This window comes from Variovorax sp. NFACC27, assembly GCF_048301545.1.
GTDB lineage: Bacteria > Pseudomonadota > Gammaproteobacteria > Burkholderiales > Burkholderiaceae_C > Variovorax > Variovorax gossypii.
The window spans coordinates 2,915,240-2,971,137 of sequence record NZ_CP157613.1 but is presented as its reverse complement, the minus strand read 5'-3'; the positions used below and the strand labels follow the sequence as shown (position 1 = coordinate 2,971,137).

Sequence of the window (55,898 nt, the reverse complement as noted above, 5' to 3'; positions counted from 1 at the left end):
TCATCGGCTGCGCGCTGGTGGTGGACGGCGGCATCTACCGCCACGAGTTCGTGGCGAACACGGTGGTCAGCACGCTGATGTCGCTGCAGCTCGAGACCGACGTGCCGATCTTCTCGGCCGTGCTCACGCCGCACCACTTCCACGAGCACGTGGAGCACCGCAAATACTTCCACCGCCACTTCGCGGTCAAGGGAACGGAAGTGGCCGAGGCCTGCTTCAAGACGCTCGAAGCCCTGAAGAAGGTCGACGCGCTGTTGGCGGCCTGACCTACGTGACAACGGGGGTGGGCGTGCGTAACCTGCGCGGATGCCATCCACAGCCGCCCACGAAGACCGCTACACCCTCTACGGCGCACCCGGCTCGGGTGCGACGCCCATCCACGCCGCGCTGACGCTGATCGGCGCGCAGGTCGAAACCGTCGACGTCGCCACCTGGGAGAGCGAGGCCGAGCGCGAGCGCATCTCGGGCATCAACCCGATGCGACAGGTACCCGCGCTGGTGCTGCCTTCGGGCGAAGTGATGACCGAGAGCGCGGCCATCCTGATCTGGCTCGGCGACCGCTATCCGGAAGCCGGCCTCTGCCCAGCGCCCGACGACCCGATGCGCTCGCGCTATCTGCGCTGGATGGTCTACCTGCCGGCGGCGATCTACTCGCTGTTCTGGGTGCGCGACGAGCCTTCGCGCCTCGTGCCGGATACCGCCGCGCAGGCCGCGATGCTCGAGCGCAGCGCCGAACGCATCGCGCAGTGCTGGCAGCTGATGGATGCGCAGATCGACGAACCTGCCCCCTACCTGCTCGGAGACAGGATCAGCATGCTCGACCTGTACGTGACCGTGATGTCGCGCTGGACGCCGGGCCGCAGGCGCTTCTACCGCGTGGCACCGCGCATGACGCGGGTGGTGCGTCGCGTGGATGCCGATCCGCGGCTGGCTGAGTTCTGGGCGAAGCGCTTTCCGCTCTCGCCCGATCCGGCACAGGAAGGCTGAGGCCGGTTTTCTATCATCGACACCATGACCACACGCACCCCGACCACCGCCTACCCGATGACGATCTACCACAAGCCCAACTGCAGCACCTCGCGCAACGTGCTGTCGTTGATCCGCGAAAGCGGCGTGGAGCCCGAGATCGTTCTCTACCTTGAAACCCCGCCCTCGAAGAAGAAGCTGCGCGAGCTCTCCAAGGCCATGGGCATGGGCGCGCGCGAGCTGCTGCGCACCAAGGAAGCCCCCTACGAAGAGCTGAACCTGGCCGACTCGAAGTGGACCGACGACCAGATCTTCGACTTCATCGTCGAGCACCCGATCCTGCTGCAGCGCCCCATCGTGGTGTCGCCGCGCGGCACGCTGATGTGCCGGCCGTGGGAGCGCGTGCGCGAGATCCTTCCGGCCTGAACGGATAGAGCCTCAGCCCGCGGCCTCTTGTGCGAGGCCCCACGCGACGTGCTCGCGCACCAGTTCGCTCGGGTGTTCGGCACGGGTTGCCAGCGCCTCTTTCGCACCGCCCTCGCCTGCCCGCGCCGCATTGCCCAGCGCCACGGCGATATTGCGCAGCCAGCGCTCGTGCCCGATGCGACGGATCGGGCTGCCTTCGGTGCGGCGCAGGAAGTCCTGTTCGGTCCACGCGAAGAGATCGGCCAGCGTGCGGCCCGTAAGCTCTTCGCGCGCGTCGAAGTCGGGCAGCGTGCTCTTCTTCGCGAACTTGTTCCAGGGGCAGATCAGCTGGCAGTCGTCGCAGCCGTAGATGCGGTTGGCCATCAGCGGGCGCAGCTCGACCGGAATGGGCCCGCCGTGCTCGATGGTGAGGTACGAGATGCAGCGTCGGGCATCGAGCCTCTTCGGCGCCACGATGGCCTGCGTCGGGCACACGTCGATGCAGGCGCTGCAGCTGCCGCAGTGCGCGGTGACGGGTTCGCTGGGCGGCAGCTCCATGTCGACGTAGATCTCGCCCAGGAAGAACATCGAGCCCGCGTCGCGGTCGAGCACCAGCGTGTGCTTGCCGCGCCAGCCCTGGCCGCTGCGCGAGGCCAGTTCGGCCTCGAGCACGGGGGCCGAGTCAGTGAAGACGCGGTGGCCGAAGGGGCCGACCTCCTCGGCGATGCGCTCGGCCAGCTTCGCGAGCCGGTTGCGCAACACCTTGTGATAGTCGCGGCCTCGTGCGTAGACGGAGACGATGGCCTCGCCGGGCCGCTTGAGCCTGTCGAATTCGACGGTCTGCCACTCGGGGCTGGTGCTGCGCGGCAGGTAGTCCATGCGCGCGGTGATCACGCTCACCGTGCCCGGCACCAGCTCGGCCGGCCGGGCGCGGCGCGTGCCGTGCGTTTCCATGTATTGCATCTCGCCATGGAACCCATGGGCCAGCCATTGCATCAGACCGGCTTCGGCGCTCGACAAATCGACGCCCGCGATTCCGATTTGGGAGAATCCGAGTTCCCGGGCCAAGGCCTGAATACGCACAACGAGTGGATGGCTGACGATCACTTGCCGATTGTAGAAACGCACAAGAGCACCCGCAGCCTGCGCTGGTGCAGCGAAGCCGACACCGACGCCTTCGCGCGGGCGCTGGCCGCATCGCCTGCATTGCGCGACGCCTTCATCGAACTTCATGGCGACCTCGGTGCCGGCAAGACCACTTTCGTACGCCATCTGCTGCGCGCCCTGGGCATCGCCGGGCGCATCAAGAGCCCCACCTACGCAGTGGTCGAGCCCCACGAGGCGCCCGACGGGCTGCAGATCTTCCATTTCGACTTCTATCGCTTCGCCGATCCGCGCGAATGGGACGACGCCGGCTTCCGCGACATCTTCGCCGGGCCGGGCCTCAAGCTGGCCGAATGGCCGGATAACGCCGCGGGCCGCACACCAATTGCCGACCTCGCTATTAAAATAGAAGCAATGACTGACGACACACGCAGCGTGACCCTCCTCGCGAACACCCCTCGCGGCAGCGATCTGCTGGCGCGCATCGCCGCATGAAGGCGGCCGGCCTGAAACGGCGCGTGCTGCTGCAGGGCGGCAGCATCGCGCTGATGCTCGGCGTGCACCAGATCGCGCGCGGAGCCACCATCCTCGCAGTGCGCGTATGGCCCGCCGCCGACTACACGCGCGTGACCATCGAATCCGACGCACGGCTCAATTCGCAGCAGCTCGTGGTGGGCAGCCCGCCGCGGCTCGCCGTCGACATCGAGGGCATCGACCTCAACCCCGAGCTGCGCGAGCTGGTCGGCAAGATCAAGCCCGGCGACCCGTACATCAATGGCCTGCGCGTCGGGCAGAACGCGCCGAAGGTGGTGCGCATCGTGTTCGACCTGAAGCAGGCCGTGGTGCCGCAGGTGTTCTCGCTCGCGCCCGTGGCTGCCTACAAGCACCGGCTGGTGCTCGACCTGTACCCCGAGCAGGCAGTCGACCCGATGGAAGCACTGATCGCCGAACGCCTGCGCGATGCGCCCCGCTCCACGGGCGGCGGCTCCACGGTTGCGCCGCCGGCGGTGGCGACTGCGCCGGCCGCCGATCCGCTCGGCGACCTGATGGCCCAGCAGTCGATGCGCCCCGGCCCGCAATCGCCGCCGCCCGCCGCAATGACAGGCGGCGACAGGCCTTCGCTGCCGCCACCGCCTCCCGTGGTGGCCACCGCGCCCGTCAGGCCCGCTACACCGGCCGCTCCGCCGCCCCCACCGGTTGCCGCCACGGCCAACCGCACCGACCGCATCATCATCGTGGCGCTCGACCCCGGCCACGGCGGTGAAGACCCCGGCGCCATCGGCCCCAACGGCACGCGCGAGAAGGACATCGTGCTGCAGGTGGCCCACCGCCTGCGCCAGCGCATCAACGCGAGCAGCGTGAACGGCAGCCCGATGCGCGCCTTTCTCACGCGCGACGCAGACTTCTTCGTGCCGCTGGGCGTGCGCGTGCAGAAGGCGCGGCGCGTGCAGGCCGACCTGTTCGTGAGCATCCATGCCGACGCCTTCACCACGCCCGCCGCGCGCGGCGCCAGCGTGTTCGCGCTGAGCCAGAGCGGCGCCTCGAGCAGCGCCGCGCGCTGGCTGGCCAACAAGGAAAACGACGCCGACCGCGTGGGCGGCGTGAACGTGGGCAACCACGAGGCGCAGGTGCAGCGCGCGCTGCTCGACATGAGCACCACCGCGCAGATCAACGACAGCCTGAAGCTCGGCGGCGCGATGCTCGGCGAGATCAAGGGCATCGGTGCGCGGCTGCACAAGGGCTCGGTCGAGCAGGCCGGCTTCGCGGTGCTGAAGGCACCCGACATTCCGAGCGTGCTGGTGGAAACCGCCTTCATCAGCAATCCGGAAGAAGAAGCCAACCTGCGCCGCGTCGACTACCAGGAGAACCTGGCCGACGCGCTGATGCGCGGCATCCAGCGCTACTTCGCGCAGAACCCGCCGCTGGCGCGCAGCCGGCAACTCTGATCGCACGCCTGGGCTTCTGTAAAGCCAAAGCGTGCACTCCTGTCCCACGCCTGGCGACGCGAGAGCGCGCACAGGCACGTGCGGCAGGTTCCTACACGGCATGGGGCCACCTGTTGGAGATGATGAAGCATCACTCCTCGAAAGGTGGACATCATGAACACACGTCTCTGGATCGCTGCTGCTGCAGCCACCTCGGTCATGACGATCGCGGGTTGCGCGAGCGGCCCCAACCAGAACCTCGGCACCGGCGTGGGCGCGGTAGGCGGCGCGCTGGTGGGTAACGCCATCGGCGGCAACACCGCGAGCACGGTGGGTGGTGCGGCCATCGGCGGCATCATCGGCAACCAGATCGGCCGCAATGCCGACGAGCGCAACTACTACAACCAGCAGCGCTATCCGCGCGGCAGCGGCTACTACCCGGGCAACGGCCCGAACTACTGAGGCACCGCAATGCGGCCCGGACGCTGACCGGGCCTGAACGAAAAAGCGCGCCGGTGGCGCGCTTTTTTAATGGTTGATCGGCTGACTGCTTCAGGCCTGCGAGGCCTGCGCCGCGCGGGCCTTCTCGGCCTTCGAGGCGCGCCATGCGCCATAGATCGCCAGCAGACCCGGCACGAAGATCAGCGCCCAGATGATCTTGTCGAGATGCTCGCGCACGAGCGGCAGGTTGCCGAAGAAGTAACCCGCCGTCACGATGCCGAGCACCCAGATCAGCGCGCCGACCACGTTGAACATGGTGAACTTCGCGCGGTTCATCTCGGCCACGCCGGCCACGAAGGGCGCGAAGGTGCGGATGAAGGGCATGAAGCGCGCGAGGATGATCGTGATGCCGCCGTAGCGCTCGTAGAAGGCATGGGCCTGGTCGAAGGCCTTGCGGTTGAAGAAGCGCGAACTCTCCCACTGGAACACCTTCGGCCCGAAGTAGCGGCCGATCGAGTAGTTGCACTGGTCGCCCAGGATCGCGGCAGCGATCAGGATGCCGCAGGCCAGCGGGTAGTTCATGAGGCCCGCACCGCACAGCGCGCCGACGATGAAGAGCAGCGAGTCGCCCGGAAGGAACGGCATCACCACCGCGCCGGTCTCGACGAAGACGATGAGGAACAGCAATGCATAGACCCAGGGGCCGTAAGCGATGACGAATTGCTGGAGGTGCTTGTCGACATGAAGAACGAAGTCGACGAGAAAGCTGATGATTTCCATGGCCGCGGATTATCCTTGCTGAAACCGAACGCCCTCGTGAATCACCCCATGCTGCACATACGAGCCGCCACCGATGCGGACTGGCCGGCCATCTGGTCCGTTCTCGAACCCACCTTCCGGCGCGCCGACACCTACACCTATCCGCCCGACGTCTCCGAGGAACAGGCACGCCATTCGTGGACGAAAGTTCCCACTGCAACCTTCGTGGCCTGCGACGACGAAGGCAAGGTGCTCGGCACCTACGTCATCCGCCCCAACCAGCCCGGCCAGGGCTCGCACGTAAGCAATTGCGGCTACGTGGTGTCCGATGCAGCGCGCGGCATGGGCGTGGCGTCGGCGCTGTGCGAACACTCGCAGCAGGAGGCCCTGCGCATGGGCTTTCGCGCGATGCAGTTCAACTTCGTGGTGTCGACCAACGAGGGCGCGGTGCGCCTGTGGCGCAAGATGGGCTTCGCCATCGTCGGCACGCTGCCCGGTGCGTTCAGGCATCCGCAGCACGGCTACGTCGATGCCTACGTCATGTTCAAGCAGTTGCAACAGCAACAGCAGTGACAGCGCTCTCACATACACAAACCCTCGACAGGAGAAACACGCGATGACAGGCCAGTACATCCAGATGCAAGCCAAGGACGGCAGCGGCACTTTCCGCGGCTATCTCGCACTGCCCGGAGCCGATACCGGCCCGGGCCTTGTGATTGCGCAGGAAATCTTCGGCATCAACCACACGATGCGCGAGGTGGCCGACTACTACGCCGAAGAGGGCTACGTGGTGCTGGTGCCTGACCTGTTCTGGCGGCAGGAGCCGAACGTGGAACTCGGCTACAGCGAAGCCGACTGGCAACGCGCCTTCGCGCTCTACGGCGGCTTCGACGAAGCCAAGGGCATGGAAGACATGCAGACCGCCATCGACGCGCTGCGCGGCCGCGCGGAGGTGCCCGACAAGAAGGTCGGCGTGCTCGGCTTCTGCCTGGGCGGCAAGCTCGCCTACCTCAGCGCCTGCCGCACCGACGCGGACGTCGCCGTCGGCTACTACGGCGTGGGCATTGACGCCGCGCTCGACGAGGCCGACAACATCCAGCGCCCCCTCACGCTGCACATCGCCGAGCTCGACAAGTTCTGCCCGCCCGAGGCGCGCGAGCGCATCGTCTCCGCGCTCAAGGGCCGACCCGGCGTCTCTCTGCATGTGTATCCGGGCATGGACCACGCCTTCGCCCGCCTAGGCGGCGAGCATTTCCACAAACCCTCGGCCCTCATGGCCCACGAGCGCAGCATTGCCGCGCTGAAAGGCACCATCGGCCCGCACTACGACCTGCCCGCGCTGTGGGACAAGCACTGCGAGTACGAGTTCGGCACCCGCAACGTCGACGACACCATGTCCACCATGGTGGCCGAGCCCTACGTCAACCACATCCCGACCATGACCGGCGGCGTGGGCTACAAGAACCTGCACGCGTTCTATACGAACCACTTCGTCAACAGCAACCCGCCCGACACCTCGCTGGTGCCGATCTCGCGCACGGTGGGCGCCACGCAGGTGGTCGACGAGATGCTGTTCTGCTTCACCCACACCACCGAGATCCCGTGGATGCTGCCGGGCGTGGCACCGACCGGAAAGCGCGTGGAGATCCCGCTGCTGGCGGTCATCAAGTTCCGCGGCGACAAGCTCTATCACGAGCACATCTACTGGGACCAGGCCAGCGTGCTGGTGCAGGTGGGGCTGCTCGATGCGAAGCTGCTGCCGGTGGCGGGCATCGAGACCGCGCGCAAGCTGCTGGACGAGACGCTGCCTTCGAATACGCTGATGAAGCGCTGAGAACTGCACGGCTTTTAGAATGCCCCGGTGAGCGCCCTCCCCACCTCCATCTCCCCTGCCGAACGCCGCCCCATCCGCGAACTCCCCGACGAGCTGATCAGCCAGATCGCCGCCGGTGAAGTCGTCGAGCGCCCGGCCTCGGTGGTGCGCGAGTTGCTGGACAACGCGCTCGATGCCGGCGCGAGCCAGATCACCTTGCGGCTGGCCTCGGGCGGCGTGCGGCTGATCTCGGTGGAAGACGACGGCCTGGGCATTCCGCGCGAAGAACTCACGGTGGCTTTGCGCCGCCACGCGACCAGCAAGATCGCCAGCCTCATCGACCTCGAGACGGTCGGCACGATGGGCTTTCGCGGCGAGGCGCTGGCTGCCATCAACTCGATTGCCGAGCTCAGCATTCTTTCGCGCTTCGCCGGCGCCGACACCGCCTTCGCACTCGACGGGCGCACCGGCGAGCTGCGGCCCGTGGCGCGCTCCACAGGCACCACGGTCGAGGTGCGCGAGCTGTTCTTCGCCACGCCGGCGCGCCGCAAGTTCCTGAAGACCGACGCCACCGAGCTGGCCCATTGCATCGAGGCGGTGCGCCGCCATGCGCTGGCGCGGCCGGAGGTGGGCTTCTCGATCTGGCACGACGGCAAGCTGGTCGAACAGTGGCGCGCGGCCTCCACGCGCGAACAGCGGCTGGCCGATGCGCTCAGCGACGAGTTCGTGGCGCAGAGCGTGGCGGTAGACCGCGAAGGCGGTCCGGTGCGCGTGATCGGTCGCGCGGGCATTCCCGACGCGGCACGCTCGCGCGGCGACCAGCAGTTCTTCTACGTCAACGGCCGCTTCGTGCGCGACAAGGTGCTGTCGCACGCGGTGCGCAGCGCCTACGAAGACGTGCTGCACGGCCAGCGCCAGCCCATCTACGCGCTGTACCTCGAGATCGATCCGTCGCGGGTCGACGTGAACGTGCACCCGACCAAGATCGAAGTGCGCTTTCGCGACGGACGCGAGGTGCACCAGGCGGTGCGCCATGCCGTGGAAGACGCGCTGGCCGCGCCCCGCTCCGGCGACGCGGTGGCACCTTCCGGCACGGCGCCGCAGCCGTTCTTCAAGCCGGCCCCGCTGCCGTCGAACGCCAGCTGGTCGCAGCCTGCTATCAATTTCACAGCGCGCGAACGCGGTACCGGCGATTTCGAGGCGATGTGGCCGCGGCAAGACGAACAGCCGGCACCGGTCCGAGTCTCGGAACCGGCCTCACCGTCGCTCTGGCCGCAGGCCGGCGCAGCGCCGGCGACGTTCCAGCCCCCGGTCGGGCTGCCCATCACCGCCGCGAACACGAACGCCGCGCCGCTCGCCACCAACGAACAGGCCTGGCCGCTGGGCCGCGCGCTGGCCCAGCTGCAGGGCATCTACATCCTGGCCGAGAACAGCCAGGGCCTGGTGATCGTCGACATGCACGCGGCGCACGAGCGCATCGTCTACGAGCGCCTGAAGACGCAGCTCGACGGCGCGGCCATCACCAGCCAGCCGCTGCTGATCCCGGCCACTTTCGCGGCCACGCCGCAGGAGGTGGCCACGGCCGAGGCCTGCGCCGAGGTGCTGCCGACGCTGGGCCTGGAAATCACGCCCTTCTCGGCGCGCACGCTCGCGGTGCGCGCCGTGCCCGGAACGCTGGCGGACGGCGATCCGGTGGAACTGGCGCGCAGCGTGCTCGCCGAACTGGGCCAGCACGACGCGAGCACCGTCGTGCAGCGCGCCCAGAACGAGCTTCTGTCCACCATGGCCTGCCACGGGGCGGTGCGGGCCAACCGCAAGCTCACCATCGACGAGATGAACGCCCTCTTGCGCCAGATGGAAGAAACAGAACGTTCGGACCAGTGCAACCACGGCCGGCCGACCTGGCGCCAGCTTTCGGTGCGCGAACTCGACTCGCTCTTCATGCGTGGCCGATAACCGGGGTAGACGGGGCCGATCAGCGGTTTTCGGACTTTTTAAGCCTTTTTTCTAGGGTTTTCCTCAGTCGGCGGAACCGCGGGCACATACGTTGCATGTGTTCTGTAAAGCGCCAGTGAGCGCTGTTTCGGGGGGTTACCAAGGTGCTGTGTCGGCGCATCAAGGTGAAAGCAGGTGAACTTTCCGGCCGACTTCGCTGTCCCTCAACCCCATGATGAAACGCTGGACCCTCCTCGCGTCTGTCTTATCGCTGTGTGCCCTGCTCGCCGCCGGTTGCTCGACGCTCGACGAACAGCAACGCGAATGGATCTTCCAGCCCAGTGACCGCAGCTGGGGCAACACCGCCTCCATGGCCCAGGGCATGGAAGACGTGTGGATCGACTTCCAGTCCTCCATCACCGGCGAGCCGGCGCGGCTGCACGGCCTGTGGCTGGGCGGCGCCCCCGAGACCACCGACACGCCCGTGATGCTGTACCTGCACGGCGCCCGCTACAACGTGGCGGGCTCGGCCCCACGGATCCAGCGCATGCACGAGCTGGGCTTCTCGGTGCTGGCCATCGACTACCGCGGCTTCGGGAAGAGTTCCAAGGGCCTGCCCTCGGAGGAATCGGCCCGCGAAGACGCCCGCGCCGCCTGGACCTGGCTCGCCGCGCGCCACCCCAGGCAGCACCGTTACATCTTCGGCCACTCCCTCGGCGGCGCCATCGGCATCGACCTGGCGGCCCACGTGAAGGACGAGAGCGGCACCATCGTCGAGAGCACCTTCACCTCCATCGCCGACGTGGTCAGCAGCTTCAAGTGGGGCTGGCTGCCTTTCGGCCCCTTCATCACGCAGCGCTTCGAGGCGATCAACACGGTCAAGGACATCGGCGCGCCGCTGCTGGTGGTGCACGGCACCGCCGACAGCCTCATCAACCCGACGCTGGGCCGCAAGCTCTACAACGCGGCCACCGTGCCGAAGATGTTCGTGCTGGTCGAGGGCGGCTCGCACCACAACACCAACTCGGTCGGCGAGGCGCAGTACCGCGCGGCGCTGACGCAACTGTTCCGCATGAAGCCGGAGAACATGGTCGCCAGCAATGCCGGCGTTCAGCGCCCGACGCCGCGCCTCGCGCCGCCGGCGGCCGGCCGCGCGCCTACCCCGCAGGACGTGAGCGGCAAGCTGGAGCAGCCCGCGCCCGCGGCGATCTGACCTGAGGCCACGCCACCAAGCCCCGCCGTCCGGCCGGGCTCGCGCCATTTGCTACCCTCGGCGCACCATGTCTCCCAGTTCCGTCGCGGCCGCAAAGGCCGTCTCCTCGGCCTCCCCGGTCTCGCCGGCCCAGCCGGGTACCCCGCCCCGATTTCCACCGCGTTATGTCGCCCTCGCCGGCCCCACCGCCTCGGGCAAGACGGCCGCCGCGCTGGCGCTCGCGCGCCTGCTGCCGGTGGAGATCGTCTCGGTCGATTCCGCGCTGGTCTACCGCGGCATGGACATCGGCACGGCCAAGCCCACGGCCGCCGAGCAGGCCGCCGTGCCGCACCACCTGATCGACATCCTCGATCCGCGCGAGAGCTACAGCGCGGCAGCCTTCGTGGCCGATGCCACGCGGCTCATCGACGAGATCGGCGCACGCGGCGCGCTGCCGCTGCTGGTGGGCGGCACCATGCTGTACTTCAAGGCGCTGTTCGACGGCATCGATGCCATGCCCGCCGCCGATGCCGCGGTGCGCGCGCGCATCGACGCCGACGCTGCAACGCACGGCTGGCCCGCCATGCACGCGCGGCTCGCGCAGGTCGATCCGGTCACGGCCGCGCGGCTGGCGCCGCAGGACAGCCAGCGCATCCAGCGCGCGCTCGAAGTCTGGGAAAGCAGCGGCCGGCCGCTGTCGAGCTTTCATGCGAGCGACAACAAGACCGCCAGCGCGGTCGAAGGCGGCGCGCTGTTCTCGCTCGAACCCACCGACCGCGCCTGGCTGCATGGCCGCATCGCCGAGCGCTTCGACGCCATGCTGGCCTCGGGCTTTCTCGACGAGGTGCGCGCCCTGCGCGCGCGCGGCGATCTTTCGACCGACCTGCCCTCGATGCGCTGCGTCGGCTACCGGCAGGCCTGGGAAACGCTCGATGCCTGCGGCAATGCGGCGCCCGACGCCAAGGCCATGGCCGACCTGCGCGAACGCGGCATCGCCGCCACGCGCCAGCTCGCCAAGCGGCAGATCACCTGGCTGCGCAGCATGCCGCAGCGCACCGTGATCGCCTGCGACGCACCCGATGCCGTGCAGACCGCCGTTCAACTGATCGCCAGGACCGTCGCTCAAAGATGACGCTGCGCATTTCCAACCTTGGCAAGCACTACGGTGATGCGCCTGTCTTCGAGAACGTGACGCTCACTGTGGAGCCCGGCGAGTTCGTCGCCATCGTGGGCGAATCGGGCGTGGGAAAGTCCACGCTGCTCAACTGCATGGCCGGTCTCGACAGCTGGGACCAGGGCACGGTGACGCACGACGGCACCGACGTCGGCGCGCTCGACGGCGAAGCCTGCGCGCTTTGGCGGCGGCGCCACGTGGGCTTCGTGTTCCAGGCTTTCCACGTGCTGCCGCACCTCGACGTGGCGCAGAACGTGTCGCTGCCGCTGATGCTGCTGGGCCAGCAGAAGGACAGCGAAAGCCGCATCGCGCACATGCTCGAGACAGTGGGCCTGCCCGGCATGGGCGCGCGGCTGCCGCAGACGCTGTCGGGCGGGCAGCTGCAGCGCGTGGCCATCGCGCGTGCACTGGTGCATCGCCCCGCCCTGCTGCTGGCCGACGAGCCCACCGGCAACCTCGACCCGACCACCGCGGCGAAGGTGATGGAGCTGCTGATCGGCCAGACCCGCGAGCACGGCGCCTCGCTGGTGCTGGTGACGCACTCGGAGAGCGCGGCCGCTCAGGCCGACCGCCTGCTTCACCTGACGGCCGGCGGCATCCGGGCCTGAGCCCGCGGCTGCGGGATTACTGCGGCGCGATCAGCGCCGCGAAGCGCGACAGGTCGACGTTGCCGCCGCTGATCAGCACGCCCACGCGCTTGCCGGCGATGGCCTTGCCCGCCGCGATCGCGCCGGCGAAGGCGAGGCAGCCGGTGGGCTCCACCACCATCTTCATGCGCTCGGCGAAGAAGCGCATCGCGTCGACGAGCTGCTCGTCGGTGACGGTGAAGATGTCATCCACGTCGCGGCGAATGATGCCGAAGGTGTACTCGCCCAAGTGCTGCGTCTGCGCGCCGTCGGCGATGGTCTTGGGCGTTTCGATGTGCACGATCTTCCCCGCGCGGAACGACTGCTGGCCGTCGTTGCCCGCCTCGGGCTCCACGCCGTAGACCTTGCACTGCGGCGACAGGGCGCGCGCCGACAGCGCCGAGCCCGAGAGCAGCCCGCCGCCGCCCAGGCACACGAACAGATGGTCGAGCGGGCCGGTTTCCTCGATCAGCTCCTTCACCGCCGTGCCCTGGCCGGTGAGCACGTCGGGGTGGTCGTAGGGCGGGATCATCGTCATGCCGCGCTCCTGCGCGAGCCGCTTCGTCAGCGCTTCGCGGTCTTCGGTGAAGCGGTCGTACATCACGACTTCGGCGCCGTAGCCCTTGGTGGCGGCGACCTTGGCGGCCGGCGCGTCCTTGGGCATCACGATGACGGCGGGCATCTGCAGCAGGCGCGCCGACAGCGCGATGGCCTGCGCGTGGTTGCCCGACGAGAAGGCGATCACGCCGCCCTTGCGCTGAGTGGCATCGAACTTCGACAGCGCGTTGAACGCGCCGCGGAACTTGAACGCGCCCATGCGCTGGAAGTTCTCGCACTTGAAGAAGAACTCGGCGCCCCAGCGCTCGTTGGCGGTGGTGGAGCGCAGCACCGGCGTGCGGTGAGCATGGCCTTCGAGCCGCGCGGCCGCGGCGATGACGTCGTCGTAGGTAGGTAGTTGCATGTGTTCGAGCTTAGCGGCGGCTTGCAATTTTTTGCAGCCCCGATGGGTAAAAACCCGGTATGCGGAGCGCATCCGAACTCCGTACTCTGTATACAGAGTTCAGAAACCGGCGCAAGGAGACAACCATGCCCGCGCAGCTCGTCAGCATCGAAGTCGCTCCCGACCTCGTCGACCAGGTCTATCGCGCGCTGCTCGGCGCCATCAGCAGCGGCACGCTCGCGCCCGGCGAGCGCATTACTCAGGAAGACATCGCGCAGCGCCTCTCGGTGTCGCGCCAACCGGTGCTGCAGGCGCTGCGCCTGCTGAAGAAAGACGGCTTCGTGCTCGACGCGCCCGGCCGCGGCGTGCTGGTGGCGCCGCTGGAAGCCGAAGCGATGCGCAAGGTCTACCAAGTGCGCGGTGCGCTCGACGCACTGGCCGCGCGGCTGGCGGCGCAGCAGCGCTTTCGCATCGACCCGAAGCTCATCGAACGCGGCCGGAGAGCCGCGCGCGGGCGCAATGTCGAGGCCATGCTCGACGCCGACGTCGCCTTCCACCAGGCCATCTACGAAGCATCGGGCAATCCGCTCATCGGCCAGAGCGCCGATCCGCACTGGCGCCACCTGCGCCGCGCGATGGGCGCGGTGCTGCAGGCCGAGCCGCAGCGCGAGACGCTGTGGGACGAGCACGAGGCCATTGCCGAAGCCATCGCAGCGGGCAATGCCGATCGCGCCGCGCGCCTGAGCGAGGAACACGTCTCGCGGGCCAGCGAGGCATTGAACGAGCGGCTGCGGGCACATGCCGCGTCCGCCCATACCACCACGGCCACACCCGCAAGAAAAGGAGACAAGGCATGAAACTGACATCCGAGCAGCGCGCGCAGTTCGAGCGCGACGGCTATCTGTTCTTCCCCGGCCACTTCTCGGCCGAAGAAACCAGGGCGCTGACCGACGCGGTGCCCGAGCTCTACGCCAGGCGCGAGGCCTTCAACGTGCGCGAGAAAGGCTCCGACGCCGTGCGCACGAACTTCGCCGCGCACCTCGTGAGCGAGCCCTTCGCCCGGCTCGCGCGCCACCCTCGCATGGTCGAGCCGGTGACCGATCTCTTCGGCGAGGAGGTCTACATGCACCAGTTCAAGATCAACGGAAAGATGGCCTTCGAAGGCGACGTGTGGCAGTGGCACCAGGACTACGGCACCTGGCTCAACGACGACCTGATGCCCACCGAGCGCGCGATGAACGTCGCGATCTTTCTCGACGACGTGAACGAGCACAACGGCCCGCTGATGTTCATCCCGGGCAGCCACCGCAAGGGCGTGGTCGATGCCAGGCACGACCTCACGACCACCAGCTACCCGCTGTGGACCGTGGACAACGACCTGATCCGCCAGCTGGTGGATCGCGCCGGCGGCAAGCACGGCGGCATCGTCTCGCCCAAGGGGCCGGCCGGCTCGATGATCCTGTTCCACAGCTGCCTCGTGCATGCCTCGGGCAGCAATCTCTCGCCCTTCAACCGCGTGGCTGTGTACCTGAGCCTGTGCGCGGTCAGCAACCACATCCGCCGCCACAAGCGGCCCGAGTACATCGCGCACCGCGACTTCACGCCCATAGAGCTGCTGCCCGACGACTGCCTGCTGAAGCCCTACCCGGTGGAAGTGCCGTGGAAGAACGGCCTGCCCGAGAGCGCGCTGCGCACGTCGCCCGATGTCCTCGACACGGTGGAGGCCTGAGCGACATGAGCCTCCATTCCCGCCTGCAACAGCGCGCCGCCGAAGGCCGCCCCATCCGCGTCGGCCTGATCGGCGCCGGCAAGTTCGGCGCGATGTATCTCGCGCAGATTCCGCGCACGCCCGGCGTGCAGCTGGTGGCGATAGCCGACCTGTCGCCGGACGCGGCCCGCGTCAACCTCGAGCGCGTGGGCTGGCAGCGCGAGCGCGCCGCGGCCGCCTCGGTGCATGAGGCGCTGAAGCTCGGCACCACCTGGATCACCGACGACTGGCAGGCCGTGACGCGCGAGCCTTCCATCGACATCGTGGTCGAGTGCACGGGCAACCCCATCGCCGCCGTGGACCATTGCCTCGACGCGTTCGCGCACGGCAAGCACGTGGTGAACGTGACCGTGGAGGCCGACGCCTTCTGCGGCCCGCTGCTCGCGCGCAAGGCGCAGCAGGCCGGCGTTGTCTATTCGCTGGCCTTCGGCGACCAGCCGGCGCTGATCTGCGACCTGGTCGACTGGGCGCGCACCTGCGGCTTTCCTGTGGTGGCGGCCGGGCGCGGCCACAAGTGGCTGCCGCACTTCACCGAATCGACGCCCGAGACGGTATGGGGCAACTACGGCCTCACGCCCGAACAGGCGAAGCGCGGCGGGCTCAACCCCAAGATGTTCAACAGCTTCCTCGACGGCTCCAAGCCTTCGATCGAAAGCTCGGCGGTGGCCAACGCCACCGGGCTCACCGTGCCCTCGGACGGCCTGCTCTACCCACCCGCGAGCGTGGAGGACATTCCCTTCGTCACGCGGCCGAGGAGCGAAGGCGGCGTGCTCGAGCGCAAGGGCATGGTCGAGGTGATCTCCTCGCTGGAAGCCGACGGACGGAAGATCCCGTACGACATCCGCATGGGCGTGTGGGTCACGGTCGAGGCCGAGACCGACTACATCAGGAACTGCTTCGAGGAGTACAACGCCCACACCGATCCGAGCGGGCGTTACTTCACGCTCTACAAGCGCTGGCACCTGATCGGGCTCGAAGTGGGCATGTCGGTGGCAAGCGTCGCTCTGCGCGGCGAGCCCACCGGCGTGGCCACCTGCTGGAATGCCGACGTGGTCGCCACCGCCAAGCGCGACCTCGCCGCCGGCGAGATGCTCGACGGCGAAGGCGGCTACACCGTCTGGGGCAAGCTGCTGCCGGCCGACCGCTCGCTGCGGCTGGGCGGCCTGCCGCTGGGGCTGGCGCACAACGTCAGGCTGGCGCGCCCGGTGAAGAAGGGCCAGAGCCTGAGCTGGGCCGACGTGGCCATCGACACCACCACTGCCGCCTACAAGGTGCGCAGCGAGATGGAGGCGCTGTTCGCGCCCCAGGCCCCGGTGCGGGCCCAGGCCCAGGCCGCCTGACCGCCAGCTGAGAACCCGCCCGCCTCGGTGCAGCCACCGTTGCGCCGGCGGGCGTTCGCGTAAAAAATATTCTGCTCGGCACGAAGCCCGTGTCGAAATGACCGCCGGCGGGCCGTCATTGTGGTGAGCGATCCTGCTCAGCAAGCTTTTCCACGACGGAGAAACACCATGCAGTACATGTTGATGTTCTATCAGCCCGCGGCCGAATTCGAGCACCGCGAGGACGCATCCGCGCAGGCCTACCGGGCCAGTTGGGTCGCGTATGCCGACGCCGTGCGCCAGTCGGGCATCTCGCTCGGCGGCCACGGCCTCTTCCCTCCCATGACCGGCACCACGCTGCGCGTGCGCGGCGACAAGCGCCAGGTGCAGGACGGCCCCTTCGCCGACACCAAGGAACAGCTCGGCGGCTACTTCGTGATCGACGTGCCCGACCTCGACGCCGCGCTCGAATGGGCGGCGCGCGCGCCCTGCGCGACCAGCGGCGGGGTGGAGGTGCGGCCCGTCTTCGTCGCCACGGCCCTGGCTGCCGCATGAACGACCCGGCGGTCGGCAGGGCCGCCGAGCGGGCGGCGCGCGAGTCGTATGGCCGGCTGCTGGCCATCCTCTCGGCGCGCACCCATGACATCGCCGCATCGGAAGACGCGCTCGCCGATGCCTTCGCCCGCGCGCTCGAACGCTGGCCCGCCGACGGCATTCCGGTGCAGCCCGACGCCTGGCTGCTGAGCGTGGCGCGACACCGCAAGCTCGACGCCTGGCGCCACAGCCGCGTACAGGACCAGGCCACCCAGACCCTGCTGCTGCTAGCCGGCGAAGTCGACGACGCCGCCGACGGCAGCAGCGCCATTCCCGACGAGCGGCTGCGCCTGCTCTTCGTGTGCGCGCATCCTGCCGTTGACGCCGCGGCGCGCGCGCCGCTCATGCTGCAGACCGTGCTCGGCCTCGATGCAGCGCGCATGGCCGGCGCCTTCCTGACCGCGCCCTCCACGCTCGGCCAGAGGCTGGTGCGCGCCAAGGCCCGCATCCGCGCCGCCGGCGTTCCCTTCGAATACCCGCAGGCGCGCGACCTGCCGCAGCGGCTGCAGGACGTGCTCGACGGCATCTATGCGGCCTACGGCACGGGCTGGGACGACGTCGACGGCGCCGACGCCCTGCCCCGCGGCCTCACGACCGAGGCCATCGACCTCTGCCGCATCCTCTGCGGCCTGATGCCGGCCGAGCCCGAACCGTTGGGCCTGCTGGCGCTGATGCTGTTCTGCGAGGCCCGCATGGCGGCACGCCGCAGCGACACCGGCGCCTACGTGCCGCTCGATCAACAAGACCCGCTGCGCTGGGACCCTGATCTGCTCGCGGAGGCGGAGTTCTGCCTGCGCCGTGCGTCGGAAATGAAATCGCTGGGCGCCTACCAGCTCGAGGCCGCGATCCAGTCGGCCCATTGCGAGCGCCGGGTGGGCGCGCCGGTGCCGCCCGAGGCGTTGGTGTCGCTGTACGAAGGACTGCTGGCGCTGCGCTCCAGCATCGGCGCGCAGGTCAGCCTTGCTTGCGCGCTCGCGAACGCGCGCGGCCCCGAGATCGGCCTTCGAGCGCTCGAAGCCATTCCCGCGCAGGACGTGGCGAACTACCAGCCGTATTGGGCGGCGCGCGCCCATCTGCTCGCGGCCGGCGGCGCACGCTCCGCCGCGCGCCAGGCATTCGACAGGGCCATCGGCCTGAGCACGAACGCCGCCGTGCGCGCGTACCTGCACGCGATGTCGGACCGGCTCTGAAGCCCGGAACTACTTCGTCGCGTTGAAGGTGCGCGGGAACAGCGCAGCCTGCGATCGGTCGCGCAGCCGGTAGCTCATGGCCGGCCGGCCGAGACTGCCGGTGACCATGCCGGCCTCTTCCATGAAACCACCGTCGAGCATGCGCTTTCGGAAGGCGCTCTTGTCGATGTCGCGGCCCAGCACGACTTCGTAGGTGTGCTGCAGCGCCGGCAGCGTGAACGGTTCCTCCAGCAGGAAGGCCGGCAGCGAGGTGTACTCGACCTTGCTGCGCAGCCGCGCGACCGCCGCATCGAGCAGCTCGCCGTGGTCGAAGGCCAGCCGCTTGCGCGAAGCCGCATCGACCTCGAACCACGCCACCTCGGCCGCATTGGCGCCGCTGCGCAGCTGCATCGCCTGCGCGGGGATCAGTGCATAGAAGCAGTGCGTGGCCGACCAGCCCCGAGGGTCGCGCTGCGCTCCGCCCCAGCTGCCGAGTTGCTCGAGATAAGGCGTGATCACGCCGGTCTTCTCGCGCAGCTTGCGCAGCGCGCAGTCGAGCAGCGTCGCGTCCTCGTCGATGTTCACGAAGCCGCCCGGCAAGGCCCACTTGCCGGGAAACGGCTCCTCGCTGTCGGCCGGCCGCTTCACCAGCAGGACCTGCAGGGCTTCGTCGAGCACGGTGAACATCACCACGTCGACCGTGACCAGCGGACGCGGGAAGGTCAGTGGCGGGAACTTCGAAGAAGGCTGGTTCACAGGTTGCTTGACTCGCGGTTTATTAGTTGTACTATACAACCCTTAATTAGTTGCACAGAGCAACTATCATCAGAATAAGAGCCGAGCAACAAGAACTACAAGGAAAGAAGAACGAAATGCACGACGCTGTCACACCCCTGCCCACCGAGCGGCACCTCACCCAGCGCGCACGCTGGCCGCAAAGCGGCAGGCACATCCTCGCTCATCACGACGAGTCGTCGGTCATCGTCTACCAGGCCTATCGCTCCGCCATCGGCGAGTACGCCATCCGCCACGGCCGACTCGATGGGCCGGACTTCAGTCTCTCGCGCATGAGCTGGATCAAGCCGAACTTCCTCTGGATGATGTACCGCTCGGGCTGGGGCACCAAGGAAGGCCAGGAGGTCACGCTGGGCCTGCGGTTGCGCCGCACGTTCTTCGAGCGCGTGGTGCGCGAGGCGGTGCCGTCGACCTTCGATGCGGCGAGCTACCCGAGCCCCGAAGCGTGGCAGGAGGCCGTGGAGCGGTCCGAGGTCCGCCTGCAATGGGACCCCGACCACTCGCCGAAGGGCGGCAAGCTGGAACGCCGCGCGATTCAGCTCGGACTGCGTGGCCGCACGTTGGCCGCATTCGCGCACGAAGAGCTGCTGGAGGTCATCGACATGCGCGCCTTCGGGGACGCACAACGCCCGCTGGCACAGGACAACAACCCCGAACTGGAACTCCCGGTCGAGCACCCGCTCGTCATCGGCTGAGAAGGAGAAAAGAAGAAATGACGACCGTACCCCGCAGCACCCGCGACCTGCCCGCCTACTTCGCGCAGGGCCATCGCCCCGAGTACCTGCTGTTCTGGGGCCACCAGGCACCGAAGACCGGCGTGAACAAGAGCTGCTTCAGCCAATGGTTCGAGGCCGCGTTCAAGGTCGACGGCGTCTCGTACCGCACGGCCGAGCACTTCATGATGGCGGGCAAGGCACGCCTGTTCGGTGACAACGAAGTCTGCGAACACATCCTGGCCGCGCGCACGCCCGGCGAGGCGAAGAAGCTGGGCCGGCAGATCCGCGGCTTCGACGAGGCCGCGTGGGTTGCCGCGCGGCTGGACATCGTGACGCAGGGCAACATCGCCAAGTTCGCGCAGAACGCGGAGCTCGGCGCCTTCCTGCTCGGCACCGGACATCAGGTGCTGGTGGAAGCCAGCCCGGTCGACCCGATCTGGGGCATCGGGCTTGCGGCCAACAGCCCTTCGGCACAGGACCCGCGCGAATGGAAGGGGCTCAACCTGCTGGGCTTCGCGCTCATGGCCGCGCGCAATGCGCTGAGGCAGCAGCAGTGAACGCCATCGAGCGCTACCAGGGCTGCCTGCTCGGCCTGGCCTGCGGCGACGCGGTGGGCACCACGGTCGAGTTCCGCTCGCGCGGCAGCTTCGCTCCGGTCACCGGCATGCACGGCGGCGGCCCCTTCGGGCTGATCGCCGGCGAATGGACCGACGACACCTCGATGGCCCTGTGCCTGGCGGCGAGCCTGATCCACTGCAAGGGCTTCGACGCGGTCGACCAGATGAACCGGTATTGCAACTGGCGCAGCGTGGGCTACATGAGCAGCACCGGCAACTGCTTCGACATCGGCCTGACGGTGTCGGGCGCACTCACCCGCTACCTCGCATCGGGCGACCCCTTCGCCGGCGACCCCGATCCGCGCACCGCCGGCAACGGCGCATTGATGCGCCTCGCCCCGGTGCCGATGTTCTACGCGGCCAGCGCGGAGGCCGCCTGGAAGCAGGCCGGCGAGAGCACGCGCACCACGCACGGCGCGCAGGAAGCCATCGAATGCTCGCAGCTCTTCGCGCTGCAACTGCGTTCGGCACTGCGCGGCGAAGACAAGGCTGCGATCCTCTCGACCGAACCGCTGGCGCCGCTGAGCGCGAAGGTCGCGGCGCTGGCGGGCGGCGCCTACGCCTCGAAGCCCGTCGAGCAGATCAGGGGATCGGGCTACTGCGTCGAGTCGCTCGAAGCAGCGCTCTGGTGCTTCGCGAACACCGGCTCCTTCGAAGAGGCCGTGCTCGCCGCAACCAACCTCGGCGACGACGCGGACACCACGGCAGCCATCTGCGGCCAGCTCGCGGGCGCCTTCTACGGTGTCGACGCCATTCCGCGCGACTGGCTCGACAAGCTCGTGATGCGCGACGACATCGAACGGATGGCCGGCGAGCTGCTGGCGCTGTCGACGGGCTGAGCCCGTCGGTCACTCCTGCGTGACGGCGGCCGCCTCGCCCACCCGGCGACCGTCGAGCTGGCTGCCTCCCTGCATCAGCGACACGGCGACCACCGCGTTCGACGCGTCCCGACGGAACACGACTTGCGCTCCGATGGCGGTCACGGCGAAACGGTCGGCGCCCGTGGGCGTGAGCGCGCTGTAGCCGCGCCCCGTCTCGCGCACCAGCAGCCTGCCGCTGCGCACGGCGAAGCTCAGCGACTTGGACTTCGTCACGCGGTACTCGCCCTTGTAGTCGTCGAGCCGCTTCGGGTCGAGGGGCACTTCCGTCGTCGGCACCGGGTAGCGGCTCTTGCCGATGGCCAGCATCACCGACTGCATCGGCGCGCGCGCGTTGCTGCTGAGAACGATCATCGCCTCGCCCGTGTCGGGCGCGAGCAGCCACAGCGTGCGGTAGCCCTCGGTGACTCCTGCGTGGTAGTAGGTGCGCCGGCCGCCCTCGGGGCCGCGCACCATCACCGCGTAGCCGATCTCGGCACCCTCGTAGCGCGCCAGCGGCGTCAGCATGCGCGCGGCGGCCGGGCCCAGGGGGCCATTGGCCCCCGCGAGGACGGCGCGGCTGAAGGTCATCATGTCGGCGGCCGTGGAGCGCAACGCGCTGGCGGGCGCGTAGGCCTGCATGTCGAACAGCGGCTGGCGGCGGTCGCCGGCGAAGGCCGGCGCCATGCGCGAGGCCTTGTCGCCGAGCGTGATGACGGTGTCGTTCATGCCCAGCGGCTCGGTGATGCGCGCGCGCACCAGTTCGCCCCACGAGGTGTCGTAGTGCTCGGCGAGCAGCTGGCCGAGCAGCGCCATGCCGAAGTTGCTGTACGCGCCCTCGCACGGCGGCGCCGCGGCCGTGAGCCTGATGCGCGCGAGCGCGGCCCAGAACAGGGGCTTGTCGAAGGAGTGGAACTGCTCGACGAGCGGCGCGCCGCCGGTCACGCCGTCGGCCATCACGGGCATGCAGCCGGTGTGGGTGACGAGCTGGCGCAGCGTGACCGAAGCCACCGCCGGCGAGAGGCCCTCGACCTTGCCGGCGAGCAGCTTGCCCACGGTGTCCTCGAGCTTCAGGTCGCCACGCTGCACCGCCTGCGCGAGCAGCAGGCCGGTGAACACCTTGGTGACGGAGCCGATCTCGAACATCGGCTGCTCGGCGCTGCCGGCCGCGATGGCGCGCGGGGCCGAAGGCGGCTCGGGGTTGTAGGCCGCGCCGTAGGCCGCCTGCCCGTTGCGCAGCGTGCCGACGACCAGCGTGCCGCGCTCCGCGCCGAGCGCGGCCCTGGCCAGGACTGCCGGATCGCTCGCCAGCGTCAGGGGCTGCTGTGTCTGCTGCTGCGGCTGCAGTTGCGCGACGGCATTGCCGGCCACCAGCAACGGTACGAGAAGCGAGGCCGCGAGCCAGGAACGGTACAGCAGCGGGGCATGGGGCAGGAGCCGCATCGTCGGAATCCTCAGGCGTCGTCGAAGAGCCGCCATCGTGCCATGCCCCGAGCGCCACGACGACAATGGCCCGATGCGCGCATTGCTCACCACCTTCTCCTGGCAGGAACTCCGCCACCATCCATGGCGCAACGCGGCCGCCGTGCTCGCGGTGATGCTGGGCGTGGCGCTGGCCTTCTCGGTGCAGCTGATCAACGCTTCTGCGCTCGACGAGTTCTCCAGCGCGGTACGCTCGGTCAACGGCGAGCCCGACCTCGAGGTGCGCGCCGTGCAGGGCGGCTTCGACGAAGCGGTGTTCGCGCAACTGGCCCGGCAGCCCCAGGTGGCGCTGGCGAGTCCGGTGTTCGAGTTCCAGGGATTGGCGCTGGCCGGCGAACGACAGGTGCCGATCCGCGTGATCGGCATCGACGCACTGGTGCTGCCGACCATCGCGCCCGCGCTGATGCCGCAGGTGGCCGCGGGCGCCGACCGCTTCGCGCTCTTCGCGCCGGGCCGCGTGTTCCTCAACCTCGCGGCGCGCGACGCGCTGGGCCTGCCTGCACAGGCACCCGGCGAAGGCGCCACGGAAACGGTGCAACTGCGCAGCGGCGACGCCTGGCACCCGCTCACGGTCGACGGCCACGTGGCCGCCGGCGGCAAGGCGCTCGCGGTGATGGACATCGCGGCCGCGCAGGAACTCTTCGGCCGCATCGGCCAGCTGAGCCGCATCGATCTCCGGCTGGCGCCCGGCACCGACCGGGCGGCCTTCATGGCTTCGCTGCAGAAGTCGCCCGACTGGCCCGCGGGCGTACAGTTCGCCGAGCCCGGCGATGCGGCGCAGCGCGTGAGCAACCTGTCGCGCGCCTACCGCGTGAACCTCACGGTGCTGGCGCTGGTGGCCCTCTTCACGGGCGCCTTCCTGGTGTTCTCGGTGCTGGCGCTCAGCGTGGCCAAGCGGGCGCAACAGTTCGCGCTGCTCGGCGTGCTCGGACTCACGCCGCGCGAGCGGCTGCGGCTGGTGCTGGCCGAGTCGCTGGTGCTGGGCCTGATCGGCAGCGCTGCCGGTCTCGCGCTGGGCACGGCGCTGGCGGCCTTCGCGCTGCGCGTGCTAGGCGGCGACCTGGGCGGCGGGTATTTCGAGGGCGTGGCGCCCACACTTCACTGGAGCGCGGGCGCCGCCCTGCTCTACGGCGGGCTCGGCGTGCTGGCCGCGCTGGTCGGCGGCTGGTGGCCCGCGCGCGCGGCGCAGGCGCTACCCGAGGCGCAGACGCTCAAGGGCCTGGGCGCGGCGCCCACGCAGGGCAATGGCCACTGGCTCGCGCTGGGACTGATCGCGCTGGGCGCGGTGCTGGCCAGGCTGCCCGCCATCGGCGGCATTCCGGTGGCGGCCTACCTCTCGGTGGCATGCCTGCTGGTGGGCGGCATCACCGCCCTGCCCTGGCTGATCGCGCTGCTGTACGACCGCGTCGCGCCGCTGTTCGCGCAGCGCGTGCTGCCGATGCTGGCCGTGGAACGCGCGCGGCGCATGCGCGGCACGGCGGCGGTGGCGGTCAGCGGCGTGGTCGCGAGCCTGAGCCTTGCCGTCGCGCTCACGGTGATGGTGGCGAGCTTTCGCGATTCGGTGACGCAATGGCTCGACGTGGTGCTGCCCGCCGACCTGTACGTGCGCGCCACCTCGGGCGGGCGCGGCAGCAACAGCGGCGGTGCCAGCAGCACCGACACCGCGACCTTTTCCCCGGCCTTCGTGCAGTCGCTGGCGCAGCTGCCCGGCGTGGCGCGCACCGGCACGCTGCGCACGCAGTCTCTGCAGCTGGATGCGACGCGGCCCGCGGTGACGCTGATCGCGCGCAGCCTGGAAGGCGGTGCCGCGCAATCGCTGCCGCTCGTGGGCTCCGCGCTGCCAGTGCCCGAAGGACAGGTCGGCATCTACGTGAGCGAGCCGATGGAGGAGCTCTACGGCGCGAAGCCGGGCACGACGTTCGCGCCGCTGTCGGGAGCCATGGGCAAGGCGCAGGTGTCGTTCTTCGTGGCCGGCGTGTGGCGCGACTACGCGCGGCAGTTCGGCGCCATCACCATGGACGCGCGCGATTTCGAACGCATCACCGGCGAGCGCAACGTGAGCGACGTCGCGCTGTGGCTCGCGCCCGGCGCATCGGAGGGCGCCGTCCAGAACTCCGTGCGCGAACTCGCCGCACGCCAGGACGACGGCTCGGCCGGGTCGGTGGAGATCGCGTCGGTGGGACAGATCCGTACGACCTCGCTGCGCATCTTCGACCGCAGCTTCGCCGTGACCTACTGGCTGCAGGCGGTGGCCATCGCCATCGGCCTGTTCGGCATCGCCGCGAGCTTCAGTGCGCAGGTGCTGGCGCGGCGCAAGGAGTTCGGGCTGCTCGCGCACCTGGGCTTCACGCGGCGGCAGGTGCTGGCTGTGGTGGCGGGCGAAGGCGCGGCGTGGACCGCGATCGGCGCCGTGGCGGGGCTGGGCCTCGGGCTCGCGGTGTCGGTGGTGCTCGTGAAGGTGGTGAACCCGCAGAGCTTCCACTGGACCATGGACCTGCTGGTGCCATGGGAGCGCCTGCTGGCGCTGTGCGGCGCGGTGGTGGCCGCGGGCACGGTCACGGCCTGGCTGGCCGGCCGGGCCGCCGCGGGCAAGGACGTGGTGCTGGCAGTGAAGGAAGACTGGTAGTCGGGACAAGCCCTGCGGCACCTCAGCTCAAGGGAGCCCGCAGATGTACCCGCGATACCAGCTCGCGAGCTTGCTCCAAGGAATCTCGACGTCCGCCGCACTTTCCCTGCCCCAGGTAACGAGGCCGAAGGTCGCGCCGGTCTGGCTGATCTGGACGGACAGGGCCAGCATGAAGTGGCCGCCGAAAACGCGCATCAGCGCTGACTGGCTGTAGTCCCTGCCGAGCGACATCTCGCCCAGGCTGCCTGCGGCGACCAGCATGACGGTGTTGCCGCCAGCCAGCCGTAGCCGCAGTGTCCGCAAGTGCGGCTCGATGATGCTCTGGCCGACTCTGGTGCGGTCGGCCTTCCTGAGCAGGCCGGCCAGGCGCCACCCGTTGTGGATGTGATCCTCCACGTTCCGGAAGCCGGCATCGCGCATCCACTGCTTCATGGTGGTAGCCGTCGACATGCCTTCGAGCGTCCTGTTGGTGGAGGCGCTGCGATAGGCAAGCAGGTTGCTTCCTTCGCGCAGGCTGGCCAGCGCGATGTAGTCGGCCTCGCGGATCTGGTCCGCTCCATTGGCCCTGGGACGCTTGCCCAGTAGGTTCGAGCCCGACTTGACTTTCACCGTGTTGGGCCCGAGGTCGCCCCTGCGGATCTCGGCCAGGCCCGTCACGTACAGCACGTATTCCTCGATATTGCGCCGCGCGATGCCGTGCATGAACGTGACCGGTCCGCAAAGCGGGTGTTCCTTCTGCTCGATGTACTTGTAGTGGACGATCCTCACGACCAGCTGCAGTGCGATCAGCTCGCGGGAAAAGTGGCGCCAGGGCAGCGCGGCCTGCCCCTGCAGGAAGCCGCCGCCATGGCCCTGCGGCCCATACGCACCGATCACCCTGTCCAGCGCACGCTGCTGCGCGGCATCGGGCGTCCAGTAGTTCGTCAACATCGTGGCGAGGGCGCAAACCTGGTTGATCGTGGGGATCTGATCGACGTTGTTGGCCTGGTCCAGCAGCGCGGCCAGCTTTTCCGCATTCGAGTTGAACGCCCACAAGGTGTTGTGGTCAGGGTCCAGGGTGTCGGCGAGCGTGGGCATGGCGGCCTGTTCCTCGGGGAGTGGTCGACGGACGACTCTAGCCCCGGCATCACGAACAAAAAATCCCCAGGATCGGGGATTTTTCGTCAGCGGCCGCTAGGAGAACTCACTTCCCCGGCGTGAGCTGGATCCGCTCCAGCGTCTCCTTTTCCACTGCGGCACGGCTGTAGACCAGCGGCACGTACTTGCCCTCCAGCCACAGCGGCGCGAGGTCGCGGTAGTTCGGGCTCTCGGGGTTGCCCGACTGGCCCGGCGCGTTGATGACGCGCGAGGCGTCCCAGTTGCCCACGTCCAGCACCATGCGGAACGACGCACCGGAGGTCAGCTTGTAGTCGCTGGCCCGGTAGGTCGCGGCCATCGGAGTGAAGGAAGAGCCGGACATCGGCCAATCGCCCACGTCGAGCTTCTTGCGCGTCGAAGCATCGACCACGCCGCCAAGCGGATGGCGGAACTCGGCGCGGTGCAGCGCCCCCCACTTCCAGGCGGCAGGGTCGGGGCCGAGCTTGGCTGTGAGCTCCTGCATTGCAGCAGGCAGGGTCTTGAGCAGCAGCGCGTCGCGCTGTTCGTTCGTGACCCAGCCGAACGGGTTCTCCAGCAGCAGCACCATGCGCGTGTTGTCGCCGGGCGCGGCCAGCGCCGCGCCGGCATCACCCGCGCCGGCCTTGAGCACGGCGGCGCGCAGCGGCTTGCTGCTCCACACTTCGTAGAGCGCGGCGGCGGCGCTGTCACGGTCCATGGTGCCGTCCCAGCCCTGCAGCATGCGCAGCGCGGTCGCCGTCTGCGCATCGTCGCTGCGCAGGCCCGACAGCAGCTTCAGCAGCCGCTGCGCGGGCGTGGCGACGATGTCGTTCTGCATGCGCTCCGAGTCCTCGACGGAGAAGCGCGAGCCCGCCGCCACCTTGGCCGCGAACAGTTCCTTGAGCCGACGCGCGCGCGCCGCGTCGCTCCACTCGTAACCCACGCCCTTCTTCGCCGCGGGATGGTCCGGCGGAATGTTGTTCTCGTTGGCCGTCACCACATAGCCGCGCGCGGGGTTGAACTCCGAGGGCAGCTCGTCGCCGTTGCGGAAGCCCGACCACTCGTAGCGGCCGTCGCCCGGCACGGGCATCAACCCGTCCCAGTTGGGGCGGATGGGCGTGAGGCCGCCGGGAATCCAGCCGACGTTGCCGCCGGTGTCGGCATAGACCTGGTTCTCGCCCGGTGCGCCCCAGCGGTTCATGGCCGCGCGGAACTGGTCCCAGTTGCGCGCGCGCATGTAGTCCATCGAGCCGAAGTACGGCGCCATGCCGGGCTCCAGCCACGCGGCGCGCAGCGCGAACGCGCGCTGCTTTCCCGGCTCCGACAGCAGCACCGGCCCGTGGCGCGTGAAGGTGTTGACCACCTCGCGCGGCGCGCTCTCGCCCTTGACCGTGATGCGCTCGGTGACGCGCACCATCGGCTCCCAACGGCCCTGGTAGCGGTACTCGTTGGAGTTGCGCGGGTTGAGCTGGTACACGTACAGGTCTTCCTGGTCCATGTAGAAGCGCGTGAGGCCGAAGGCGATGGTGCCGTTGTGCCCGATCGAAAGGCCCGGCAGGAAAGGCTCGCCCGCGCCGATGACGTCCATGCCCGGCGCGCTCAGGTGCGCCATGTAGCGAAGGCTCGGCGCGCCGTGCGCGCGGTGCGGGTCGTTGGCCAGGATGGGCCGGCCGGTGGAAGTGAGCTTCGGCGAGATCACCCAGTTGTTGCTGCCGTAGGCGCCGGTGGGGTCGCCTTGCGAAGCCTGCTGCTCGTCCGTCGAACCGGCATCGGGCCGCAGGCTCGCGGTGGTCGCGACGAGCTTCGTGTTGGTCTTGCTGAACTGCGGCGCCTCGGTGGCCCGCATGTAGGCCGCGCGCAGTTCGGCCGTCGGGATGGTGCACGGGTCGAGCCCCTGCGGCACGCGCGGGTTGACCGGCGGATCGAGCTCGCGGCGCAGCCAGTCGGCCTTGATGCCGGCCCCCCCTGCGCAGAAGGCACGCGCGCGGTCGATCTCGGAAGTGAAGTTGAGCGTGAGGCCATGGTGGCGGATGCGCACCACGTCCTCGGGCGACCACGTCGCAGGCTGGTAGCCCAGCAGCGCGAACTCCGGCGGCAGCAGCGAAGGCTGCGCACGCACCTGCGCCACGTAGGCATTCACGCCGGCGGTGAAGGCCTCGGCCACGCGCTTGGCATCGGAGCCGTAGGCCAGCCATTCGCGGTACATGTCGCCGCGATAGAGCACGGCGCGCGCGGCGCGATCGTTCTCGACCCAGGCGGGACCGAAGTCCTTCGCCATCTCGCCGAGGCCGCGCTTGCGCCAGAGGTCCATCTGCCAGAGACGATCGCGCGCGGCGATGAAGCCCTGCGCCACGAAGGCGTCGTAGAGCGTGCCCGCGTACAGATGCGGCACGCCCCAGCGGTCCACCAGCACCTCTGCCGGTTTCTCGAGGCCGGGCACCGCGAAGGACGAGGAAGGTCGCGTCGGCGTCTTCGCATCGGGAGGCCCCGAGGCACAGCCCGCGAGCACGAGAACGGTGAGAGATGCGAGCACAGTCGCGCGAAAGGAATGCCTTTGACCTAACGAGCGCCGCGATGCCGGGCGCAGGTTTGTTCTTTTCATGGGCCTCGTCTCCTGCCTTGTCTTGTTCGTTGATGGATGGCAGCGAACAGTATCCCGATTTGCGCACCTCGTGGGCGTTACAAGGCGCGACTTGTAGACTGGCGCACCCATGCAGCAAGCACCTTCTTCTTTCTCTCTTTCGCGCCGAGGCCTGCTGCTGGCCGCGCTCGCATCGGGGCCACTGGCCGCATGGGCATTGCCCGAGCGTCGCCTGGAGTTCCCGCGCGACTTCGGCAGCCACCCCGAGCTGCGCACCGAGTGGTGGTACATCACCGGCCACGCGAAGACATCGGCCGGGCGTGAATTCGGCTTTCAGGTGACATTCTTCCGTTCGCGCGTTGAGGCCACGCAGGACATGCGTTCGGCCTTCGCAGCGAAGCATCTCGTGTTCGCCCACGCGGCGATCACCGACCTCGAAGGCCGCGTGCTGCTGCACGACCAGCGCATCGCGCGCGCGGGCTTCGGCGTTGCGGAGGCGAGCACGAGCGATACCGACGTGCGCATCCGCGACTGGTCGCTGGTGCGCGAGAACGGCCTCTACCTCGCGCGCATTCCGGCGGGAGAGTTCGCGCTTGAGTTGCGCTTCACGCCCACGCAGCCGGTGCTGCTGCAGGGCAGCGCCGGTCTCTCGCGAAAAGGGCCGGAGGAGTCGCAGGCCAGCTACTACTACAGCGAGCCGCAGCTAAAGACGCAGGGCAGGCTCACGCTCAAGGGACAGGCCTTCGACATCGCAGGCACCGCGTGGCTGGACCACGAATGGAGCGAGGCGCTGATGCACCCCGAGGCCGTGGGCTGGGACTGGATCGGCATGAACCTCGAGGACGGCAGCGCCCTCACCGCCTTCCATCTGCGGCGCAGCGACGGCAGCGCACTGTGGGCCGGTGGCTCGTTCCGCCCGCGCGACGGCACGGCCCGCATCTTCAGGAACGACGAAGTGCGCTTCGAAGGCCTCAAGACCTGGAACAGCCCCCGCACGCAGGCGAAGTACCCGACACGATGGCGCGTACAGACGCCCGCCGGCAGCTTCGAGGTGCGCGCCCTGCTCGACGATCAGGAGCTGGACAGCCGCGGCTCCACGGGCGGTGTCTACTGGGAAGGCGTGAGCGACCTGCTCGACGCACAGGGGCGCCGCGTAGGACGCGGCTACCTGGAGATGACAGGCTACGCCTCGCCGCTGAAGCTGTAACTGTTGTCACCACGCTCGGGGGCTGACAACCGAACACCGCCTACGTGCGTTGGGAAAATTTCCCATAAATAATCGACCAACTCAGAGGAGCCCCCATGAAAACCCGAATCGCAATGCTGGCCGCGGCCGGCGCGCTCTCCATCCTCGCGAGCCCACTGGCCGCCAACGCGCAGGTCTCGGTCAACATCAATGTCCCCGGACTGGTGATGACGGCCCCGCCCCCGCCGCGCTACGAGCCCCTGCCCCCGCCGCGCGGCGGCTTCGTCTGGGTGCCGGGCCGCTGGGTCTGGGACGGCCGTGCCTATGCATGGCACGCGGGCGGCTGGCAACCGGCGCGCGCGGGCTACGTGTATGCACCGGGCCGCTGGATCGAGGACCGCGGCGGCTGGCGCTGGAACGACGGCGACTGGCGCCGCGAAGCCCGCCGCGAGGCACGCCGCGAACGCGAATGGGAAGAAGACCGCCGCCACGACCGCTACGAACGCGATCACCGGCACGGCCATGACCGCGGCGATTTCTGCCCGCCCGGCCAGGCCAAGAAGGGCAACTGCTGAGGCGCAGGCCCACAGAGCCCTCAACGAAAAAGGGAGCCGGAAGGCTCCCTTTTTGTTTGTCCGCGTCCTACTTCGCCCGTCGCCGGTCGATGAACGCGATGATCTCGCCCATGATCCCCTTGCGGAAGGCCAGCACGCAGATCACGAAGATCAGGCCCGTGACCATGGTCACCGACTCGCCCAGCGTGTTGAACCAGTCCACCGTCGTGATGCGCGCGAGGAAGTTGCCGAGTTCGCCGATCTTGTTCTCCAGCAGCACCACCACCGCCGAGCCCACCAGCGGACCCGAGAGCGTGCCGAGGCCGCCCACCAGCGTCATCAGGATGACCTGGCCCGAGGCGGTCCAGTGCACGTCCGACAGCGTGGCGAAGCCCAGCACCAGCGTCTTGAGCGAGCCGGCCAGCCCCGACAGCGCGGCCGAGATCACGAAGGCCAGCAGCTTGAAGCGGCTCACGTCGTAACCCAGCGAGAGAGCGCGCGGCTCGTTCTCCTTGATGCCCTTGAGCACCTGGCCGAAGGGCGAATGGATGGTGCGCACGATCAGCAGGAAGGCCGCGACCACGATGAGCAGCGCGACGTAGTACATCGTGAGGTCGTTCGACAGGTCGATCACGCCGAAGAGCTTGCCGCGCGGCACGCCCTGCAGGCCGTCCTCGCCGCCGGTGAACTTGGCCTGCAGCGCGACGAAGAACATCATCTGCGCGAGCGCCAGCGTGATCATCGCGAAGTAGATGCCCTGCCGGCGGATCGCCAGCACGCCGAAGATCCAGCCGAGGAAAGCACCGGTGAGCGTGCCCGCGATCAGGCCCAGCTCGGGCGTGAGGCCCCAGACCTTGATCGCATGCCCCGCCACGTAGGCCGAGCCGCCGAGGAAGGCCGCGTGCCCGAAGGACAGCAGGCCGGTGAAGCCCAGCAGCAGGTTGAAGGCCGCCGCGAAGAGCGCGAAGCACATGAGCTTCATCACGAACACCGGATAGGCGCCGAAGAACGGGGCCAGCACCAGCGCGAGCAGCAGCAGCGCGTAGACGACGGTGGAGATTTTTTTCTTGTTCATGCCGCTCGCCTCTTCATTTCTCTTTGCCGAACAGGCCGGCGGGGCGGATGAGCAGCACGATGACCATGATCACGAACACAACCGTCGAGGACGCCTCCGGATAGAAAACCTTGGTGAGCCCTTCGATCACGCCGAGCCCGAGGCCGGTGAGGATGGCGCCCATGATCGAGCCCATGCCGCCGATCACGACCACGGCGAACACCACGATGATGAGGTTCTGCCCCATCAGCGGCGAAACCTGGATCACCGGCGCGGCGAGCACGCCGGCGAAGGCGGCCAGGCCGGCGCCGAAGGCGTAGGTCAGCGTGATCATCAGCGGCACGTTGACGCCGAAGGCTTCCACGAGGCGCGGGTTCTCGGTGCCGGCGCGCAGGTAGGCGCCGATGCGCGTCTTCTCGATCACGTACCAGGTGGCGAAGCACACCACCAGCGATGCCACCACCACCCAGGCGCGGTAGTTTGGCAGCACCATGAAGCCGAGGTCGGTGGCGCTCGACAGCGCGTCGGGCGCGTCGTAGGGCAGCCCCGAGACGCCGTAGATCGAGCGGAACACGCCCTCGATCAGCAGCGTGAGGCCCAGCGTGAGCAGCAGGCCGTAGAGGTGGTCGAGCTTGTAGATCCAACGCAGCAGCAGCCGCTCGATGACCACGCCGAAGATGCCGATGACCACGGGCGCCGCGATCAGCATCACCCAGTAGTTGATGCCGAAATACTCCATGGCCATCCACGTCAGGACGGCGCCGAGCATGAACAGCGCGCCGTGCGCGAAGTTGATGACGTTGAGCAAACCGAAGATCACCGCCAGCCCGAGGCTCAGGATGGCGTAGAAGGAGCCGTTGACCAGCCCCAGCAGGAGCTGGCTCAGCAAGGCGGGAAGGGAAATGTTCATAGAAAGTTCAGGACGCCACTGGCCGTTTCTTCTTTTTCGCGGGGGCCGCCGCGCACGGCCGCCCGAAGCGGCCGGCCCGCCCCCCTTGCAAAGGGGGTTGGCGAAGCGACACGCAGTGCGCGCAGCCCTGGGGGGTTACTTCCACAGCGCGCACTTGCTCTCGGCCTTGGTCGTGAAGACCTCTTCGCCCTTCAGCTTCTGGACCACCTTGTAGTAGTCCCACGGCTGCTTCGACTCGGCCGGCGACTTCACCTGCACCAGGTACATGTCGTGCACGAAGCGGCCGTCCTCGCGCACGAAGCCCTTGGCGTAGAAGTCGTCGATCGGCGTCTTCTTGATCTGCGCCATCACTGTGTCGGCATCGGTGCTCTTGGCGGCCTGAACGGCCTTCAGGTAGGTCATGGTGGCCGAGTAGTCGGCGGCCTGGATGTCGGTGGGCATGCGCTTGGTCTTCTCGAAGAAGCGCTTGCCGAAGGCGCGCGTCTTGTCGTCGAGGTTCCAGTCCCAGCTGGTGGTCAGCAGCAGGCCCTCGGTATTCTTCAGGCCCAGGCTGTGCACGTCGGTCACGAACACCAGCAGGCCGACCATCTTCATGGTCTTGGTGATGCCGAATTCGCGCGCCGCCTTGATCGCGTTCTGCGTGTCGCCGCCCGCATTCGCGAGCGCCAGCACCTGCGCCTTGGAGTTCTGCGCCTGCAGCAGGAACGAGGAGAAGTCGGAGGTGTTGAGCGGATGCTTCACGCTGCCGAGCACGGTGCCGCCCTTTTCCTTCACGACCTTGGTCGCGTCGGCTTCGAGGGCCTGGCCGAAGGCGTAGTCGGCCGTCAGGAAGTACCAGCTCTTGTCGCCGCGCGCGATGACGGCGCTGCCCGTGCCCTTGGCCAGCGCCACGGTGTCGTAGGCGTAGTGCACTGTGTAGGGACTGCACTGCTCGTTGGTGAGCGCCGAGCTACCCGCGCCGTTCACGATGAACACGCGCTTCTTCTCCTGCGCCACCTTGGCCATGGCCAGGCCGGTGCCCGAGCTGGTGCCGCCGAACAGCATCGTCAGGCTCTGCGTATCGATCCACTCGCGTGCCTTGGAAGCGGCGATGTCGGCCTTGTTCTGGTGGTCGGCCTGCAGCAGCTCGATGGGCATGCCGTTGACCTTGCCGCCGAAGTCGTCGATGGCCATCTGGATCGCCAGGGCGCCGTTCTTGCCCTCCACGTCCGCATAGAGGCTGGACATGTCGGTGATGAAACCGATCTTGACCTTCTCCTGGGCCTGCGCGGCGCCGGCGGCCAACGCAACGGCAAGGGACAGGCCGGAAAGCACGAACGTCTTTTTCATGGTCAGGATCTCCTGGTTGAGGAACGAAGAATCGTGGGAACGGGCATCACTTCCAGAACGCGCACTTGCTCTCGGCCTTGGTCGTGAAGACCTGGTCGCCCGGCAGCGTCTTGAGCACCTTCAGGTAGTCCCAGGGCTTCTTCGACTCGGCGGGCGACTTCACCTCGACCAGGTACATGTCGTGGATGAAGCTGCCGTCTGCGCGGATCTGGCCCTTGCCGTAGAAGTCGTCGATCTTCATGCTCTTGAGCTGCGCCATCACCTTGTCGGAGTCGGTGGTCTTGGCGGCGGCCACGGCCTTCAGGTAGGTCATGGTGGCCGAGTAGTCGGCGGCCTGCACGTCGGTGGGCATGCGCTTGGTCTTCTCGAAGAAGCGGTTGGCGAACTTGCGCGTCTCGTCGTTCAGGTCCCAGTACCAGCTGGTGGTGTGCAGCAGGCCTTCGGTGTTCTTCAGGCCCAGGCTGTGGATGTCGCTCAGGAAGACCAGCAGGCCCGCCGTCTTCATCGTCTTGTTGATGCCGAATTCCTTGGCGGCCTTGATCGAGTTGATGGTGTCGCCGCCCGCGTTGGCCAGGCCCAGGATCTGCGCCTTGGAGTTCTGCGCCTGCAGCAGGAACGACGAGAAGTCCGAAGCGTTCAGCGGATGGCGCACAGCGCCCACCACCGTGCCGCCCTTCTCCTTCACCACCTTGGTGGTGTCTGCCTCGAGCGCGTGGCCGAAGGCGTAGTCGGCCGTCAGGAAGAACCAGCTCTTGCCGCCGCGGTCCACGACCGCCGCACCGGTGCCCTTGGCCAGTGCCACGGTGTCGTAGGCGTAGTGGATGGTGTAGGGGCTGCACTGCTCGTTGGTGAGCACCGAGCTGCCGGCGCCGTTGTTGAAGTACACGCGCTTCTTCTCTTCGGCCACCTTCGCGGTGGCCAGCGCCACGCCCGAGTTGGTGCCGCCGAAGACCATGGTCACGCCTGCGGTGTCGATCCATTCGCGGGCCTTGGAGGCGGCGATGTCGGCCTTGTTCTGGTGGTCGGCGGTCAGCAGCTCGATGGGCTGGCCCAGTGCCTTGCCGCCGAAGTCGTCGATGGCCATCTGGATGGCGGTGGCGCCGCCCTTGCCTTCGAGGTCGGCGTACAGGCTGGACAGGTCGGTGACGAAGCCGATCTTCACCTTTTCCTGTGCCTGCGCGGCGCCAGCACCCAGCGCGAGGATGCCGATGGCGGTAGCGATGAGACCGAGTTTCTTGATCATGGCGTGTTGTCTCCTGGAGGAATCTTTGTGGGATTGAAAAAGGTCTGTCTTGTGGACGCGTGCCCGTGTCAGACGCCCAGCAGCTCGGTGAGCACGGGCATCTTGGCTTCGAGTTCGGAGGCGCCGAACTTCTCGACGATGCGGCCGTGCTCCATGACGTAGAAGCGGTCGGCCAGCGGCGCGGCGAAGCGGAAGTTCTGCTCCACCATCACGATGGTGTAGCCCTTGGCCCGCAGCGTGGTGATCATGCGGGCCAGCGCCTGCACGATGACCGGTGCGAGGCCTTCGGAAATCTCGTCGAGCAGCAAGAGCCGCGCGCCGGTGCGCAGGATGCGCGCGACGGCCAGCATCTGCTGCTCGCCGCCCGACAGGCGCGTGCCCTGGCTGTGGCGGCGCTCGGCCAGGTTGGGGAACATGGCGTAGATCTCTTCGACCGACATGCCCTGTCCCACGCCCTTCAGCTCGGGTGGCAGCATCAGGTTTTCCTCGCACGAGAGGCTCGCGAAGATGCCACGCTCCTCGGGGCAGTAGCCGATGCCGAGGTGCGCGATGCGGTGCGTCGGCATGCCGATGGTCTCGCGGCCGTTGACCTCGATGCTGCCCTTGCGTGCGCCGGTGAGCCCCATGATGGCGCGCAGCGTGGTGGTGCGGCCCGCGCCGTTGCGGCCCAGCAGCGTGACGACCTCGCCCGGCTGCACGACCATGTCGACGCCGTGCAGCACGTGCGATTCGCCGTACCAGGCTTGCAGGCCCTTGATTTCGAGTGCGGCGGTCATGTCAGTGGGCTCCCTGGAGCTGGCCTTCGGTGGTGCCCATGTAGGCTTCCATGACCTGGGGATTCTTCGAGACTTCCGCGTACGGCCCTTCGGCCAGTACCGCACCGCGCTGCAGCACGGTGATGGTGTCGGCGATGGTCGACACCACGCTCATGTTGTGCTCCACCATCAGGATGGTGCGTCCGGCCGACACGCGCTTGATGAGTTCGGCCACGCGGTGCACGTCTTCATGGCCCATGCCCTGCGTCGGTTCGTCGAGCAGCATCAGCTCGGGCTCCATGGCCAGCGTGGTGGCGATCTCCAGCGCGCGCTTGCGGCCGTAGGGAAGGTTCACCGTCTGTTCGTCGGCAAGCTCTTCGAGGCCGACTTCAGCCAGCAGTTCGCGGGCTCTGGCATCCAGCGGCTTGAGCGACTTCTCGCTCTTCCAGAAGTGATACGAGGTGCCGAGGCGGCGCTGCAGGCCCAGCCGCACGTTCTCGAGCAGCGTGAGGTGCGGGAACACGGCCGAGATCTGGAACGACCGGATGATGCCGCGCCGCGCGATCTGCGCGGGGCGCTCGCCCGTGATGTCGTGTCCGTTGAACAGGATCGTGCCGGTGGTGGGCTCGAGGAACTTGGTGAGCAGGTTGAAGCAGGTCGTCTTGCCGGCACCGTTCGGCCCGATGAGCGCGTGGATGGAACCGCGCGCCACGGACAGGTCGACCTTGCTGACCGCAGTGAACCCCTTGAATTCCTTGGTGAGCTGGCGTGTTTCGAGAATGACGTCGCTCATCTCGCGAAGTCGCCCGGGTTCGTGGAAAGAAAGTCGGTCATGCGCTCCATCTCAATGCGCCACCATCGAGCGCGGACCGATTGTTCGTGCGCGTCTCCCGCTTGCATACTGGGGCAAATGCCTATGCTGCAGTGCAACCATTTCACGGTCTTGCCGGGCTTGTGCGGCACGACTGTCGTCTCGACGACAAAGGAGGCATTCGAGGTGCGACGAAGGCCCGCCGCTTGTTGCGCTCGCAGCGCCGACTTTCGTTGGGGAAAGCACAGCGCGCCGCGTCGCGGAGGCCAACCTAAACTGCCCCGGACTCATACGCCAAGTCCCATGCACGACCCGAAGAACGACCTGCCGCAAGACTGGATGAAGGACATACCCCGCGCCGTCGCGCAGGCCCAGCGCTCGCTGCGCACCAGTGTTCCGGATTTGCAGTGGCGCTTCCTGTGCGAGAACGAGTGGCTGCGCGACGAAGTTGCACTGGTGCACGCGGAAGAGGCCGCAGGCGGCGCGGTGCCCGAGATCGCCCACGACGACATCGCGTACGGTCGCGTGTCGCGGCGGCAGATCGAGCGCATCCGCCGGCGCGGCTGCGTCGTGGTGCGGCGCGTGTTCGACCCGGCCCAGGTGCTCGAGTGGAACGAGGAAATCCGCCGCTACATCGACGACAACGGATACCTCGAGCGCGCGCGATCGAAGGCCGGGCTCGACAAGTACTTCAGCGCGCTGGCTTCGGGCCGTCCGCAGATCTTCGGGCTGTACTGGTCGCGTCCGCAGATGCTGGCGCGCCAGGCCGAAGCCATGGACAGCACGCGTTCGTTCCTCAACCGGCTCTGGACGTACGAGAAAAACGGCGTGCGCTTCTTCGACCCCGACCGGCAGGCGAACTACGCCGACCGCATCCGTCGCCGCGAGCCCGGCGACGCGACGCTGGGCCTGTCGCCGCACTCCGACGGCGGCTCGGTCGAGCGCTGGTGCGAGCCGAGCTTCCGCCCCGTCTACCGCGAAGTCTTCGAGGGCGATCTCGCGCGCTTCGATCCCTTCGATGCCGAAGGCCGCACCGGAACCCGAGAGATCCCCTCGCCTGCCGTGTGCTCCGCCTTCCGCACCTTCCAGGGCTGGACCGCGCTGTCGCGCCAGGGGCCGGGCGACGGCACGCTGCGCCTCGTGCCGATGGCGCGCACCGCGCCCTGGATGCTGCTGCGCGCGCTGATGCCCGACGTGCCCGAAGGCGACCTCTGCGGCGCGCAACCTGGCCGCGCTCTCGGCGCCACGCCCGAATGGCATGCGGCGCTGCGCGAGGGACTGGTCTCCATTCCGCTGATGGAGCCGGGCGACACCGTGTGGTGGCACCCCGACGTGATCCACGCGGTGGAAGACCGGCACAAGGGCAGCGAGCACAGCAGCGTCATCTACATTGCCGCCACGCCCTGGTGCGACAAGAATCGCGATTTCATGGCACGGCAGGCGCCCGCCTTCCTGGCCGGCCGCAGCAGCCCCGACTTCGCGCCCGAAGACTACGAAACGGACTTCAAGGGCCGAGCCACCATCGACGACCTCACGGCCCTCGGCAAATGCCAGATGGGGCTGCGTCCCTGGGACCAATGACACCCCTCACATGCCGAACTTCCGCTCTCCCGACTTCCTGACCGACCACATCCTGCACACGCTGGCCTTCTACGAGCCGCGCAGCCTCGACGCCACCGGCGGCTTCTTCCATTTCTTCAAGGACGACGGCACCGTGTACGACCGGCGCACGCGCCACCTCGTGAGCAGCACGCGCTTCGTCTTCAACCACGCGATGGCCTACCGGCGCTTCGGCACCCCCGCGCATCTCACGGCCGCGCGGCACGGCCTCGCGTTCATCGAGCGTGCCCATAGGCAGCAGGGTGGCGGCTATGCATGGCAGATCGACTGGCACCAGCGGCGCGCCACTGTGCAGGACGACACCAACCGCTGCTACGGGCTGGACTTCGTCCTGCTCGCGCAGGCGCATGCGCTCATGGCCGGCATCGAGGAGGCGTACCCGGGGCTCGACCACACCTGGCAGCTGATGGAAAGGCATTTCTGGGAGCCGGGGCACCAGCTCTATGCCGACGAAGCCACCGTCGACTGGCACGTGGGCGCCTATCGCGGGCAGAACGCCAACATGCACGCCTGCGAGGCCCTGATGGCCGCCTTCGAGGCCACGCAGGAGAAGCGCTACCTCGACCGCGCGCTCGCGGTGGCCGAATCCGTGACCGGCCGGCTGGCCGCGCTGGCCAACGGGCTGGTCTGGGAGCACTACCGGAAGGACTGGTCGGTCGACTGGGACTTCAACCGCGACGACAAGTCCGACATCTTCAGGCCCTGGGGTTTCCAGACCGGACACCTCACCGAATGGGCCAAGCTGCTGCTGCAGCTGGAGAGCCATCTCGCCGCCGAGGACCGCACGGCCGACTGGGCGCTGCCGCGCGCGCGCCACTTCTTCGAGACCGCCATGTTCCGCGGCTGGGACGTGGACAACGGCGGCCTGATCTATGGCTTCGCCCCCGACGGCGCGGCGTACGACGGCGACAAGTATTTCTGGGTGCAGGCCGAGAGCTTCGCCGCGGCCGCCCTGCTCGCGGTGCGGACCGGCGAGACCGGCTACTGGGACTGGTACGACAGCATCTGGACCTACAGCTGGACGCACTTCGTCGATCACCGCCACGGCGCCTGGTACCGCATCCTCACGCCGGAGAACCGGAAGCTCAGCGACGAGAAGAGCCCCGCCGGCAAGACCGATTACCACACGATGGGCGCCTGCTACGACGTGCTCAAGGCGCTGCGCGCCTGAAGAAAGCCTGCTCTTTCGTGGAACACCGCGGAACCGGCTCTGCCGGGCCGCAGGTGTTGCCCCCGGAAGGGGGTTGGCGTAGCGACACGAAGTGCGCGCAGCCTGGGGGAGAGCCTAGTGCGCGCCGGCGGCGGCATCGCCACCTGCTCCACCCTTCTGAGGCCTCGCCAGCCACACCAGCGGGATCAGCAACAGGAACAGGATCGCCGACGCATAGAAGATGTCGTTGGTCGCCAGCATGTAGGACTGCTGGTCGACGATGCGATTGATCTGCCCCATCACCTGGTCGGTGCCGAAGCCGTTGGCGTTGAGCCCGGCCATCGTGCTCGTAGCCGCGTTGTTGCCCTGGTTGACCGTTTCGGCCAGCTGGGCGTGGTGCAGCGTCGCGCGGTTGTCCCACAGCGTGGTCGTGATCGAGGTGCCCATCGCGCCCGCGGTGATCCGCAGGAAGTTCGACAGCCCCGAGGCGGCCGGGATGCGGTCGGGCGTGAGGCCCGACAGCGTGATCGTCACCAGCGGGATGAAGAAGAACGCCATCGCGATGCCCTGGATGATCGTCGGGATGATGATCGTCACGAAGTCGGCCTGCGTGTTGAAGTTCGAACGCATCCACAGCACCAGCGCGAACACCAGGAACGAGAAGGTCGCGTAGCGGCGCGGGTCGATCTTGGCCACCGTGAGCCCAACCACCGGCGAGAAGAAGATGGCCAGCAGCCCCACGGGCGCCATGATCATCCCCGCCTGCGTGGCGGTGTAGCCCATCCACTGCTGAAGCCACAGCGGCAGCAGCACCACGTTGCCGAAGAAGAGGCCGTAGGCCACCGCCGTCGCCACCGCGCCCGACCAGAAGTTGCGGCGCTTGAAGAGCGACAGGTCGACCACCGGGTGCTTGTCGGTCAGCTCCCAGACGAGGAAGAACGCGAAGCCGACGACCGACACCACCGCCAGCGTCACGATCTGCGCGGAGTGGAACCAGTCGAGCTCCTTGCCCTTGTCGAGCATGAGCTGCAGCGAGCCCACCCACAGCACCAGCAGCGCGAGGCCGACGGCGTCGATGGGCACCTTGTGCGTGGCGCTCTCGCGCTTGTGGTACAGCGCCCAGGTGATGGCGGCCGCGACGATGCCCACCGGGATGTTGATGTAGAAGATCCACGGCCACGAGATGTTGTCGGTGATCCAGCCGCCGAGCAGCGGCCCCATCACCGGCGCGACCAGCGTGGTCATGGACCACATGGCCATCGCGAGGCCCGCCTTGGCGCGCGGATAGCTCGACAGCAGCAGCGCCTGCGACAGCGGGATCATCGGCCCCGCGACGAAGCCCTGCAGCGCGCGGAAGGCGATGAGCGTCGTCATGTTCGGCGCGAGGCCGCACAGCAGCGAGCTGATCATGAACAGGATCACGCTGGCCATGAACAGACGTACCTGTCCGAAGCGCTGCGTCATGAAGCCCGTGAGCGGCACCGCGATGGCGTTGGCCACCGCGAAGCTCGTGATGACCCAGGTGCCCTGCGTGGTGCTCACGCCCAGATCACCCGAGATGGCGGGCAGCGACACGTTCGCGATCGACGAGTCGAGCACGTTCATGAAGGTTGCCGCGGAGAGTGCAACCGTGCCCCAGACGCGGGCTGCGCCCTCGAGCGGCGGATGCGCAACGTATGCAGGAGCAGCGGTGGCCATGGGCGGAGCTGTTTACCTGTAGGACAAGAAGCGGAGGAAGGACGCGCGGGCGATCAGCCCGGCTGTCCCTGCACTGCCACCGAAGCGCCGCCCGATGACGACGCGGGACCCTTGGTCGCAGTAGCGGCGGTGGCCGGCGCGTTGCGTCCGAGGTTGGCGGCGATGATGCGCTCCACCTCGGCATCGGCGCCGCGGTCGAGCTGGCTGTAGACCTGCGTCTGCGTCAGCGCGGTGGCGCGCGGCGCGTCGGCGAGCATCTTGCCGGTCTTCTGCGAGATGTCGACCTCGGCATCCATCGACAGGCCGATGCGCAGCGGGTTCGCCTTGAGCTGCTCGGGGTCGAGCGCGATGCGCACGGGCACGCGCTGCACCACCTTGATCCAGTTGCCGGTGGCGTTCTGCGCGGGCAGCAGCGCGAACGCACTGCCGGTGCCCACGCCCAGGCCGGCGACCTTGCCGGAGTATTCGACCTTCTTGCCGTAGACGTCGGCCGTGAGCTTCACGGGCTGGTCGATGCGGATGTTGCGCAGCTGCACTTCCTTGAAGTTGGCGTCGACCCACAGCTGGTTGAGCGGCACGATCGACATCATCGGCGTGCCAGCCGAGACGCGCTGGCCGAGCTGCACCGTGCGCTTGGCGACGTAGCCGTCGACCGGCGCGGGCATGGCCACGCGCTGGGTGGCGAGGTAGGCCTCGCGCACCTTGGCGGCGGCGGCCAGCACGCTCGGGTGCTGGGACACGCTGGTGCCTTCGGTCAGCGACTGGTTGCTGACCAGCGCCTCGCGCGCTGCCGTCACGCCGGCCTGCGCGGCGGCGAGCTGGCTCTTGGCCGTGTCGAGCTGCGTCTCGGCGTGGTTGAGTTCTTCCTTCGACACGGCGCCGTTGCCCGACAGCGCGCGGCGGCGCTGCAGGTCGTCCTGCGCCTTGGCGATGTCGCTCTGCGCCTTGACGATGTCGGCCTGGCGCAGCGCGACCTGCGCGGCCAGCGACCCGTTGTTGGCGTACAGCGTGCGCGTCTGGCGCACGGTCTGCGCGAGTGCGGCCTCGGCCTGCTCCAGCGCCACCTTGGCGTCGGCCGGGTCGAGCTGCACCAGCGGCTGGCCGGCCTTCACGAAGTCGGTGTCGTCGGCGTTGATGGCCATCACCGTGCCGCCGATCTGCGGGGTGATCTGGATGACGTTGCCCTGCACGTAGGCGTTGTCGGTGTCCTCGTAGTGGCTGGCCACCAGCCATTCGTAGAGGCCCCAACCGCCGCCGGCGACGATCACCACCGCGGCGAGCGCGGTGAGTGCGCGGCGGCGCTTGCCGTTGCCGGCGGGCGCCTCGGGGGCGGCGGAAGCTGCGGCTGCAGCGGGCGTCGGAGTGTTGTTGTCGCTCATGATGAAGTTCTTTCCGAAGACGAAGGGGTCGGGCCGGGCTGTACCTGGGCTGTGCCGGTCAGTTCAGCGGGGCCGAGGGAGCCGATGCCGTGGCGGTGGCCGGGGGCTGCCAGCCGCCGCCCAGCGCGCGCGCCAGGCCCACCTGGGTGTCGAGCGCGCGGGCGGCGAGATCGACGGCCAGGCGGCGCTGCGCCAGCACGGAGGTTTCGGCGGTCAGCACGTTGAGGTAATTGCCGAGGCCCGCGCGGTAGCGCTGCACGGCGATGTCGTAGGCACCTTCGGCGGCCGTCTGCGCGGCGCGCTGCTCGGCCTGCTGGCGGGTGATCGACTGCGCGCTCGTGACCTGGTCGGCCGCGTCGCGCACCGCGTCGATCACGGTGGCGTTGTAGCTTTCGATGGCCACGTCGAGGTCGGCCGACTTGCCGCGCAGATTGGCGCGCAGCTTGCCGCCCTCGAAGATCGGCAGGCTGATGGCCGGGCCCACGCCCCACTGCTCGCTGCCCGACTTCAGCAGCTTGCCGAAGCCCAGGCTCTGGAAGCCCGCGAAGGCCGTGAGGTTCACGTTGGGATAGAAGAGCGTCTTCGCGTTGGCTACGTCGCTCGTGGCGGCCTCGACGCGCCAGCGCGCGGCGGCGATGTCGGCGCGACGGCCGAGCAGGTCGGCCGGGATGTTCGCCTGCAGCGCCATCGGCTTCACGCCCGCCAGCACCGGCGGCTTGAGCGAGGCGGTCACGTTCGGCTGGGCGACGAGCGCGTCGAGCGCGTGCTGCTGCAGCGCGATCTGCTCGTTGAGCGATTCGATCTGCTGGCGTGCCTCGGGCAGGCCGCCCTCGCTCTGGCGCAGTTCGAGGCGGGTGTCGAGGCCGGCGGAAACGCGGTCGCGCACCAGCTTCAGCGTTTCGTCGCGCTGGGCCAGCGTGCGCTGGGCAACGGTGAGCTGGTCGTTCAGGCGCGCCCACTGGAAGTAGCTGCGTGCCACGTTGCTCGCGAGCAGCACGCGGGCCGCGTCGGCGTCGGCGGCGGCGGCATTGGCGGCGCCGATGGCGGTGTCGAGCGCGGTGCGGTTCTTGCCGAAGAAGTCGAGCTCCCAGCTGGCGCTCAGCTGCAGCAGGCCGATGTTCTGCGTGGAGCCGCCCAGCGGCGCCGGGTAGATGTAGTTGCTGTTGAACTTCTGGCGGTTCAGGTCGAGGTCGCCCTTGACCTGCGGCTTGAGCGCCGCGCCCGCGATGTCGGCCGAAGCCTGCGCGCGCGCGAGGCGGGCCTGCGCGACCTGCAGGTTGGGATTGCCGGCCACCGCCTGGTCGATGAGCGAGTTGAGCTGCGAATCGCCGAAGGCGAGCCACCACTGGCCATCCAGGCGGGACACCGGGACCGCGGCGCTGTCGGGCGCGATGCCCAGCGACGACGCGTCGCGCAGCCTGGCCTGCGAGCCGATGCCGGCCATGTCGGCGCAGCCGGCGAGTGCGACCACCAGCAGTGCGGCGGCCACGACGGGAGTGCGACGCACGGCGCGCACGGCGAGGGAATCAGTCATTTTTATCTCCACGGGCCGCGAGGGCCTGGGCGTTGTCGAGGATGCGGCGCAGATAACCCTTGAGCTGCTCCCACTCCTCCATGGTGAAACCTGCGAGGTGCTCGTTCTGCACCCTGCTGAGCACGTGCGGCACTTCCTTGGCGGCAGCACGGCCTTCGTCGGTGAGCTCGATGTTGACCACGCGACGGTCTTCGAGCGAGCGCACGCGGCGGCACAGGCCCTTGGCCTCGAGGCGGTCGAGCAGGCGCGTCATGGCGCCGGTGTCGAGCTCGCAGGCGCGGGCCAGCTCGGCCACCGTGGTGGCGGCGCCGACGTGCAGCTTGTAGAGAGGCACCCACTGCGGATAGGTAGGACTGCCCGGCTCGCACATGCGGGTTTCGACCGACTGGCCGACCGCGGTGACGATGCGGCGCATCAGGTAGCCGATGCTGTCCTCTGCCCGGTAGGTTTCGGGGCTATAGAAAGCGACGGACGCACGACGCTCCTCGCCGGCGGGAACCGACGGGTCTTGAGGGGTGTTGGCATCGCTCATGGAGCAAATATTAGTTGCCTCGGCAATTATTGTCAAGGCTACCTTTGTAGAGGCAAGGGATCGGTAGAATCGGCGCATGGCTTCCACCCCACCGTCTTCCATGGCCAAGGGCTCGCCCCGATCGCTCTCGGGCCTGAGCCCTTTTCTTCGCCCGTACCGTGTGCAGATCGTGCTGGCGGGCCTGTTTCTGGTGCTGGCGGCGGTCACCACGCTGGCTTTTCCTATCGCCCTGCGCAGCCTGATTGACAACGGCCTCATCAGCTCCGACAAGGGCGCGCAGACCATGGCGCTGCGCGAGCACTTCGGCGCCCTCTTCGCCGTGGCCGTGGCGCTGGGCGTCTTCTCGGCGGCGCGCTTCTATACGGTGAGCTGGCTGGGCGAGCGCGTGACGGCCGACATCCGCAACGCCGTCTACGGCCACGTGCTCAAGCAGAGCCCCGTTTTCTTCGAGACCACGCAGACCGGCGAGGTGCTGTCGCGCCTGACGGCCGACACCACGCTGGTGCAGACGGTCGTCGGCTCCTCGCTGAGCATGGGCCTGCGCAATGCGGTGATGGGCGTGGGCGCCCTGGCCGTGCTGATCTGGACCAACCCCTACGTGATGGTGCAGGTGCTGGGCATCCTCGTGCTGGTGGTGCTGCCCAGCATGGTGTTCGGCCGCCGCGTGCGCAAGCTCTCGCGCGCCAGCCAGGATCGCGTGGCCGACTCGAGTGCCATTGCCGCCGAGGTGCTGAATGCCATTCCGGTGGTGCAGAGCTACACCGCCGAAGGCCGCGAGGCCGCGCGCTTCAGCGGCTCGACAGAGAACGCCTTCCGCACCGCCGTTCGCCGCACACGGGCGCGATCGGTGCTGGTGGCGTTCATCATCATCGCGACCTCGGCGGCGCTGCTCTGGGGCCTCTACCAGGGCACGCAGGCCGTCCTGCGCGGCGACATCACCGCCGGCCACCTGGGCCAGACCGTCGTCTATGTCGCCATCCTCGCCAGCGCGACCGCCGTGCTCGGCGAGGTGTACGGCGACCTGCTGCGCGCGGCCGGCGCGACCGAGCGGCTGATGGAGCTGCTGCATGCGCCCGCGGCCATCGTTTCGCCCGCGAACCCGGCGATTGCCCCCGTGCCGGTCGCGGGCAGTGCCATCAGGTTCGACGCGGTGACCTTCCACTACCCTTCCCGCCCCGGCACTCCGGCCTTGCGCGACTTCAGCCTCGACATCGCGCCGGGCGAAACCGTGGCGCTGGTCGGTTCGAGCGGCGCGGGCAAGAGCACCGTGTTCCAGCTGCTGCTGCGCTACTACGACCCGCAATCGGGCCGCTTGCTGCTCGATGGCGCGCCGCTGGCGTCCCTTGCCCTGCCCGAGCTGCGCACCCGTATCGGCCTCGTTCCGCAGGACGCCGTGATCTTCTCGGCCAGCGCGCTGGACAACATCCGCTACGGCCGCCCCGAAGCCACGACGGAAGAAGTGCAGGCCGCGGCTCGCGCCGCCTTCGCCCACGACTTCCTGCAGGCACTGCCCGAGGGCTACGACACCTTCCTCGGCGAGCGAGGCGTGCGCCTGTCGGGCGGCCAGCGCCAGCGCATCGCCATCGCGCGGGCGATCCTGAAGAACCCGCCGCTGCTGCTGCTCGACGAAGCCACGAGCGCGCTCGACGCGGAGAGCGAGCGCATGGTGCAGGCCGCACTCGAGTCGGCGATGGAGAACCGGACCACGCTGGTGATCGCGCACCGCCTGGCGACGGTGCAGAAGGCCGACCGCATCGTGGTGCTGGACCACGGCGGGATCGTCGAACAGGGAACGCACGCGACGCTGGTCGCGCAGGGCGGCGTGTATGCGCGGCTGGCCGCGCTCCAATTCACGGCCTGAACGGCCCCGCCCCTGGCCGGATTACTGCAGGGTTTCCTTCAACCCGGCCGGAATCGGCAGCGCCATCACCGGAATGCCTTCGTCGAGCAGCGCTTCCGTCTGCTCGGGCGTCGCCTGGCCGCGAATGCCGCGCTCCTTGGTCTCGCCGTAGTGCATCTTCCGGGCCTCGTCCGCGAAACGGTCGCCGACGTCCTCGGTCTTCGCCAGCACCTCGCGCACGGCGCGCATCCAGCGAGCTTCGGGCGAGATGTCGGCGGGAACGTTGGAAGAAGCAGCTGCTGCCGCGGGCGCAGGCGCGGCCGCCTCCTGCGGCGCCTTGGCATTGCCCAGGTTGAGGCGCGGAGCGCTCAGCAGCTTGACGATGCCGGTGTCGCCGCAGACCGGGCACTCGACCAAGCCTGAAGCCAGCTGGGTCTCGAAATCCTCGCTCGAGGCGAACCAGCCTTCGAAGCCGTGGCCGTGGGTGCAGCGGAGATCGAGAACCTTCATGCGCGGATTATCCCGCGCTGCCCTGAGCGGGCGCGGGCTGCCAATCCAGAGCCCATGCGCCTGAAAGGACGTTCTGCAGCCAGAGCGTGCAGGTCAGGGTCTTGGCGTCGGTGACCTTGCCTTCGCGGCACCAGCCTGACAGTTCGTCGGGCGTGGCCGTGAAAACGTCGAGGAACTCGCCGTGGTCGAGCTGCCGCTCGCCGAGCGAAAGGCCCCGCGCGAAGTAGATATGGATGATCTCGGTCGAGTAGGCCACCGCGAGGTGCATGGCACCGGCGTAAGCCCATTCGCGTGCCGTGTAGCCGGTCTCCTCGATCAGCTCGCGCCGGCCGCAGTCGAACGGGTCTTCACCCGCATCGAGCTTGCCCGCGGGAAACTCGATCATCACGTGGTCGACCGGGTAGCGGAACTGCCGCTCCAGCACGATGCGGCCGTCGTCCAGCAGCGGAATCACGACCACGGCGCCGGGATGCACCACGTACTCCCGCGTGGCGCTGTGGCCGTCGGGCAGGCGGATGGTGTCGCGCCGGGCCCGCAGGAACTTGCCCTCGAACAGCTCCTCGCGGCTCAGGAGCTCTTCCTTCAGGTGCGAATCGGTGGCGTCGGTGGGCTTGGTGGTCATGAGATCGTCTTCAGTGCCTGTGCTTCATCAGGTAGCGCCAGGTGAACCCCGGAAAGGCCAGCACGATGAACAGCGCGCCGGTCACCGCGTAGAACTCCCAGCCCTGAGCGGCGATCTGCCCTGCCCTGCGCTCGAACAGCAACCCGATGCCGCCGGCCAGAAAGTACAAGACCACCAGCTCGGCGAGGCGCACCGCGAGCGACTTGGGAGCAGTCGCCAGCGGCACGACGCCGAACAGGCGGTCGTTGAAGAACGGCAGGTTGGCGGCCACCAGGGCCACCAGCAATACGACCCAGACCGACGCGGTTTGCGACACCCGAGGCCGGCCGCGTCAGTGGGCCAGGGTTGCCACGATCGCGTCGTAGCACAGCGTCATCAGGCCGCCGGGCACGATGCCCAGGATCAGGATCAGCGCGCCATTGATCGTGAGCACGGTACGCACGTCGCGCGGCGCCGACACGGTGGTGGCCGTGACGGGTGCGTCGAAGTACATGACCTTGACCACGCGCAGGTAGTAGAACGCGCCGATCAGCGACATCATCACCGCGAACACGGCCAGGCCGATGTAGATGGCATGGCCCGAGGCGATCAGCGCCTGCAGCACGGCCAGCTTCGCGTAGAAGCCGACGAGCGGCGGCAGACCGGCCAGCGAGAACATCGCGATCGACATCACGCCGGCGTACAGCGGGCTGCGCTGGTTCAGGCCGGCCAGGTCGGTGATCTCTTCGCTCTCGAAGCCTTCGCGCGCCAGCAGCAGGATGATGCCGAAGCTCGCCAGCGTCGTCAGCACGTAGGTCACGATGTAGAACATCGCGGCACTGTAGGCGTACTGGGCGTTGTAGGTGCCCTGCTGGTCCGAGCCGGCGACCAGGCCGAGGAGCATGAAGCCCATCTGCGAGATCGTCGAGTAGGCCAGCATGCGCTTCAGGTTGCTCTGCGCGATGGCGGCCAGGTTGCCGACCAGCAGCGAGGCGATGGCCAGCACGGCGAGCATCTGCTGCCAGTCGATGGCCAGCGGCTGCAGTGCATCGACCAGCAGGCGGATGATGATCGCGAAGGCGGCCAGTTCGGGCGCCGCGCCGATCAGCAGCGTGACCGCCGTCGGTGCGCCCTGGTAGACGTCGGGCACCCACATGTGGAACGGAGCGGCACCCACCTTGAAGGCCAGGCCGGCAACGATGAACACGAGGCCGAACACCAGCACCTGGTGATTCACCTTGCCGCTCGCGATGGTCTTGAACACTTCGTTCACGTCGAGCGAGCCGGTCGCGCCGTACATCATCGACAGGCCATACAGCAGGAAGCCGCTGGCCATGGCGCCGAGCACGAAGTACTTCATGGCCGCTTCGCTGGCCACCGCGTTGTCGCGGCGCAGCGCCACCAGCGCGTAGCTCGACAGCGTCAGCAGTTCGAGGCCCAGGTAGATCAGCAGGAAGTTGCTGCCCGAGATCATCACGAACATGCCCAGCAGCGCGAACATGCTGATGGTGAACAGTTCGCCGCCGCGCAGCATCTCGCGGTCGGCCGCGTAGGGACGACCGTAGACCAGCGTGACCATCAGGGCGACGGTGGCGAAGCACTTGAGCCAGTTGCCCATCGGGTCGCTGACGACCATGCCGCCGAAGCCGTAGATGGTCTTGGCTTCCGCGGCCTGCAGGCCCGACAGCACGGCGACCACGGCCAGCGTGAGCAGCGTGAGCACATAGGTGCGGGTACGGCGGGCGCTCGTGTCCGACAGGTCGACCAGCGCAATGATGCAGGCCATGACCAGCAACACGATTTCGGGGTAGATCGTGACCCAGCTGAGTTTGTCAATCATCTCGTTCTCTTCTTCAGCGTGGCATCAGGAAGGCAGCTTCGAAACTGCCACGTGGCGCAGGAGCTCGGTCACGGAAGCGTCCATCGCGTCGGTGAACGGCTTCGGGAACAGGCCCATCCACAGCACGGCGATGGCCAGCAGTGCCAGCATCAGGAATTCGCGCGAATTGATGTCGCTGAGTTCCTTCACGTGGTCGTTGCCGACCGGGCCCAGATACACGCGCTTGTACATCCACAGGGTATAGGCGGCGCCGAAGATCAGCGCGGTCGCTGCACCGAGGCCGATCCAGAAATTGGCCTTCACGGCACCCAGGATCACCATCCACTCGCCCACGAAACCGGCGGTGCCCGGCAGGCCGCAGTTGGCCATGGCGAACAGCAGCGCGAACGCGGCGAACTTGGGCATGGTGTTCACCACGCCGCCGTAGTCGGCGATCTGGCGCGAGTGCACGCGGTCGTACAGCACGCCGATGCCCAGGAACATGGCGCCCGACACGAAGCCGTGCGCAATCATCTGCACGATGCCGCCGGACACGCCGAGCTCGTTGAAGATGAAGAAGCCGAGCGTCACGAAGCCCATGTGGGCGACCGACGAGTAAGCCACCAGCTTCTTCATGTCCTGCTGCACCAGCGCCACCAGGCCGACGTAGATCACGGCGATCAGCGACAGCGCGATCATGAGCCAGGCCCATTCGTGCGAGGCGTCGGGTGCGATCGGCATCGAGAAGCGCAGGAAGCCGTAGGCGCCCAGCTTCAGCATGATCGCGGCCAGCACGGCGGAACCGCCCGTGGGCGCCTCGACGTGCACGTCGGGCAGCCAGGTGTGCACCGGCCACATCGGCACCTTCACCGCGAAGGCCGCGAAGAAGGCGAAGAACAGGAAGGTCTGCGCGGTCGAACCCAGCGGCAGCTTGTGCCACGACAGGATGTCGAAGCTGCCGCCCGACTTGTTGTACAGGTAGATCAGCGCCACCAGCATCAGCAGCGAGCCGAGCAAGGTGTAGAGGAAGAACTTGAAGGCCGCGTAGATCTTGTTCGGGCCGCCCCAGATACCGATGATCAGGTACATCGGGATCAGCGTGGCTTCGAAGAACACGTAGAACAGCACGCCGTCGAGCGCGGCGAACACGCCGATCATGAAGCCCGACAGGATCAGGAACGCGCCCATGTACTGGTTCACGCGCTCGGTGATCACTTCCCAGGCCGAGATCACCACGATGACCGTGATGAACGACGTCAGCAGCACCAGCCAGAGCGACAGGCCGTCGATCCCGAGGTGGTAGTTGACGTTGAAGCGCGAGATCCAGCCCGTCTTCTCGACGAACTGCATCGCGGCGGTGCCGTTCTGGAAGCGCGTGAACAGCGGCACCGTGACCAGGAAGCTCACGATGGCACCGACGAGCGCGACCCAGCGCACGCCCTTGGCGTGCTCGTCACGGCCAAACGCCAGCAGCACGGCGCCGAATGCGATCGGCACCCAGATGGCAAGGCTCAACAAACCCATTTTTCTTTTTCTCCAGCGCTAGGCTCAGCGTTTGAACCAGACGAAGTACGTCATCAGGATGAAGATGCCGAGCAGCATCGCGAAGGCGTAGTGGTAGATGTAGCCCGACTGCATCCAGCGCACCACGCCGGAGATACGACCCACCACCTTCCAGGAACCGTTCACCACGGCGCCGTCGATCAGGGCCTGGTCGCCGCCCTTCCACAGGCCGGTGCCCAGGGCACGCGTGGCGCGGGCGATGACGTTCTCGTTGAACCAGTCCATGTAGTACTTGTTCTCGAGCAGGCGGTAGATCGGGCCGAAGGCACGCTTGATCGCCGCCGGCAGCGCCGGGTTGATCATGTACATGTACCAGGACAGGACCACGCCAGCCAGCGCGAGCCAGAACGGAGCCGTCTGCAAGCCGTGGATGGCCATGGCCACCGGTCCGTGGAAGGCTTCTTCCAGCTCCTTCATGGCGTGGTGCTTCGCACCGTCCACGAAGATCGCGTTCTTGAAGAACTCGCCGAACAGCATCGGCTCGATCGTCATGAAGCCGATCACCACCGAGGGAATGGCCAGCAGCACCAGCGGCAGCCAGACGACCCAGGGCGACTCGTGCGGCTTGTGGTCGTGGTGACCATGGCCGTGATCGTCGTGACCGTGATGGTCGTCATGGTGCGCGTCGGGGTTCTGGTCGTAGCGTTCCTTGCCATGGAAGACCAGGAAGTACATGCGGAACGAATAGAACGCAGTGATGAACACGCCGGCCAGCACCGCGTAGTAGGCGAAGTTCGCGCCCCACAGGTGGCTCTCGTGCACCGCCTCGATGATGCTGTCCTTCGAGTAGAAGCCGGCGAAGAACGGCGTGCCGATCAGCGCGAGCGAACCCAGCAGCGAGGTGATCCAGGTGATCGGCATGTACTTGCGCACGCCACCCATCCAGCGGATGTCCTGGTTGTGATGCATGCCGATGATGACCGAGCCGGCACCGAGGAACAGCAGCGCCTTGAAGAACGCGTGCGTCATCAGGTGGAACACCGCGACCGAGTAGGCCGAGGCGCCCAGCGCCACAGTCATGTAGCCGAGCTGCGACAGCGTCGAGTACGCGACCACGCGCTTGATGTCGTTCTGGATGATGCCCAGGAAGCCCATGAACAGCGCGGTGATGGCACCGATCACGAGGATGAAGCTCAGGGCGGTGTCGCTCAGCTCGAACAGCGGCGACATGCGCGCCACCATGAAGATGCCGGCCGTCACCATCGTTGCTGCGTGGATCAGCGCCGAGATGGGGGTCGGGCCTTCCATCGAGTCGGGCAGCCACACGTGCAGCGGGAACTGGGCGCTCTTGCCCATCGCGCCGATGAACAGGCAGATGCAGATCACCGTGATGAGCATCCACTCGGTGCCCGGGAAGGTGATACCGGCCAGCGTGCCCGCCTTGGCGAATGCCTCGGTGTAGTTGAGCGTGCCGGCGTAGGCGGCGATCAGGCCGATGCCGAGGATGAAACCGAAGTCGCCCACGCGGTTGACCAGGAAGGCCTTCATGTTCGCGAAGATCGCGGTCGGCTTGTTGAACCAGAAGCCGATCAGCAGGTACGACACCAGGCCCACCGCTTCCCAGCCGAAGAACAGCTGGAGCATGTTGTTGCTCATGACGAGCATCAGCATCGAGAAGGTGAACAGCGAGATGTACGCGAAGAAACGGTTGTAGCCGTCGTCCTCTTCCATGTAGCCGATGGTGTAGATGTGGACCATCAGCGACACGAAGGTCACGACGCACATCATCATGGCTGTGAGGCCGTCGACCATGAAGCCGACTTCCATCTTCAGGCCGCCGACCACCATCCATTCGTAGATGGTCTCGTTGAAGCGGGCGCCGTCGGCGATCACGCTCTTGAGCGTCATCGCCGAGATGATGAAGGCGACCAGCACGCCGAGGATGGTCAGCGAGTGCGTGACCTTGCGGCCGATGTGATTGCCGCCGAACTTGGTGCCGAACACGCCGGCAAGGGCTGCGCCGACCAGGGGTGCCAGCGGCACGGCCAGCAGTGTGGATGCGGAAAGGGTTGCGCTCATGTTGCTGTCAACCCTTGAGCGAGTTGAGTTCGTCGACGTTGATGTTCGACCTGTTGCGGAACAGCAGGACCAGCAGTGCCAGCCCGATGGCCGACTCGGCCGCGGCCACCGTCAGGATGAAGAACACGAAGATCTGGCCGTGCATGTCGCCCAGGAAGTGCGAGAAGGCCACGAAGTTCATGTTGACGGCGAGAAGCATCAGCTCGATGGCCATCAGCAGGACGATCAGGTTCTTGCGGTTCAGGAAGATGCCGATCACGGACAGCGCGAAAAGCATCGCGCCGAGCGAAAGAAAGTGTCCGAGCGTGAGCGTCATGCCTTGTTTTCCTTTGCAGCGTCCGCAGCTGCTGCTTCAGCCGCAACGGGTTCGGCCGCACGCGTCGCCGGCATCTGCACGATGCGCACGCGGTCGCGGGCCTTCACGCGAACCTGGTCGGCCGGGTTGACGTACTTGCTGTCCTTGCGGGTGCGCAGCGTCAGGGCGATGGCGGCCACGATGGCCACGAGCAGGATGACCGCGGCGATTTCCAGCGGGTAGAGATATTCGGAGTAGAGCAGCTTGCCCAGTTCGAGCGTATTGGAAGTGTTGGCCGCCGCACCGGCAACGGCGCGCGGTGCCTCGCCCAGGCGGAAGCCGCCCATGAGCACGGCCGCCATCTCGAGCGCGATCAGCGCACCCACGCCCGCCGCCAGCGGGAAGTGCTTCCAGAAGCCCTCCCGCAAGCTGTCGACGTTTATGTCCAGCATCATCACCACGAACAGGAACAGCACCATCACGGCGCCCACATACACGAGCACGAGCGAGATCGCGAGGAACTCGGCGCGCAGCAGCAGCCAGATGGCCGATGCCTGGAAGAAGGCCAGAACCAGGTACAGCGCGGCGTACACGGGGTTGCGGGCGGTGATGACGCGGAATGCTGCGAACAGCAGCACCACGGCAAACAGATAGAACAGACCGGTCTTGACGTCCATTGGAATTCGAATTGGTACGGGTTTCGGGCTGAACCGGGTCAGCGGTACTTGGCGTCGGCCGCCTTGTTCGCTGCGATTTCCTTCTCGTAGCGGTCGCCAACGGCCAGCAGCATGTCCTTGGTGAAGTACAGGTCGCCGCGCTTTTCGCCGTGGTACTCGAAGATGTGCGTCTCGACGATCGAGTCGACCGGGCAGCTTTCTTCGCAGAAGCCGCAGAAGATGCACTTGGTCAGGTCGATGTCGTAGCGCGTCGTGCGGCGCGAGCCGTCGTCGCGCACGTCCGATTCGATGGTGATGGCCAGCGCCGGGCAGACGGCCTCGCAGAGCTTGCAGGCGATGCAGCGTTCTTCGCCGTTCTCATAGCGGCGCAGAGCGTGCAGGCCGCGGAAGCGCGGCGACAGCGGCGTCTTCTCTTCGGGGAACTGCACCGTGATCTTGCGGGCGAAGGCGTACTTGCCGGTGATGGCCAGGCCCTTGAACAGCTCGAACAGCATGAAGCTGCTCAGGAAGTCCTTGAGCGAGAAAGGCGCAGATGGTGTTGCGGTGTGCGCGGCAGACATGATGTTGGCGCTCCCTGTTATTTCCAGATGTTGAACGGCGTCTGCATCCAGCCACCGACCACGACCAGCCACACGAGCGTGACGGGAATGAAGATCTTCCAGCCCAGACGCATGATCTGGTCATAGCGGAAGCGCGGGAACGTCGAACGCACCCACAGGAACATGGTGACCACGCAGAAGGTCTTGAGGCCCAGCCAGATCCAGCCCGGGATGAAGCTCAGGAACTCGAACGGCGGCAGCCATCCGCCAAGGAACAGCACCACGGTCAGGATCGAGACGAGCCACATGTTGGCGTACTCGGCCAGGAAGAACATCGCGAAGCTCATGCCCGAGTACTCGATCATGTGGCCGGCCACGATTTCGGATTCGCCTTCCACCACGTCGAAGGGGTGGCGGTTGGTTTCGGCAAGGCCCGAAATGAAGTAGACGACGAAGATCGGCAGCAGCGGCAGCCAGTTCCACGACAGGAAGCCGACGCCCATGTTGGCGAACATGCCCTTGCCCTGCACGTTGACGATTTCCGTCATGTTCAGGCTGCCGGTGACCATCAGCACCACGACGAAGCAGAAGCCCATCGCGATTTCGTAGCTCACCATCTGTGCCGAGGCGCGCAGCGCGCCCAGGAAGGCGTACTTCGAGTTCGATGCCCAGCCGGCGATGATCACGCCGTACACCTCGAGCGAGGTGATGGCCATCACGAACAGCAGGCCGGCGTTGATGTTCGCCAGCGCCACATCGGGACCGAAGGGAATCACGGCCCACGCGGCCAGCGCCGGCATGATGGTCATGATCGGGCCGAGCAGGAACAGGCCCTTGTTGGCGACCGTCGGAAGAATGATTTCCTTGGTCATCAGCTTGAGCGCGTCGGCGATCGGCTGGAGCAGGCCAAGCGGTCCGATGCGGTTCGGGCCGATGCGGATCTGCGTGAAGCCGATGGCCTTGCGCTCCCACAGCGTGAGGTACGCCACGGCCAGCATCAGCGGAATGACGACGACGATGATCTTGATCAGCGTCCAGACCACCGGCCAGACCACGCCGGTCCACCAGCCTGCGGCAACCAGCCCTTGGCCGAAGCCATGAATGGTGTCGACGATCATGCCAGTGCCTCCTCGGCACGAGCCGACACGTTCGAACCGGCCGATGCGTTGCGTGCGTCGGCGGTCAGTTGCAGCGACGGTGCGCGACGCACGATCGAATCCAGTTGGTAGATGCTCGCGACCACGGGTGCGGCAACCGCGCCGTTCGAAGCGGCGGCATTCGCGGACGTGGCATTGCTCAGCGCATTCGCCGGCACCGCGCCCTTGTCACCCACGGTGGCCAGCACTTCGGCGGTCGATTCGAACGCGAAGCCGGGCAGGCC

Annotated in this window: 54 protein-coding genes (2 of these 54 running past the window's edge); 26 read left to right on the top strand and 28 right to left on the bottom strand. The window is 67.8% G+C overall.

The genetic code is table 11. The features are described 5' to 3' along the window. The 3 genes in view from ABL840_RS13880 to arsC are tightly spaced (at most 40 nt apart) and all read left to right on the top strand, a layout consistent with a single transcriptional unit that may run on beyond the window. On the top strand, nt 1-266 hold the 3' portion of the coding sequence (locus ABL840_RS13880; RefSeq protein WP_093202171.1) for a 6,7-dimethyl-8-ribityllumazine synthase. 247 nt of this gene lie to the left of the window's left edge; 266 of the gene's 513 nt are visible here — the last part of the coding sequence; the start codon falls outside the window, past its left edge; its stop codon occupies nt 264-266. 40 nt (nt 267-306) lie between these two features. Then, nucleotides 307-987, top strand: coding sequence for a glutathione S-transferase family protein (locus ABL840_RS13875; protein WP_093300600.1), 681 nt, complete (start codon nt 307-309; stop codon nt 985-987). A 24-nt stretch (nt 988-1,011) separates the two neighbouring features. Further along, nucleotides 1,012-1,392: an arsenate reductase (glutaredoxin) gene (gene arsC, locus ABL840_RS13870; protein ID WP_093202177.1), complete on the top strand. Its 381-nt coding sequence runs from the start codon at nt 1,012-1,014 to the stop codon at nt 1,390-1,392. 12 nt (nt 1,393-1,404) lie between these two features. Here arsC and queG read toward each other — a convergent pair whose 3' ends face one another. Beyond that, nucleotides 1,405-2,478 (bottom strand): tRNA epoxyqueuosine(34) reductase QueG, encoded by a 1,074-nt coding sequence (gene queG, locus ABL840_RS13865; protein ID WP_176947428.1) that lies wholly within the window; start codon nt 2,476-2,478, stop codon nt 1,405-1,407. Between queG and tsaE the strand changes: the two genes are divergently transcribed. The 3 genes from tsaE (at nt 2,464) to ABL840_RS13850 (ending at nt 4,862) form a co-directional block, all read left to right on the top strand. Next, nucleotides 2,464-2,970: a tRNA (adenosine(37)-N6)-threonylcarbamoyltransferase complex ATPase subunit type 1 TsaE gene (tsaE, locus tag ABL840_RS13860; protein WP_093300602.1), complete on the top strand. Its 507-nt coding sequence runs from the start codon at nt 2,464-2,466 to the stop codon at nt 2,968-2,970. The genes queG and tsaE overlap by 15 nt on opposite strands. After that, a complete protein-coding gene (locus tag ABL840_RS13855) occupies nt 2,967-4,421 on the top strand; it encodes an N-acetylmuramoyl-L-alanine amidase (protein WP_093300603.1) in 1,455 nt (484 codons plus the stop codon). The genes tsaE and ABL840_RS13855 overlap by 4 nt, the downstream gene beginning before the upstream one ends. Nucleotides 4,422-4,574: 153 nt before the next feature. Then, on the top strand, nt 4,575-4,862 hold the full coding sequence (locus ABL840_RS13850) for a glycine zipper domain-containing protein (protein ID WP_093202247.1): 288 nt from the start codon (nt 4,575-4,577) through the stop codon (nt 4,860-4,862). A 90-nt stretch (nt 4,863-4,952) separates the two neighbouring features. On the opposite strand, the gene ABL840_RS13845 is transcribed toward ABL840_RS13850, so the two are convergent. Next, nucleotides 4,953-5,621: a DedA family protein gene (locus ABL840_RS13845; RefSeq protein WP_093202185.1), complete on the bottom strand. Its 669-nt coding sequence runs from the start codon at nt 5,619-5,621 to the stop codon at nt 4,953-4,955. A 48-nt stretch (nt 5,622-5,669) separates the two neighbouring features. Here ABL840_RS13845 and ABL840_RS13840 point away from each other — a divergent pair, with 48 nt between their 5' ends. From ABL840_RS13840 to ABL840_RS13815, 6 genes are all read left to right on the top strand, one after another. Then, a complete protein-coding gene (locus tag ABL840_RS13840) occupies nt 5,670-6,173 on the top strand; it encodes a GNAT family N-acetyltransferase (protein WP_093202188.1) in 504 nt (167 codons plus the stop codon). Between the two features lie 43 nt (nt 6,174-6,216). Next, nucleotides 6,217-7,434 (top strand): dienelactone hydrolase family protein, encoded by a 1,218-nt coding sequence (locus tag ABL840_RS13835; RefSeq protein ID WP_418116266.1) that lies wholly within the window; start codon nt 6,217-6,219, stop codon nt 7,432-7,434. 27 nt (nt 7,435-7,461) lie between these two features. Then, nucleotides 7,462-9,369, top strand: coding sequence for a DNA mismatch repair endonuclease MutL (mutL, locus tag ABL840_RS13830; RefSeq protein ID WP_093300606.1), 1,908 nt, complete (start codon nt 7,462-7,464; stop codon nt 9,367-9,369). Between the two features lie 214 nt (nt 9,370-9,583). Beyond that, the gene (locus ABL840_RS13825) at nt 9,584-10,561 is read left to right on the top strand and encodes an alpha/beta hydrolase (protein WP_093204919.1); all 978 of its coding nucleotides are present in this window, start codon (nt 9,584-9,586) and stop codon (nt 10,559-10,561) included. A gap of 67 nt (nt 10,562-10,628) precedes the next feature. Continuing rightward, the gene (gene miaA, locus ABL840_RS13820; protein WP_093300607.1) at nt 10,629-11,672 is read left to right on the top strand and encodes a tRNA (adenosine(37)-N6)-dimethylallyltransferase MiaA; all 1,044 of its coding nucleotides are present in this window, start codon (nt 10,629-10,631) and stop codon (nt 11,670-11,672) included. After that, on the top strand, nt 11,669-12,322 hold the full coding sequence (locus ABL840_RS13815) for an ABC transporter ATP-binding protein (protein ID WP_093300609.1): 654 nt from the start codon (nt 11,669-11,671) through the stop codon (nt 12,320-12,322). Before miaA ends, ABL840_RS13815 begins: the two co-directional genes overlap by 4 nt. 16 nt (nt 12,323-12,338) lie before the next feature. On the opposite strand, the gene ABL840_RS13810 is transcribed toward ABL840_RS13815, so the two are convergent. After that, nucleotides 12,339-13,301, bottom strand: a complete 963-nt coding sequence (locus ABL840_RS13810) for a threo-3-hydroxy-L-aspartate ammonia-lyase (RefSeq protein WP_093300610.1) — start codon at nt 13,299-13,301, stop codon at nt 12,339-12,341. A 125-nt stretch (nt 13,302-13,426) separates the two neighbouring features. On the opposite strand from ABL840_RS13810, the gene ABL840_RS13805 reads away from it, so the two are divergent. The 5 genes from ABL840_RS13805 to ABL840_RS13785 all read left to right on the top strand — a co-directional run bounded on the left by ABL840_RS13805 (nt 13,427) and on the right by ABL840_RS13785 (nt 18,151). After that, entirely contained in the window at nt 13,427-14,137 is a 711-nt protein-coding gene (locus tag ABL840_RS13805; protein ID WP_093300612.1) for a GntR family transcriptional regulator, read from the top strand. Then, nucleotides 14,134-15,009, top strand: coding sequence for a phytanoyl-CoA dioxygenase family protein (locus ABL840_RS13800; protein WP_093300613.1), 876 nt, complete (start codon nt 14,134-14,136; stop codon nt 15,007-15,009). Before ABL840_RS13805 ends, ABL840_RS13800 begins: the two co-directional genes overlap by 4 nt. 5 nt (nt 15,010-15,014) lie before the next feature. Beyond that, nucleotides 15,015-16,388, top strand: a complete 1,374-nt coding sequence (locus ABL840_RS13795; RefSeq protein WP_093300615.1) for an NAD(P)H-dependent oxidoreductase — start codon at nt 15,015-15,017, stop codon at nt 16,386-16,388. A 168-nt stretch (nt 16,389-16,556) separates the two neighbouring features. Then, nucleotides 16,557-16,922 carry a YciI family protein gene (locus tag ABL840_RS13790; protein WP_093300616.1) on the top strand — a complete coding sequence of 122 codons (366 nt, stop codon included), beginning with the start codon at nt 16,557-16,559 and terminating at the stop codon, nt 16,920-16,922. After that, nucleotides 16,919-18,151, top strand: coding sequence for an RNA polymerase sigma factor (locus ABL840_RS13785; RefSeq protein ID WP_093300618.1), 1,233 nt, complete (start codon nt 16,919-16,921; stop codon nt 18,149-18,151). Before ABL840_RS13790 ends, ABL840_RS13785 begins: the two co-directional genes overlap by 4 nt. Nucleotides 18,152-18,160: 9 nt before the next feature. Here ABL840_RS13785 and ABL840_RS13780 read toward each other — a convergent pair whose 3' ends face one another. Continuing rightward, nucleotides 18,161-18,886 (bottom strand): NUDIX hydrolase, encoded by a 726-nt coding sequence (locus ABL840_RS13780; RefSeq protein WP_093300619.1) that lies wholly within the window; start codon nt 18,884-18,886, stop codon nt 18,161-18,163. A gap of 116 nt (nt 18,887-19,002) precedes the next feature. On the opposite strand from ABL840_RS13780, the gene ABL840_RS13775 reads away from it, so the two are divergent. The 3 genes from ABL840_RS13775 to ABL840_RS13765 are packed head-to-tail and all read left to right on the top strand — an operon-like array spanning nt 19,003 to nt 21,097. Further along, entirely contained in the window at nt 19,003-19,620 is a 618-nt protein-coding gene (locus ABL840_RS13775) for a DUF4291 domain-containing protein (RefSeq protein WP_093300621.1), read from the top strand. A gap of 17 nt (nt 19,621-19,637) precedes the next feature. Continuing rightward, complete coding sequence (locus tag ABL840_RS13770) at nt 19,638-20,198, top strand: NADAR family protein (RefSeq protein WP_093300622.1); 561 nt, start codon at nt 19,638-19,640, stop codon at nt 20,196-20,198. Beyond that, the gene (locus ABL840_RS13765) at nt 20,195-21,097 is read left to right on the top strand and encodes an ADP-ribosylglycohydrolase family protein (protein WP_093300624.1); all 903 of its coding nucleotides are present in this window, start codon (nt 20,195-20,197) and stop codon (nt 21,095-21,097) included. Before ABL840_RS13770 ends, ABL840_RS13765 begins: the two co-directional genes overlap by 4 nt. 9 nt (nt 21,098-21,106) lie before the next feature. Here ABL840_RS13765 and ABL840_RS13760 read toward each other — a convergent pair whose 3' ends face one another. Next, nucleotides 21,107-22,558, bottom strand: a complete 1,452-nt coding sequence (locus ABL840_RS13760; protein WP_093300625.1) for a serine hydrolase domain-containing protein — start codon at nt 22,556-22,558, stop codon at nt 21,107-21,109. A 73-nt stretch (nt 22,559-22,631) separates the two neighbouring features. On the opposite strand from ABL840_RS13760, the gene ABL840_RS13755 reads away from it, so the two are divergent. Continuing rightward, nucleotides 22,632-25,223 carry an ABC transporter permease gene (locus ABL840_RS13755; protein ID WP_093300627.1) on the top strand — a complete coding sequence of 864 codons (2,592 nt, stop codon included), beginning with the start codon at nt 22,632-22,634 and terminating at the stop codon, nt 25,221-25,223. A gap of 27 nt (nt 25,224-25,250) precedes the next feature. Here the strand turns inward: ABL840_RS13755 and ABL840_RS13750 are convergent, their stop codons facing one another. Together ABL840_RS13750 and ABL840_RS13745 are read right to left on the bottom strand one after the other, a co-directional pair. Beyond that, nucleotides 25,251-26,300, bottom strand: coding sequence for a hypothetical protein (locus ABL840_RS13750; RefSeq protein WP_093300628.1), 1,050 nt, complete (start codon nt 26,298-26,300; stop codon nt 25,251-25,253). 106 nt (nt 26,301-26,406) lie between these two features. Then, nucleotides 26,407-28,920 carry a penicillin acylase family protein gene (locus tag ABL840_RS13745; protein ID WP_093300629.1) on the bottom strand — a complete coding sequence of 838 codons (2,514 nt, stop codon included), beginning with the start codon at nt 28,918-28,920 and terminating at the stop codon, nt 26,407-26,409. Nucleotides 28,921-29,029: 109 nt separating this feature from the next. On the opposite strand from ABL840_RS13745, the gene ABL840_RS13740 reads away from it, so the two are divergent. Together ABL840_RS13740 and ABL840_RS13735 are read left to right on the top strand one after the other, a co-directional pair. Continuing rightward, nucleotides 29,030-30,106, top strand: coding sequence for a lipocalin-like domain-containing protein (locus ABL840_RS13740; RefSeq protein ID WP_093300631.1), 1,077 nt, complete (start codon nt 29,030-29,032; stop codon nt 30,104-30,106). 95 nt (nt 30,107-30,201) lie between these two features. After that, nucleotides 30,202-30,660, top strand: a complete 459-nt coding sequence (locus tag ABL840_RS13735; RefSeq protein ID WP_093204868.1) for a YXWGXW repeat-containing protein — start codon at nt 30,202-30,204, stop codon at nt 30,658-30,660. Between the two features lie 67 nt (nt 30,661-30,727). Here ABL840_RS13735 and ABL840_RS13730 read toward each other — a convergent pair whose 3' ends face one another. From ABL840_RS13730 to ABL840_RS13705, 6 genes are all read right to left on the bottom strand, one after another. After that, nucleotides 30,728-31,714, bottom strand: a complete 987-nt coding sequence (locus ABL840_RS13730) for a branched-chain amino acid ABC transporter permease (RefSeq protein WP_093204866.1) — start codon at nt 31,712-31,714, stop codon at nt 30,728-30,730. Between the two features lie 13 nt (nt 31,715-31,727). Next, complete coding sequence (locus ABL840_RS13725) at nt 31,728-32,603, bottom strand: branched-chain amino acid ABC transporter permease (RefSeq protein WP_093204864.1); 876 nt, start codon at nt 32,601-32,603, stop codon at nt 31,728-31,730. 135 nt (nt 32,604-32,738) lie between these two features. Next, a complete protein-coding gene (locus ABL840_RS13720) occupies nt 32,739-33,932 on the bottom strand; it encodes an ABC transporter substrate-binding protein (protein ID WP_093300632.1) in 1,194 nt (397 codons plus the stop codon). Between the two features lie 46 nt (nt 33,933-33,978). Beyond that, a complete protein-coding gene (locus tag ABL840_RS13715; protein WP_093300634.1) occupies nt 33,979-35,175 on the bottom strand; it encodes an ABC transporter substrate-binding protein in 1,197 nt (398 codons plus the stop codon). Between the two features lie 68 nt (nt 35,176-35,243). Beyond that, nucleotides 35,244-35,951, bottom strand: a complete 708-nt coding sequence (locus ABL840_RS13710) for an ABC transporter ATP-binding protein (protein WP_093204855.1) — start codon at nt 35,949-35,951, stop codon at nt 35,244-35,246. Nucleotide 35,952: 1 nt separating this feature from the next. Then, nucleotides 35,953-36,723, bottom strand: a complete 771-nt coding sequence (locus ABL840_RS13705) for an ABC transporter ATP-binding protein (protein ID WP_093204853.1) — start codon at nt 36,721-36,723, stop codon at nt 35,953-35,955. A 321-nt stretch (nt 36,724-37,044) separates the two neighbouring features. On the opposite strand from ABL840_RS13705, the gene ABL840_RS13700 reads away from it, so the two are divergent. Next, nucleotides 37,045-38,322 (top strand): YbiU family protein, encoded by a 1,278-nt coding sequence (locus tag ABL840_RS13700; protein ID WP_418116265.1) that lies wholly within the window; start codon nt 37,045-37,047, stop codon nt 38,320-38,322. 10 nt (nt 38,323-38,332) lie between these two features. After that, on the top strand, nt 38,333-39,532 hold the full coding sequence (locus tag ABL840_RS13695; protein WP_093300635.1) for an AGE family epimerase/isomerase: 1,200 nt from the start codon (nt 38,333-38,335) through the stop codon (nt 39,530-39,532). Nucleotides 39,533-39,646: 114 nt separating this feature from the next. Here the strand turns inward: ABL840_RS13695 and ABL840_RS13690 are convergent, their stop codons facing one another. Genes ABL840_RS13690 through ABL840_RS13675 form a run of 4 tightly spaced genes read right to left on the bottom strand, consistent with a single transcriptional unit; the run spans nt 39,647 to nt 44,654 of the window. Beyond that, nucleotides 39,647-41,209: a DHA2 family efflux MFS transporter permease subunit gene (locus ABL840_RS13690; RefSeq protein WP_093300637.1), complete on the bottom strand. Its 1,563-nt coding sequence runs from the start codon at nt 41,207-41,209 to the stop codon at nt 39,647-39,649. Nucleotides 41,210-41,262: 53 nt separating this feature from the next. Further along, nucleotides 41,263-42,588: an efflux RND transporter periplasmic adaptor subunit gene (locus tag ABL840_RS13685; RefSeq protein ID WP_093300638.1), complete on the bottom strand. Its 1,326-nt coding sequence runs from the start codon at nt 42,586-42,588 to the stop codon at nt 41,263-41,265. 58 nt (nt 42,589-42,646) lie between these two features. Then, on the bottom strand, nt 42,647-44,122 hold the full coding sequence (locus ABL840_RS13680) for an efflux transporter outer membrane subunit (RefSeq protein WP_093204843.1): 1,476 nt from the start codon (nt 44,120-44,122) through the stop codon (nt 42,647-42,649). Further along, nucleotides 44,115-44,654 (bottom strand): MarR family winged helix-turn-helix transcriptional regulator, encoded by a 540-nt coding sequence (locus ABL840_RS13675; protein WP_093204840.1) that lies wholly within the window; start codon nt 44,652-44,654, stop codon nt 44,115-44,117. Before ABL840_RS13675 ends, ABL840_RS13680 begins: the two co-directional genes overlap by 8 nt. Nucleotides 44,655-44,730: 76 nt before the next feature. On the opposite strand from ABL840_RS13675, the gene ABL840_RS13670 reads away from it, so the two are divergent. After that, nucleotides 44,731-46,515, top strand: a complete 1,785-nt coding sequence (locus tag ABL840_RS13670) for an ABC transporter transmembrane domain-containing protein (RefSeq protein WP_093300640.1) — start codon at nt 44,731-44,733, stop codon at nt 46,513-46,515. Nucleotides 46,516-46,536: 21 nt separating this feature from the next. On the opposite strand, the gene ABL840_RS13665 is transcribed toward ABL840_RS13670, so the two are convergent. The 11 genes in view from ABL840_RS13665 to nuoG are tightly spaced (at most 38 nt apart) and all read right to left on the bottom strand, a layout consistent with a single transcriptional unit that may run on beyond the window. Beyond that, complete coding sequence (locus ABL840_RS13665) at nt 46,537-47,004, bottom strand: DUF1178 family protein (RefSeq protein ID WP_093300642.1); 468 nt, start codon at nt 47,002-47,004, stop codon at nt 46,537-46,539. 7 nt (nt 47,005-47,011) lie between these two features. Beyond that, the gene (locus ABL840_RS13660) at nt 47,012-47,626 is read right to left on the bottom strand and encodes an NUDIX domain-containing protein (protein ID WP_093300643.1); all 615 of its coding nucleotides are present in this window, start codon (nt 47,624-47,626) and stop codon (nt 47,012-47,014) included. Nucleotides 47,627-47,636: 10 nt separating this feature from the next. Continuing rightward, entirely contained in the window at nt 47,637-47,942 is a 306-nt protein-coding gene (locus ABL840_RS13655; protein ID WP_093204830.1) for a DUF2818 family protein, read from the bottom strand. A 15-nt stretch (nt 47,943-47,957) separates the two neighbouring features. Next, nucleotides 47,958-49,445 (bottom strand): NADH-quinone oxidoreductase subunit NuoN, encoded by a 1,488-nt coding sequence (nuoN, locus tag ABL840_RS13650; protein WP_093204828.1) that lies wholly within the window; start codon nt 49,443-49,445, stop codon nt 47,958-47,960. 24 nt (nt 49,446-49,469) lie between these two features. After that, nucleotides 49,470-50,948, bottom strand: a complete 1,479-nt coding sequence (locus tag ABL840_RS13645) for an NADH-quinone oxidoreductase subunit M (protein ID WP_093204825.1) — start codon at nt 50,946-50,948, stop codon at nt 49,470-49,472. 24 nt (nt 50,949-50,972) lie between these two features. Then, complete coding sequence (gene nuoL / locus ABL840_RS13640; RefSeq protein WP_093300645.1) at nt 50,973-53,006, bottom strand: NADH-quinone oxidoreductase subunit L; 2,034 nt, start codon at nt 53,004-53,006, stop codon at nt 50,973-50,975. A 7-nt stretch (nt 53,007-53,013) separates the two neighbouring features. Next, nucleotides 53,014-53,322 carry an NADH-quinone oxidoreductase subunit NuoK gene (gene nuoK / locus ABL840_RS13635; protein ID WP_093204819.1) on the bottom strand — a complete coding sequence of 103 codons (309 nt, stop codon included), beginning with the start codon at nt 53,320-53,322 and terminating at the stop codon, nt 53,014-53,016. Further along, nucleotides 53,319-53,978, bottom strand: coding sequence for an NADH-quinone oxidoreductase subunit J (locus ABL840_RS13630; protein ID WP_093204817.1), 660 nt, complete (start codon nt 53,976-53,978; stop codon nt 53,319-53,321). Before ABL840_RS13630 ends, nuoK begins: the two co-directional genes overlap by 4 nt. A gap of 38 nt (nt 53,979-54,016) precedes the next feature. Further along, nucleotides 54,017-54,538: an NADH-quinone oxidoreductase subunit NuoI gene (gene nuoI / locus ABL840_RS13625; protein ID WP_019653385.1), complete on the bottom strand. Its 522-nt coding sequence runs from the start codon at nt 54,536-54,538 to the stop codon at nt 54,017-54,019. A 17-nt stretch (nt 54,539-54,555) separates the two neighbouring features. Continuing rightward, a complete protein-coding gene (gene nuoH / locus ABL840_RS13620; RefSeq protein WP_019653386.1) occupies nt 54,556-55,635 on the bottom strand; it encodes an NADH-quinone oxidoreductase subunit NuoH in 1,080 nt (359 codons plus the stop codon). Next, a protein-coding gene (gene nuoG / locus ABL840_RS13615; RefSeq protein ID WP_093300646.1) for an NADH-quinone oxidoreductase subunit NuoG crosses the window boundary here: on the bottom strand, nt 55,632-55,898 show its 3' end. It continues 1,905 nt past the right edge of the window; only the last 267 of its 2,172 coding nucleotides appear in the window; the start codon falls outside the window, past its right edge; it ends in the stop codon at nt 55,632-55,634. The genes nuoH and nuoG overlap by 4 nt, the downstream gene beginning before the upstream one ends.

Coding starts and splice junctions, on each gene's coding strand:
- ABL840_RS13875 (WP_093300600.1), top strand. CDS start 307: ATGCCATCCACAGCCGCCCACGAAGACCGCTACACCCTCTACGGCGCA.
- arsC (WP_093202177.1), top strand. CDS start 1,012: ATGACCACACGCACCCCGACCACCGCCTACCCGATGACGATCTACCAC.
- tsaE (WP_093300602.1), top strand. CDS start 2,464: ATGGCTGACGATCACTTGCCGATTGTAGAAACGCACAAGAGCACCCGC.
- ABL840_RS13855 (WP_093300603.1), top strand. CDS start 2,967: ATGAAGGCGGCCGGCCTGAAACGGCGCGTGCTGCTGCAGGGCGGCAGC.
- ABL840_RS13850 (WP_093202247.1), top strand. CDS start 4,575: ATGAACACACGTCTCTGGATCGCTGCTGCTGCAGCCACCTCGGTCATG.
- ABL840_RS13845 (WP_093202185.1), bottom strand. CDS start 5,621: ATGGAAATCATCAGCTTTCTCGTCGACTTCGTTCTTCATGTCGACAAG.
- ABL840_RS13840 (WP_093202188.1), top strand. CDS start 5,670: ATGCTGCACATACGAGCCGCCACCGATGCGGACTGGCCGGCCATCTGG.
- ABL840_RS13835 (WP_418116266.1), top strand. CDS start 6,217: ATGACAGGCCAGTACATCCAGATGCAAGCCAAGGACGGCAGCGGCACT.
- ABL840_RS13825 (WP_093204919.1), top strand. CDS start 9,584: ATGAAACGCTGGACCCTCCTCGCGTCTGTCTTATCGCTGTGTGCCCTG.
- miaA (WP_093300607.1), top strand. CDS start 10,629: ATGTCTCCCAGTTCCGTCGCGGCCGCAAAGGCCGTCTCCTCGGCCTCC.
- ABL840_RS13815 (WP_093300609.1), top strand. CDS start 11,669: ATGACGCTGCGCATTTCCAACCTTGGCAAGCACTACGGTGATGCGCCT.
- ABL840_RS13810 (WP_093300610.1), bottom strand. CDS start 13,301: ATGCAACTACCTACCTACGACGACGTCATCGCCGCGGCCGCGCGGCTC.
- ABL840_RS13805 (WP_093300612.1), top strand. CDS start 13,427: ATGCCCGCGCAGCTCGTCAGCATCGAAGTCGCTCCCGACCTCGTCGAC.
- ABL840_RS13800 (WP_093300613.1), top strand. CDS start 14,134: ATGAAACTGACATCCGAGCAGCGCGCGCAGTTCGAGCGCGACGGCTAT.
- ABL840_RS13795 (WP_093300615.1), top strand. CDS start 15,015: ATGAGCCTCCATTCCCGCCTGCAACAGCGCGCCGCCGAAGGCCGCCCC.
- ABL840_RS13790 (WP_093300616.1), top strand. CDS start 16,557: ATGCAGTACATGTTGATGTTCTATCAGCCCGCGGCCGAATTCGAGCAC.
- ABL840_RS13785 (WP_093300618.1), top strand. CDS start 16,919: ATGAACGACCCGGCGGTCGGCAGGGCCGCCGAGCGGGCGGCGCGCGAG.
- ABL840_RS13775 (WP_093300621.1), top strand. CDS start 19,003: ATGCACGACGCTGTCACACCCCTGCCCACCGAGCGGCACCTCACCCAG.
- ABL840_RS13770 (WP_093300622.1), top strand. CDS start 19,638: ATGACGACCGTACCCCGCAGCACCCGCGACCTGCCCGCCTACTTCGCG.
- ABL840_RS13760 (WP_093300625.1), bottom strand. CDS start 22,558: ATGCGGCTCCTGCCCCATGCCCCGCTGCTGTACCGTTCCTGGCTCGCG.
- ABL840_RS13755 (WP_093300627.1), top strand. CDS start 22,632: ATGCGCGCATTGCTCACCACCTTCTCCTGGCAGGAACTCCGCCACCAT.
- ABL840_RS13750 (WP_093300628.1), bottom strand. CDS start 26,300: ATGCCCACGCTCGCCGACACCCTGGACCCTGACCACAACACCTTGTGG.
- ABL840_RS13745 (WP_093300629.1), bottom strand. CDS start 28,920: ATGAAAAGAACAAACCTGCGCCCGGCATCGCGGCGCTCGTTAGGTCAA.
- ABL840_RS13740 (WP_093300631.1), top strand. CDS start 29,030: ATGCAGCAAGCACCTTCTTCTTTCTCTCTTTCGCGCCGAGGCCTGCTG.
- ABL840_RS13735 (WP_093204868.1), top strand. CDS start 30,202: ATGAAAACCCGAATCGCAATGCTGGCCGCGGCCGGCGCGCTCTCCATC.
- ABL840_RS13730 (WP_093204866.1), bottom strand. CDS start 31,714: ATGAACAAGAAAAAAATCTCCACCGTCGTCTACGCGCTGCTGCTGCTC.
- ABL840_RS13725 (WP_093204864.1), bottom strand. CDS start 32,603: ATGAACATTTCCCTTCCCGCCTTGCTGAGCCAGCTCCTGCTGGGGCTG.
- ABL840_RS13720 (WP_093300632.1), bottom strand. CDS start 33,932: ATGAAAAAGACGTTCGTGCTTTCCGGCCTGTCCCTTGCCGTTGCGTTG.
- ABL840_RS13715 (WP_093300634.1), bottom strand. CDS start 35,175: ATGATCAAGAAACTCGGTCTCATCGCTACCGCCATCGGCATCCTCGCG.
- ABL840_RS13710 (WP_093204855.1), bottom strand. CDS start 35,951: ATGACCGCCGCACTCGAAATCAAGGGCCTGCAAGCCTGGTACGGCGAA.
- ABL840_RS13705 (WP_093204853.1), bottom strand. CDS start 36,723: ATGAGCGACGTCATTCTCGAAACACGCCAGCTCACCAAGGAATTCAAG.
- ABL840_RS13700 (WP_418116265.1), top strand. CDS start 37,045: ATGCACGACCCGAAGAACGACCTGCCGCAAGACTGGATGAAGGACATA.
- ABL840_RS13695 (WP_093300635.1), top strand. CDS start 38,333: ATGCCGAACTTCCGCTCTCCCGACTTCCTGACCGACCACATCCTGCAC.
- ABL840_RS13690 (WP_093300637.1), bottom strand. CDS start 41,209: ATGGCCACCGCTGCTCCTGCATACGTTGCGCATCCGCCGCTCGAGGGC.
- ABL840_RS13685 (WP_093300638.1), bottom strand. CDS start 42,588: ATGAGCGACAACAACACTCCGACGCCCGCTGCAGCCGCAGCTTCCGCC.
- ABL840_RS13680 (WP_093204843.1), bottom strand. CDS start 44,122: ATGACTGATTCCCTCGCCGTGCGCGCCGTGCGTCGCACTCCCGTCGTG.
- ABL840_RS13675 (WP_093204840.1), bottom strand. CDS start 44,654: ATGAGCGATGCCAACACCCCTCAAGACCCGTCGGTTCCCGCCGGCGAG.
- ABL840_RS13670 (WP_093300640.1), top strand. CDS start 44,731: ATGGCTTCCACCCCACCGTCTTCCATGGCCAAGGGCTCGCCCCGATCG.
- ABL840_RS13665 (WP_093300642.1), bottom strand. CDS start 47,004: ATGAAGGTTCTCGATCTCCGCTGCACCCACGGCCACGGCTTCGAAGGC.
- ABL840_RS13660 (WP_093300643.1), bottom strand. CDS start 47,626: ATGACCACCAAGCCCACCGACGCCACCGATTCGCACCTGAAGGAAGAG.
- nuoN (WP_093204828.1), bottom strand. CDS start 49,445: ATGATTGACAAACTCAGCTGGGTCACGATCTACCCCGAAATCGTGTTG.
- ABL840_RS13645 (WP_093204825.1), bottom strand. CDS start 50,948: ATGGGTTTGTTGAGCCTTGCCATCTGGGTGCCGATCGCATTCGGCGCC.
- nuoL (WP_093300645.1), bottom strand. CDS start 53,006: ATGAGCGCAACCCTTTCCGCATCCACACTGCTGGCCGTGCCGCTGGCA.
- nuoK (WP_093204819.1), bottom strand. CDS start 53,322: ATGACGCTCACGCTCGGACACTTTCTTTCGCTCGGCGCGATGCTTTTC.
- ABL840_RS13630 (WP_093204817.1), bottom strand. CDS start 53,978: ATGGACGTCAAGACCGGTCTGTTCTATCTGTTTGCCGTGGTGCTGCTG.
- nuoI (WP_019653385.1), bottom strand. CDS start 54,538: ATGTCTGCCGCGCACACCGCAACACCATCTGCGCCTTTCTCGCTCAAG.
- nuoH (WP_019653386.1), bottom strand. CDS start 55,635: ATGATCGTCGACACCATTCATGGCTTCGGCCAAGGGCTGGTTGCCGCA.